Source organism: Treponema sp. (genome assembly GCF_017430385.1).
GTDB lineage: Bacteria > Spirochaetota > Spirochaetia > Treponematales > Treponemataceae > Treponema_D.
Genome location: NZ_JAFRNB010000143.1, coordinates 1 through 56,959, shown reverse-complemented (window position 1 = coordinate 56,959; position 56,959 = coordinate 1). Strand labels below are relative to the sequence as shown.

55 protein-coding genes, 1 tRNA gene and 1 riboswitch (1 of these 57 cut by a window edge) are annotated in these 56,959 nt (G+C 43.3%); of the genes, 31 read left to right on the top strand and 25 right to left on the bottom strand.

Going from position 1 to position 56,959, the window contains the following annotated elements; genetic code table 11:
- The 7 genes from IJJ71_RS11340 to IJJ71_RS11310 form a co-directional block, all read left to right on the top strand.
- On the top strand, positions 1–1,136 hold the 3' portion of the coding sequence (locus tag IJJ71_RS11340; RefSeq protein WP_296847124.1) for a putative bifunctional diguanylate cyclase/phosphodiesterase. The gene continues 826 nt to the left of window position 1, outside the view; the window shows 1,136 of its 1,962 coding nt (coding positions 827–1,962); its start codon lies beyond the left edge, outside the window; its stop codon occupies positions 1,134–1,136.
- Positions 1,137–1,164: 28 nt separating this feature from the next.
- A complete protein-coding gene (locus IJJ71_RS11335; protein WP_296847122.1) occupies positions 1,165–3,030 on the top strand; it encodes a serine hydrolase in 1,866 nt (621 codons plus the stop codon).
- Positions 3,031–3,060: 30 nt separating this feature from the next.
- Positions 3,061–4,152, top strand: coding sequence for a nicotinate-nucleotide--dimethylbenzimidazole phosphoribosyltransferase (cobT, locus tag IJJ71_RS11330; RefSeq protein WP_296847120.1), 1,092 nt, complete (start codon positions 3,061–3,063; stop codon positions 4,150–4,152).
- 297 nt (positions 4,153–4,449) lie between these two features.
- Positions 4,450–5,445, top strand: coding sequence for an adenosylcobinamide-phosphate synthase CbiB (cbiB, locus tag IJJ71_RS11325; protein WP_296847118.1), 996 nt, complete (start codon positions 4,450–4,452; stop codon positions 5,443–5,445).
- 16 nt (positions 5,446–5,461) lie between these two features.
- On the top strand, positions 5,462–6,349 hold the full coding sequence (locus IJJ71_RS11320) for a TatD family hydrolase (RefSeq protein WP_296847117.1): 888 nt from the start codon (positions 5,462–5,464) through the stop codon (positions 6,347–6,349).
- A 36-nt stretch (positions 6,350–6,385) separates the two neighbouring features.
- Positions 6,386–6,637, top strand: a complete 252-nt coding sequence (locus IJJ71_RS11315) for a hypothetical protein (RefSeq protein ID WP_296847116.1) — start codon at positions 6,386–6,388, stop codon at positions 6,635–6,637.
- A 435-nt stretch (positions 6,638–7,072) separates the two neighbouring features.
- Positions 7,073–7,693, top strand: a complete 621-nt coding sequence (locus IJJ71_RS11310; RefSeq protein WP_296847115.1) for a helix-turn-helix domain-containing protein — start codon at positions 7,073–7,075, stop codon at positions 7,691–7,693.
- Between the two features lie 136 nt (positions 7,694–7,829).
- On the opposite strand, the gene IJJ71_RS11305 is transcribed toward IJJ71_RS11310, so the two are convergent.
- Positions 7,830–8,801: a P1 family peptidase gene (locus IJJ71_RS11305; RefSeq protein WP_296847114.1), complete on the bottom strand. Its 972-nt coding sequence runs from the start codon at positions 8,799–8,801 to the stop codon at positions 7,830–7,832.
- A gap of 123 nt (positions 8,802–8,924) precedes the next feature.
- On the opposite strand from IJJ71_RS11305, the gene IJJ71_RS11300 reads away from it, so the two are divergent.
- From IJJ71_RS11300 to IJJ71_RS11285, 4 genes are read left to right on the top strand one after another with little or no spacing between them, the layout of a single operon-like run.
- Positions 8,925–10,589, top strand: a complete 1,665-nt coding sequence (locus tag IJJ71_RS11300) for a two-component system response regulator (RefSeq protein WP_296847113.1) — start codon at positions 8,925–8,927, stop codon at positions 10,587–10,589.
- Between the two features lie 16 nt (positions 10,590–10,605).
- Positions 10,606–10,941: an Hpt domain-containing protein gene (locus tag IJJ71_RS11295; protein WP_296847112.1), complete on the top strand. Its 336-nt coding sequence runs from the start codon at positions 10,606–10,608 to the stop codon at positions 10,939–10,941.
- 3 nt (positions 10,942–10,944) lie between these two features.
- A complete protein-coding gene (locus IJJ71_RS11290; protein ID WP_296847111.1) occupies positions 10,945–13,137 on the top strand; it encodes an ATP-binding protein in 2,193 nt (730 codons plus the stop codon).
- 15 nt (positions 13,138–13,152) lie between these two features.
- A complete protein-coding gene (locus IJJ71_RS11285; protein ID WP_296847110.1) occupies positions 13,153–14,439 on the top strand; it encodes an ABC transporter substrate-binding protein in 1,287 nt (428 codons plus the stop codon).
- Between the two features lie 12 nt (positions 14,440–14,451).
- Here the strand turns inward: IJJ71_RS11285 and IJJ71_RS11280 are convergent, their stop codons facing one another.
- Together IJJ71_RS11280 and IJJ71_RS11275 are read right to left on the bottom strand one after the other, a co-directional pair.
- Entirely contained in the window at positions 14,452–15,231 is a 780-nt protein-coding gene (locus IJJ71_RS11280; RefSeq protein WP_296847109.1) for a tRNA threonylcarbamoyladenosine dehydratase, read from the bottom strand.
- A gap of 88 nt (positions 15,232–15,319) precedes the next feature.
- Positions 15,320–17,272, bottom strand: coding sequence for a GGDEF domain-containing phosphodiesterase (locus IJJ71_RS11275; protein ID WP_296847108.1), 1,953 nt, complete (start codon positions 17,270–17,272; stop codon positions 15,320–15,322).
- A gap of 184 nt (positions 17,273–17,456) precedes the next feature.
- Between IJJ71_RS11275 and IJJ71_RS11270 the strand changes: the two genes are divergently transcribed.
- The 4 genes from IJJ71_RS11270 to IJJ71_RS11255 all read left to right on the top strand — a co-directional run bounded on the left by IJJ71_RS11270 (position 17,457) and on the right by IJJ71_RS11255 (position 21,625).
- Complete coding sequence (locus IJJ71_RS11270) at positions 17,457–18,602, top strand: glycosyltransferase (protein WP_296847107.1); 1,146 nt, start codon at positions 17,457–17,459, stop codon at positions 18,600–18,602.
- Between the two features lie 8 nt (positions 18,603–18,610).
- The gene (locus IJJ71_RS11265; protein ID WP_296847106.1) at positions 18,611–19,642 is read left to right on the top strand and encodes a uracil phosphoribosyltransferase; all 1,032 of its coding nucleotides are present in this window, start codon (positions 18,611–18,613) and stop codon (positions 19,640–19,642) included.
- Positions 19,643–19,801: 159 nt separating this feature from the next.
- Entirely contained in the window at positions 19,802–21,151 is a 1,350-nt protein-coding gene (locus IJJ71_RS11260; RefSeq protein ID WP_296847104.1) for a uracil-xanthine permease family protein, read from the top strand.
- The gene (locus IJJ71_RS11255) at positions 21,152–21,625 is read left to right on the top strand and encodes a YkgJ family cysteine cluster protein (RefSeq protein WP_296847102.1); all 474 of its coding nucleotides are present in this window, start codon (positions 21,152–21,154) and stop codon (positions 21,623–21,625) included. It abuts the gene before it with no gap.
- Here IJJ71_RS11255 and cbiE read toward each other — a convergent pair.
- From cbiE to IJJ71_RS11225, 6 genes are all read right to left on the bottom strand, one after another.
- Positions 21,622–22,977, bottom strand: a complete 1,356-nt coding sequence (gene cbiE, locus IJJ71_RS11250) for a precorrin-6y C5,15-methyltransferase (decarboxylating) subunit CbiE (protein ID WP_296847101.1) — start codon at positions 22,975–22,977, stop codon at positions 21,622–21,624. The two genes, IJJ71_RS11255 and cbiE, sit on opposite strands and share 4 nt — an antisense overlap.
- A complete protein-coding gene (gene cobK, locus IJJ71_RS11245; protein ID WP_296847099.1) occupies positions 22,974–23,789 on the bottom strand; it encodes a precorrin-6A reductase in 816 nt (271 codons plus the stop codon). The genes cbiE and cobK overlap by 4 nt, the downstream gene beginning before the upstream one ends.
- On the bottom strand, positions 23,786–24,541 hold the full coding sequence (cobJ, locus tag IJJ71_RS11240) for a precorrin-3B C(17)-methyltransferase (RefSeq protein WP_296847094.1): 756 nt from the start codon (positions 24,539–24,541) through the stop codon (positions 23,786–23,788). Before cobJ ends, cobK begins: the two co-directional genes overlap by 4 nt.
- On the bottom strand, positions 24,538–25,569 hold the full coding sequence (locus IJJ71_RS11235; protein WP_296847093.1) for a cobalt-precorrin 5A hydrolase: 1,032 nt from the start codon (positions 25,567–25,569) through the stop codon (positions 24,538–24,540). The genes cobJ and IJJ71_RS11235 overlap by 4 nt, the downstream gene beginning before the upstream one ends.
- Before the next feature lie 25 nt (positions 25,570–25,594).
- A complete protein-coding gene (locus IJJ71_RS11230) occupies positions 25,595–26,059 on the bottom strand; it encodes a chemotaxis protein CheX (RefSeq protein ID WP_296847091.1) in 465 nt (154 codons plus the stop codon).
- Positions 26,060–26,122: 63 nt separating this feature from the next.
- A complete protein-coding gene (locus IJJ71_RS11225) occupies positions 26,123–27,685 on the bottom strand; it encodes a cobyrinic acid a,c-diamide synthase CobB (protein ID WP_296847089.1) in 1,563 nt (520 codons plus the stop codon).
- Between the two features lie 141 nt (positions 27,686–27,826).
- Between IJJ71_RS11225 and IJJ71_RS11220 the strand changes: the two genes are divergently transcribed.
- A complete protein-coding gene (locus IJJ71_RS11220) occupies positions 27,827–28,600 on the top strand; it encodes an SDR family oxidoreductase (protein WP_296847088.1) in 774 nt (257 codons plus the stop codon).
- 60 nt (positions 28,601–28,660) lie between these two features.
- Here IJJ71_RS11220 and ribH read toward each other — a convergent pair whose 3' ends face one another.
- The 6 genes from ribH to IJJ71_RS11190 all read right to left on the bottom strand — a co-directional run bounded on the left by ribH (position 28,661) and on the right by IJJ71_RS11190 (position 34,799).
- Positions 28,661–29,134 carry a 6,7-dimethyl-8-ribityllumazine synthase gene (gene ribH / locus IJJ71_RS11215; protein ID WP_296847087.1) on the bottom strand — a complete coding sequence of 158 codons (474 nt, stop codon included), beginning with the start codon at positions 29,132–29,134 and terminating at the stop codon, positions 28,661–28,663.
- 18 nt (positions 29,135–29,152) lie between these two features.
- A complete protein-coding gene (locus tag IJJ71_RS11210; protein ID WP_296847086.1) occupies positions 29,153–30,361 on the bottom strand; it encodes a bifunctional 3,4-dihydroxy-2-butanone-4-phosphate synthase/GTP cyclohydrolase II in 1,209 nt (402 codons plus the stop codon).
- A riboswitch (FMN riboswitch) is annotated at positions 30,360–30,595 on the bottom strand. It overlaps the preceding gene by 2 nt.
- Before the next feature lie 51 nt (positions 30,596–30,646).
- The gene (ribE, locus tag IJJ71_RS11205; RefSeq protein WP_296847085.1) at positions 30,647–31,303 is read right to left on the bottom strand and encodes a riboflavin synthase; all 657 of its coding nucleotides are present in this window, start codon (positions 31,301–31,303) and stop codon (positions 30,647–30,649) included.
- 105 nt (positions 31,304–31,408) lie between these two features.
- Positions 31,409–32,170 (bottom strand): hypothetical protein, encoded by a 762-nt coding sequence (locus tag IJJ71_RS11200; protein WP_296847083.1) that lies wholly within the window; start codon positions 32,168–32,170, stop codon positions 31,409–31,411.
- 79 nt (positions 32,171–32,249) lie between these two features.
- On the bottom strand, positions 32,250–33,452 hold the full coding sequence (gene ribD, locus IJJ71_RS11195; protein ID WP_296847082.1) for a bifunctional diaminohydroxyphosphoribosylaminopyrimidine deaminase/5-amino-6-(5-phosphoribosylamino)uracil reductase RibD: 1,203 nt from the start codon (positions 33,450–33,452) through the stop codon (positions 32,250–32,252).
- Between the two features lie 36 nt (positions 33,453–33,488).
- Positions 33,489–34,799, bottom strand: coding sequence for a GGDEF domain-containing response regulator (locus IJJ71_RS11190; RefSeq protein ID WP_296847081.1), 1,311 nt, complete (start codon positions 34,797–34,799; stop codon positions 33,489–33,491).
- A 287-nt stretch (positions 34,800–35,086) separates the two neighbouring features.
- Between IJJ71_RS11190 and IJJ71_RS11185 the strand changes: the two genes are divergently transcribed.
- The 4 genes from IJJ71_RS11185 to IJJ71_RS11170 all read left to right on the top strand — a co-directional run bounded on the left by IJJ71_RS11185 (position 35,087) and on the right by IJJ71_RS11170 (position 39,783).
- A complete protein-coding gene (locus IJJ71_RS11185; protein ID WP_296847155.1) occupies positions 35,087–36,235 on the top strand; it encodes a substrate-binding domain-containing protein in 1,149 nt (382 codons plus the stop codon).
- 106 nt (positions 36,236–36,341) lie between these two features.
- Positions 36,342–37,835 (top strand): sugar ABC transporter ATP-binding protein, encoded by a 1,494-nt coding sequence (locus IJJ71_RS11180; RefSeq protein WP_296847080.1) that lies wholly within the window; start codon positions 36,342–36,344, stop codon positions 37,833–37,835.
- Positions 37,836–37,870: 35 nt separating this feature from the next.
- Positions 37,871–39,532 carry an ABC transporter permease subunit gene (locus IJJ71_RS11175; RefSeq protein ID WP_296847079.1) on the top strand — a complete coding sequence of 554 codons (1,662 nt, stop codon included), beginning with the start codon at positions 37,871–37,873 and terminating at the stop codon, positions 39,530–39,532.
- A 177-nt stretch (positions 39,533–39,709) separates the two neighbouring features.
- Positions 39,710–39,783: transfer RNA gene (locus IJJ71_RS11170), tRNA-Val, on the top strand.
- Positions 39,784–39,915: 132 nt separating this feature from the next.
- On the opposite strand, the gene IJJ71_RS11165 is transcribed toward IJJ71_RS11170, so the two are convergent.
- Positions 39,916–40,395, bottom strand: a complete 480-nt coding sequence (locus tag IJJ71_RS11165; protein ID WP_296847077.1) for a hypothetical protein — start codon at positions 40,393–40,395, stop codon at positions 39,916–39,918.
- A 106-nt stretch (positions 40,396–40,501) separates the two neighbouring features.
- On the opposite strand from IJJ71_RS11165, the gene IJJ71_RS11160 reads away from it, so the two are divergent.
- Positions 40,502–40,876, top strand: coding sequence for a desulfoferrodoxin (locus tag IJJ71_RS11160; protein ID WP_296847076.1), 375 nt, complete (start codon positions 40,502–40,504; stop codon positions 40,874–40,876).
- 203 nt (positions 40,877–41,079) lie between these two features.
- On the opposite strand, the gene cobM is transcribed toward IJJ71_RS11160, so the two are convergent.
- Together cobM and cbiD are read right to left on the bottom strand one after the other, a co-directional pair.
- The gene (cobM, locus tag IJJ71_RS11155; protein ID WP_296847075.1) at positions 41,080–41,838 is read right to left on the bottom strand and encodes a precorrin-4 C(11)-methyltransferase; all 759 of its coding nucleotides are present in this window, start codon (positions 41,836–41,838) and stop codon (positions 41,080–41,082) included.
- The gene (gene cbiD, locus IJJ71_RS11150; protein WP_296847074.1) at positions 41,835–43,124 is read right to left on the bottom strand and encodes a cobalt-precorrin-5B (C(1))-methyltransferase CbiD; all 1,290 of its coding nucleotides are present in this window, start codon (positions 43,122–43,124) and stop codon (positions 41,835–41,837) included. Before cbiD ends, cobM begins: the two co-directional genes overlap by 4 nt.
- 139 nt (positions 43,125–43,263) lie before the next feature.
- Here cbiD and IJJ71_RS11145 point away from each other — a divergent pair, with 139 nt between their 5' ends.
- From IJJ71_RS11145 to IJJ71_RS11135, 3 genes are read left to right on the top strand one after another with little or no spacing between them, the layout of a single operon-like run.
- The gene (locus IJJ71_RS11145; RefSeq protein WP_296847073.1) at positions 43,264–43,581 is read left to right on the top strand and encodes a type II toxin-antitoxin system Phd/YefM family antitoxin; all 318 of its coding nucleotides are present in this window, start codon (positions 43,264–43,266) and stop codon (positions 43,579–43,581) included.
- An 18-nt stretch (positions 43,582–43,599) separates the two neighbouring features.
- Complete coding sequence (locus IJJ71_RS11140; protein WP_296847072.1) at positions 43,600–44,061, top strand: type II toxin-antitoxin system VapC family toxin; 462 nt, start codon at positions 43,600–43,602, stop codon at positions 44,059–44,061.
- A complete protein-coding gene (locus IJJ71_RS11135; protein ID WP_296847071.1) occupies positions 44,058–44,753 on the top strand; it encodes an HAD family hydrolase in 696 nt (231 codons plus the stop codon). The genes IJJ71_RS11140 and IJJ71_RS11135 overlap by 4 nt, the downstream gene beginning before the upstream one ends.
- On the opposite strand, the gene IJJ71_RS11130 is transcribed toward IJJ71_RS11135, so the two are convergent.
- The 4 genes from IJJ71_RS11130 to IJJ71_RS11115 are packed head-to-tail and all read right to left on the bottom strand — an operon-like array spanning position 44,736 to position 47,285.
- The gene (locus tag IJJ71_RS11130) at positions 44,736–45,365 is read right to left on the bottom strand and encodes a precorrin-8X methylmutase (RefSeq protein ID WP_296847070.1); all 630 of its coding nucleotides are present in this window, start codon (positions 45,363–45,365) and stop codon (positions 44,736–44,738) included. The genes IJJ71_RS11135 and IJJ71_RS11130 overlap by 18 nt on opposite strands.
- Positions 45,362–45,799, bottom strand: coding sequence for a MarR family winged helix-turn-helix transcriptional regulator (locus IJJ71_RS11125; RefSeq protein ID WP_296847069.1), 438 nt, complete (start codon positions 45,797–45,799; stop codon positions 45,362–45,364). The genes IJJ71_RS11130 and IJJ71_RS11125 overlap by 4 nt, the downstream gene beginning before the upstream one ends.
- A gap of 2 nt (positions 45,800–45,801) precedes the next feature.
- Positions 45,802–46,725: an NAD(P)/FAD-dependent oxidoreductase gene (locus tag IJJ71_RS11120; protein WP_296847067.1), complete on the bottom strand. Its 924-nt coding sequence runs from the start codon at positions 46,723–46,725 to the stop codon at positions 45,802–45,804.
- 20 nt (positions 46,726–46,745) lie between these two features.
- Entirely contained in the window at positions 46,746–47,285 is a 540-nt protein-coding gene (locus IJJ71_RS11115) for a glutathione peroxidase (RefSeq protein ID WP_296847066.1), read from the bottom strand.
- A gap of 152 nt (positions 47,286–47,437) precedes the next feature.
- On the opposite strand from IJJ71_RS11115, the gene IJJ71_RS11110 reads away from it, so the two are divergent.
- Complete coding sequence (locus IJJ71_RS11110; RefSeq protein WP_296847065.1) at positions 47,438–48,100, top strand: YczE/YyaS/YitT family protein; 663 nt, start codon at positions 47,438–47,440, stop codon at positions 48,098–48,100.
- Between the two features lie 13 nt (positions 48,101–48,113).
- On the opposite strand, the gene IJJ71_RS11105 is transcribed toward IJJ71_RS11110, so the two are convergent.
- Positions 48,114–48,440, bottom strand: coding sequence for a response regulator transcription factor (locus IJJ71_RS11105; protein ID WP_296847063.1), 327 nt, complete (start codon positions 48,438–48,440; stop codon positions 48,114–48,116).
- A gap of 292 nt (positions 48,441–48,732) precedes the next feature.
- On the opposite strand from IJJ71_RS11105, the gene IJJ71_RS11100 reads away from it, so the two are divergent.
- The 6 genes from IJJ71_RS11100 (at position 48,733) to urtE (ending at position 54,672) form a co-directional block, all read left to right on the top strand.
- Positions 48,733–49,092 (top strand): hypothetical protein, encoded by a 360-nt coding sequence (locus IJJ71_RS11100; RefSeq protein ID WP_296847062.1) that lies wholly within the window; start codon positions 48,733–48,735, stop codon positions 49,090–49,092.
- Positions 49,092–49,370 (top strand): hypothetical protein, encoded by a 279-nt coding sequence (locus IJJ71_RS11095; protein WP_296847061.1) that lies wholly within the window; start codon positions 49,092–49,094, stop codon positions 49,368–49,370. Before IJJ71_RS11100 ends, IJJ71_RS11095 begins: the two co-directional genes overlap by 1 nt.
- A gap of 168 nt (positions 49,371–49,538) precedes the next feature.
- The gene (gene urtA, locus IJJ71_RS11090) at positions 49,539–50,747 is read left to right on the top strand and encodes an urea ABC transporter substrate-binding protein (protein WP_296847060.1); all 1,209 of its coding nucleotides are present in this window, start codon (positions 49,539–49,541) and stop codon (positions 50,745–50,747) included.
- Between the two features lie 431 nt (positions 50,748–51,178).
- Complete coding sequence (gene urtC, locus IJJ71_RS11085; RefSeq protein WP_296847059.1) at positions 51,179–53,158, top strand: urea ABC transporter permease subunit UrtC; 1,980 nt, start codon at positions 51,179–51,181, stop codon at positions 53,156–53,158.
- Positions 53,145–53,972 (top strand): urea ABC transporter ATP-binding protein UrtD, encoded by an 828-nt coding sequence (gene urtD, locus IJJ71_RS11080; RefSeq protein WP_296847057.1) that lies wholly within the window; start codon positions 53,145–53,147, stop codon positions 53,970–53,972. The genes urtC and urtD overlap by 14 nt, the downstream gene beginning before the upstream one ends.
- Before the next feature lie 4 nt (positions 53,973–53,976).
- Positions 53,977–54,672, top strand: a complete 696-nt coding sequence (gene urtE / locus IJJ71_RS11075; RefSeq protein ID WP_296847055.1) for an urea ABC transporter ATP-binding subunit UrtE — start codon at positions 53,977–53,979, stop codon at positions 54,670–54,672.
- Positions 54,673–54,731: 59 nt separating this feature from the next.
- Here the strand turns inward: urtE and IJJ71_RS11070 are convergent, their stop codons facing one another.
- On the bottom strand, positions 54,732–55,427 hold the full coding sequence (locus IJJ71_RS11070) for a M48 family metallopeptidase (RefSeq protein ID WP_296847054.1): 696 nt from the start codon (positions 55,425–55,427) through the stop codon (positions 54,732–54,734).
- Positions 55,427–56,959: type I restriction enzyme subunit R domain-containing protein (locus IJJ71_RS11065; protein ID WP_486389625.1), on the bottom strand; the 1,533-nt coding region annotated here is incomplete at its 5' end. The genes IJJ71_RS11070 and IJJ71_RS11065, both read right to left, overlap by 1 nt.

Below are 56,959 nucleotides of genomic sequence, written 5' to 3'. Positions count from 1 at the left end.
GTTTTGGTTATGAGACAGGGGACGCGCTTTTAAAATTCATGGCTCAAATTATTTCTGTAGAATTTGAAGGAGAGCCTTTTGCCCGCCATTCCAATGATAAGTTCGTCATTCTCACCGCAAAAGAAGATTACATCGAAAAGGGAAGGAGAGGGCGTGACTGGTTTAGGGCTGAACGAAGTGTTGAAGTCTACCTTGATTTGAAGGCCGGTGTATATCCTGTCACGCATGATAATGTCGAGCCGCGCCATGCCGTTGACCGTGCGAGCTATGCGATGTCACTTATCAAGAATGTTGATGAGGAGCCGGTCAAGTTTTATGATGAAACCTTGCAGAATCAGTACAGGCTCCGCCAATATGTTCTTAACAATATCGACAAGGCTGTTCAGAACGGCTACATAAAAGTCTATTATCAGCCGGTTATCTGGGCCGAGGACGGAACTCTCTGCGGTTTTGAGGCTCTTGCCCGCTGGATTGACCCAGAGATTGGCTTCCTTTCGCCATCGCAGTTCATTCCGCTCCTTGAAGAAATCCGGCAGATTTATAAGCTCGACAAGTGCATTTACGAGAGCGTGTGCCAGCAGATGCGTGATTGTCTGGACAAAAATCTTCCTGTGCTTCCGACATCCATGAATTTTTCCCGGCTTGACTTTGAGCTTATGGATGCTGTCGCCGAGCTTGAATCTCTCGTCAAAAAATATCAGATTCCAAAGAATCTTCTGCATGTCGAGATTACCGAAAGCGCACTTTCCAAGGATGTTAAAGGCTTGCAGGAAGCGATGGATAGGCTTCATGGTTTGGGCTATGTGATTTGGCTTGATGATTTCGGATCAGGTTATTCTTCAATGAATGTTCTCAAAGATTTCAAATTTGACCTGCTCAAAATCGACATGGAATTCCTAAAGAATTTCAGCGGGAACGACAATGCCCACAAGATAATTCAGTCAATCATCAGCCTTTCAAAAAGTCTGAACATGCAGAGCCTTACCGAAGGCGTTGAGACTCAGGAAATGGTGGACTTTTTGCGTGAATGTGGTTGCGGCCGGTTGCAGGGATTTTTCTTTGGAAAGCCCATGCCTTACGAAGAAATCCTTGCGAAAATCGCCGATGGAACATATAAGTTGAAATCAGGCAGCTAATATTTCGGAATTGGTAGGATAAGTTTTCATGTTAAAATCCATTTTTAAAAAATATTTCTTGATTTCAATCTTTTTCGTGCGAATCATTTTCTCTGCTTTTTCCGATGAAGCCGAACTGTACTGGCAGATTGATGCTTCATTTCCCGACTGGATTAGCAATGCAAATTTCAGTGCGAACAATTCCCGCTCTTTTCAGTTTTATCAAGGGCAGGGAAACGCGGTCATAACGGTCTCGGAAGGTGTAAAATCATTTTCCTTCTATATTAATGACACTCGCGTGAATACAAAAAAGCTCAAGGCTCCAGGAATATACACGGTTGATATTTCAGAATATACAAGGAACGGCCTGAACACGCTTCAGGTTTCTGATGTAAAATTTGAGGGGCAGGGAAAGGCTGTTCGTGTTCAGATTCCTTATCCTGTGGTGCTCGACGGAAAGCTCAAAAAATCTTCGCTTTCAAAAGAATCTTTTGCTCTGATTGATAAGATTATTTCTGCTGATGTTAAGAATGGCTTTACTTCGGCTCAGCTGGCTGTTGTTAAGGACGGCCGGCTCTTGTACCAGAATTCCTGGGGAACGGTCAGGACAGGTGACGAGACAGGCAGGGTAACGACTTCTCCAAATGTTACAGACGATACGCTCTACGATTTGGCTTCGGTCTCAAAGATGTTCACAGTGGCCTATGCGATTCAGGCTCTTGTGACTCAGAAAAAACTTTCTCCAGAAACAAAAATCACTGAAATCTTGGGCGATGAATTTGCGGATAACACGATTTCGGTCAATTTTGTCGGAAAAGAAAAAATCCCGCTTGAAAAAATCAAGGAATGGAAGAAGAATCTTACAGTGCGTGATGTAATGTCGCATACGGCAGGCTTCGCAGCGGGCTATCCTTACTTCAATGACAATTACGATCTCAGAAAAAACGAATTCAATGTGGGATCAAACAAAAACCAGCTTTTTTCTGGAAATGACGGCTCTCCCGAAACACGGGAGCTGACTCTGCAGCAGATTTGTCGCACGCCATTGGTTTACGAGCCACACACAAAACTTATTTATAGCGATATTGATTTTATGCTCCTGTGCTTTGTCGTGGAAAAAGTGAGCGGGCAGCGGCTTGATGATTTTTTGCGCGAAACTTTCTGGAATCCGCTCGGTCTTTCACGCATGACTTTCAATCCTTTGCAGAACGGATTTTCCGAACAGGATTGTGCCGCAACCGACCCGACAGGCAATTCTTATGCTGGGGAACTTTTGTTCACCAATTGCAGGACTCACACTTTGCAGGGCGAGGTTCATGATTCCAACGCGTTTTATGCGATGGGCGGGGTTTCCGGGCACGCAGGTCTTTTTTCAAACGCGACGGATTTGGCAAAATTGGCTTCGGTTATGCTTACTGGCGGCTGGGGAAATTACAAATTTTTCAGCCGGAATGTGATTGATTTGTTTACTTCGCCTCAATATCTTAAGGATGCTGACTATGGCTTCGGCTGGTGGCTTAGTGGAGATGTTCAGAATGCGCGTAACTTTGGCTCGCTCTGTTCAAGCCGGGCTTTCGGGCATCAGGGATTTACCGGCACGCTCGTGTTCATTGAGCCGGAAGAAAATCTTGTCATCGTCTACCTCACGAACAAAATTAATACGCCGATGACTTCTCCAGAATCACTCAATAATGTTTTTGCTGGAAATTCCTATCAGTCGGCGAACTTGGGCTTTGTTCCGCAGATTATTCTAATGGGCTTGAACAAGGATGTCGGGAAATCTCAATGGAAAAGCTTTTTGTATGATATGAAGGAAGGGGCGAGAAGGGTAGCAGAGAAAAAGGCTCCTGATGACAAAAATGATTCGAGATGGCTGGCATACGAGAGCCTTGAATCTGTATACAAATCATTCTGATAAATTTAAAAATACAAGAGTTTTATAATCATGAAAGAAATTCTCGAAACAATAAAAAAAATCTCCCCGATCGACGAAAATACGGTTCTTGCGGCAAAAAAATATCAGGCATCGCTCGCAATGCCACCCGGCAGCATGGGAGAACTTCTTGAAATTGGCGCACGGCTTTCTGGAATTACCGGGAAATTGCATAATTCTCTTCCCAAAAAGCGGATTGTGGTTCTTTGCGCGGACAATGGGGTTGTGGACGAGGGCGTTTCTTCGGCACCTCAAAGCGTCACGGCAAGTCAGGCAATAAACATGACAAAATATCTCACAGGTATGAGCGCGCTTGCCAGACATTTTAAAAACGAAGTGCAGGTGGTTGATGTCGGAATAAAATGCGCCTACGAGTGTCCGCAAATTCTGAACAAAAACATCCGGAGAGGCACGGAATCCTTCTTGCATGGAGCGGCAATGATTCGTGATGAAGCAGAAAAAGCTGTCCTTGTCGGAATCGAGCTTGCAAAATCGGCAAAAGCTGATGGCGTTTCAGTTCTCGGCGTTGGTGAGATGGGAATCGGGAACACCACAACTTCAACGGCCGTGCTTTCAGTTCTTACAGGTCTCAGCACCGACGAAATTACCGGGCGGGGCGGCTGCATAACGGACGAAATGCTTTTGCACAAAAAGGAAGTCATTAAAAAGGGAATCGAGCTGAACAATCCCAAAAAAGATGATGTGATTGATGTCCTTTCAAAGGTCGGTGGCCTCGATTTGGCCGCAATGTGCGGTGTGTTTTTAGGAGCTGCTGCCGAGAAAATCCCTGTTGTAATTGACGGCTATATTTCCGTAGTCGCAGCTTTATGTGCTGCAAGGCTCAGCCAGAAGTCAGCCCAATATTTCTTTTCGTCGCATTGCTCTGAGGAAAAAGGCTATAAGATTGCGATAAACGAGCTTTCTCTGGCTCCGTATCTCAATCTTCGTATGAGGCTAGGTGAGGGAAGCGGATGTCCGCTGGCTTTTGAAATCATGGATGCCGCCTGTGTAATCATGAACGAAATGGCCACATTTGAGCAGGCAAAAATCAACGATGATTATCTGGAAGAGGTTAGGCGAGAGCAGCAGAATGTGCCATTCTGAAAATCAAAAAAAATCAAATTTTTTGAAAAAAAAGCTTGCATTCTGTCAGATGTGTGGTATTATTAAATTGTAAGCAAGGAGCGAGATGAGGACGCACACCGGCTGCACGACAAGGAGGCGTTATGCAATTTCCGACAAAGAGAACCGACTCCGAGGGAGTCTTGTAAGTTAGACTATATCCACCTGCGGTTAGGCAGGAACACATAAAATGCCATTCACATTGTTGAATCGAGGCAAACTATAAACCGCCAAAAGCTGGCGGTTTCTTTTTTTTAAACATTTCTTTAGAATATCAGCATGGAATTTTTGCTGAACCATCATATAGCTTTCTCGCTTCTTCTGGGATTTTTGCTCGACTGTGTTCTCGGAGATCCGTATTGCTTTCCGCATCCAGTTCGTTTTATGGGGAGCTTGATTTCTTTTCTCGAAAAACGCCTTAACAAATCTTCTGATTCTCCAAAAATCCAGCGGCTCAAAGGCCTTTTCTTGGTCCTCGTTTTAATTTCCGCATCATTTTTTGTTCCTTTCGCAATTCTTTTTCTCTGCAAATTGATTCATCCTGCGCTATTTCTGGCAGTCGAAAGCATAATGTGCTATCAGTGCATTGCGGCAAAATCTCTTTGCTCTGAAAGCATGAAAGTTTACAGGGAACTCAAAAAAAACGACCTTCCTGCTGCAAGAAAAGCTGTATCGATGATTGTTGGGCGCGACACGGAAATCCTTGATGAAAATGGAATCGCAAAAGCTGCCGTTGAGACCGTCGCCGAAAATGCAAGCGATGGGGTAGTCGCACCTATTTTTTTCATGACATTTTTTGGCACGGCAGGCGGAATGGTCTACAAAGCCGTCAACACGATGGATTCAATGATTGCGTACAAAAATGAGCGGTACAGGAACTTCGGATTTTTTGCCGCAAAAATCGATGATTTTGCAAATTTTATTCCCGCACGCATTTGTGCAATTCTCATGATTTTTTCCTCGCTGATTCTTTCGATTTTTCCTGCAAAACAAAGATTTCGGCCGCTGAACGCCGTTAAAATTTTCTTCCGTGACCGCTACAAACATGCAAGTCCTAATTCGGCTCAGACTGAGAGCGTGGCGGCAGGGGCACTGGGCTTGCAGCTCGCAGGCGATACAGTCTACGAAGGCAAAACAGAGAAGAAAGATTTTATCGGCGACAAATTGCGTGAAATCGAAGCAAAAGATATCATCCGGGCGAATATTCTTATGTATTCAGCGACAATCCTCGCGGTTGGAATTTCTGTTTACTCTGTGACTCAATGCGTGTTATAGTTTAAAAGGTGGTTTTATGTATTCTGATTCATTGATGAATTTTTTTCAAATTACGGAAGAACTCGGCTTAGAGCAAGGCGCGGACAGTCTCAAGGAAATGGAGCGAAATGATGTCTTGTTTGCCTTGGACACTGGAATTCATGCTGATGATATCTGGGCCAGGGCAGGGCGTGTGGAAGAATGTCTTGATTTAATCGATGATGACATTCAAAGAAAGCATATTCAGGATATGATGTATTTTACTGCCGGTGTAATGCCTGATTCGGATTCTGTGGACAACCGTTTTGAAATTATCGAAAATCTTGAGAATGTGATTAACGAGTTTAAGGAAAGCGACAGTGTTTTTGCGAGCCATCTTGTGGGAATCGGGCCGGGTGGAATTGACCATGACTGGGATTCCGTGGAGTTCAAGGGGCGCGACCACGAGTATTTTGACTATGACACTGTAAAAGATGAGGAAGATTTGTTTGCCCTGCAGCTTACTCTTGCCAAAAAACTGAATATGCCTTTTGTGTTGCACAGCCGCAAGGGTTTTAAAGAAACTTCTGATGTTTTGAAAGCCGTAAAGTGGAATAGGGGAGTGATTCACGGATTTTCTTACAACCAGTCGGAGCTTGGATTTTTCCTTGATTTGGGATGGTATGTGAGCTTTAGCGGAACCGTCACTTACGCTGGCAAAAAATCTTTCAGTGATATGTCGGATTTGCTCAACTATGTGCCGAAAGACCGTCTTTTGATAGAAACTGACTGCCCGTTTTATCCGCCTGTTCCTGTAAAAAGCGGCTCAAATATTCCTGCGAATATCAAATATATTTACGAATACATTGCTTCAAAGAGGAATATCACAAGCCGAAAGCTCAGCGAAATTGTGGATTCAAATTTCCAGAAACTGTTCGGGATCTAAAGGGCTGGTCAATATGAAGTCACATTTATTTTTGATGTGGTCGTAACATGTCTTGGCGAGGAAGTAACAATCGACAACATAAAAAGTGCCTGGGTTGAAATTCTTCTGCCACAATATCTTTGGTCAGGTCCAAAGGCAGAATTTGGCTGGGTTTTCGGCGGCTACCTAAAAGATAAAGACTATCAAACGAAAAATCCGAATGATTCCGACAGCAAGTATTACTTTTATGAAGATGACCTTTATCCTCCATATAATTTGATTTACAAAAAGGAATTCTTACGTATATAAATCCTGATTCAAAAAAAGCCTTTTCCGTTTCAATTCCAAGCGACTACCAGAAAGATTTTTCTACAAAAAACTCTGAGGAACTTGAGTTTTATTCATGTATGACTGAAAATCAAGATCTTCCAGGTCCCTTTATAGCTGCGAATGGATGACTTGGATAATTATGACATTATCCAGAAAGGCCCGATTAGTGAGTAAAGCAGCCTGTTCTGTTCAAGGCATTTTTTCTGCGATGAGGACACCAATGTAAACGGCACAGGTAATTTCTTATAATGCAGGTTCTGTCTACCAAGAAATGTAATTTTTTCCCTTTTCTTTCCCTCTTTTATCAACTCTACAAAGCGTAGGTTGTTTTACACTGGCTCTGGATGTATTGTTATATCGTAGCTACAGAAATCGCGGGCTTTACTGGCTTCGCTTACATGAGAGGAATTTACAATGATTAACCAATATGTTACAGGCGCAATGATTAAACGCCTTCGTGAAGAAAAAAAACTGACCCAGACTGAGCTGGCAGAAAAAATCTTCGTGACCGATAAGGCCGTTTCTAAGTGGGAAACTGGCCGCGGTTATCCTGATATTTCGCTTGTTGAAAGTCTTGCAAAGGCTCTCGGTGTTTCCGTGATTGAGCTTCTTTCCGGCGAAAACATAACGAATAAAAACAAAGCCGCAAATATGAGCAAGTCACAGTTTTATGTCTGCCCGGTTTGCGGGAATGTGATTCAAAGTTCGGGAGAAGCGGTCGTAAGCTGCTGCGGGATTACCCTACCTTGCCTTGAATCTGAAAATGCCGATGAAAGCCATAAAGTAAAAATCGATCTGGTTGAGGAGGAATATTTTGTTACCATTGAGCATGTAATGTCCAAGGAGCATTACATTTCGTTCATTACTGCAATCCGTTCCGACGGTGTTGAAATCAAAAAACTTTACCCGGAGCAGAACGCAGAAGCAAGATTCAAAATCAGTGGTACAAAACAGATTTATTTTTACTGTAATCGCCACGGACTTTTCAAAGGTGCAGAAAATATTCATCGTCTTATTGACACATACTCCCGCTAGGCATACACTAATTCCACTGCTCGGAAATCATGTAAAAACCTGCGTTGCAGAAAATATCCGTTCCGGGAATGATGAAGTTATCGATGAGCTTGTAACGACTCTCCAAAAGCTGATGAAATAAGGTGCAGCCCTAAAATCAGCAGAATTTCAAGAATTCTTCATCGCTGATTTTTGAATTCACAACCGCATTTTCAATTGCCTGCGCCATTACTTCGGCCGCAAGAGTTCCGACTGCATTTATATCCGCCTTAACGCATCCTGTGTTGGCGGCATAAATTGTGTCGCCGTCTGCCATTGTTGCGACAGGACGAATGCAGCGCGAATAAGCACTTCGAGTCATCGATGCAATTTTTGAAAGTTCGGCTTTTGAAAATTGTGCGTTTGTAATTACGGTACCGATTGTAGTGTTTCCTGTAAACATATCTCGTGGGCTAAGATTTTCGCAAAGGGCTTCAACGCAATCCTCAAAAGTTTTTCGATCAGCAGAATGTAAGCCTGCAATTTTCTTTCCGGCGGGAGAATAAATATCCCCAAGGGCATTTAGGCAAACAACTGCAGCGATAAAAAGTTCCCCAAGTTTTACAGCGTGAATGCCAAATCCAGATTTATCGCCTCTGGCAGTTCCACGGATTTTTCCGACAGTTGCACCAGTTCCGCAGCCGACATTTCCCTGTAAATCACAAGTTCCTTTGATGGCGGCAAGGCAAGCCTCATAACCCATAGCAGAATCCGGGCGGACAAAAGATTTTCCGTAATTCAAATCAAAAATATCAGACTGGCACACAAGCGGCACAAGAGAAAATCCTGTATCATAACCGATTTTATTTTCTTCAAGACATCGCATTACACCGTCCGAGGCAGCAAGCCCGTAAGCAGAGCCACCGCCAAGCACAATTGCGTTAATTTTATTTTCGGCAGTCAAAGGAAGCGTTAGCGGAGTTTCGCGTGAAGCTGGCCCTCCCCCGCTGATATCACAGCCGGCCACAGCTCCGTTAGGAAAATAGAGCACGGTCACGCCGGTTTTTGCATCATTATCACTTTGATGTCCGATGTTAAAATCAGGAATTTCTTTTACAGAACAGGAATTGCAATTTGGGAAATTAATCATAGAAACAGTATAACACGAAATGAAACAGCGGAATATTATTTTTTGGCTGTAATCATAAAAAATATTTCAGTTTATATTAAAAAAATGTCGCAAATCCGTCTGAATCGATATATAATATTCTTTATGGATGATTTATTTGAGCGAAGTATTCTAATTGTAGACGACGAAGCGATAAACCGCGAGATTCTTGGCAACATAATTCAGACAGAATACAAGGTTTTATACGCCGAAAATGGAAAAGAAGCCCTGGAAAAAATTCATTCAAATGGCTCCGCAATTTCTCTCGTCCTGCTGGATTTGCTTATGCCGGTTATGGACGGAAACGAAGTCTTAAAGACATTGAATGAAGAAGGAATTATCACTGAAATTCCTGTAATCGTGTTGACCTCAGAAAAATCCAGTGAAATCCAAAGCCTTAGGTTAGGAGCCGCAGATTTTCTCACAAAGCCTTATGATTCGCCGGAAGTAATTCTTGCCCGCGTCCGCCATTCAATTCAGCTTTTTGAGAACTCAAAGATTATTCACGCCACAGAATTTGATAAGCTTACCCTTCTCTACTCCCCGAAATTTTTCTTTGAATATGCCTCGATTTTCGACCAGCGTTTCCCGGATAAAGTTATGGATGCGGTCGCATTGAACTTCACGCGCTTCCATCTTTTGAACCAGCTAAAGGGCCGCAATTTCGGTGATTCGATTCTCAAAGCAATGGCCGAAGGAATCCGCAAAGCACTTCTTAAAACCGGTGGAATTGCAGGCCGAAATGAAGCCGACAGTTTTTATCTATATATTCCTCATCAGGATGATTACGAAAATCTTATTCAAAAAATAAGCGAATCTCTTTCTTCTCTTTTAAAACCTTCGGAAATAAGACTGAGGCTCGGAGTTTATTCTGATTCTGAGCGCAGCTTGGCTATGATTCAACGATTTGACCATGCGGTTCAGGCATGTAATTCTCTCCGCAGTAAAACTTCCGGCTCCAGCGACATCTGTATTTATGATGACAAAATGGCCGAAAAGGAAGTTTTTGACGCTCATCTTCTGCAGGATTTTGAGGCCGCAATTGAACAAAAGCAGTTCAAGGTAAATTTTCAGCCAAAGTTCAATATCAAGGGAGATAAGCCTGTTTTGTGCAGCGCAGAGGCTCTTGTAAGGTGGATTCATCCTGAACTTGGTTTTGTCCGCCCGGATTTATTCATCCCGCTTTTTGAAGAGAACGGACTTGTGACAAAGCTCGACCGCTATGTCTGGGAAGAAAGCGCAAAGCAAATCCGCCAGTGGAAAGACGAGCTGGGAATTACAATCCCGGTTTCCGTAAATGTTTCGCGCGTAGACATTGCCGCTCCTGACATGACAGATTTCATCACAAAGATCGTAAAGGAAAACGGCCTTTCCCCTTCCGAATACATGCTCGAAATCACAGAATCAGCCTACACTTCCGATTCAAAGCACATCATCGAAGTCGTGGAAAATCTTCGTTCGCTTGGTCATAAAGTCGAGATGGATGATTTTGGTTCGGGCTATTCTTCTCTCAACATGCTCACATCAATGCCGATTGATGTCCTAAAAATGGACAAGGCCTTTATCACAAACATTCAGCCTGGCAACAAAGAGATGAAGCTTGTCGAACTTGTGCTTGATATTGCCAAAAATCTTGGAGTTCCTGTCGTTGCAGAAGGTGTTGAAACCGAAGAAGAATACAAAATGCTTAAAGATGCCGGCTGTGACATAATCCAGGGCTATTATTTTTCAAAGCCGCTTCCGCCGTCTGACTTTTCAAAATTTGTGTGAGATTTCTGGGGGCTGTATGATTACGCTTGAAATTTTAAGAAATAACGGCACGGATATCGAAACAGGCCTTTCCCGCTGTCTTGGAAAAGAAGATTTGTATCTTAAGCTTGTGAACATGGGACTTAACGACGCAAAGTTTGAAGAACTGGGATCAGTCCTTGCCTCCAATGATTTACAGAAAGCCTTTGAACTTTGTCACGCTCTCAAAGGCGTTATCGGGAATCTTGCAATCACGCCGCTGTATGAAGCTCTTTCGGCACTAACAGAAAAACTCCGCAATACGGAAGAAGCAGATTATCCGGCAATGTATTCAGATATTCTTGCAATCCGCTCAAAAATTTCGGGTAGTTAAGCAATGAAAAAAGGTCTGATAATAATCACAAACTTTCTGATTGTAATCTTTTCAATTTTCTTTGTCGTGCTCTATGCCAGGAAACAGAGCGCGTCAATGAAAGCCTACAATACCGAAAACTTTATGACCATGTCGATCGGTATGGAGAAGGTAACGACAAATTATCTGGAAGGTGAGCAGAGACTTTGTGATTCCTGGGCAGCATGTATAAACAGCCGCAAAATGAATATGAACGAAGCAATGTCTTACTTGAAAGTTGCCCAGCGCATTCAGAATATTTCAGCACATATTATCCGGCTTGATTCTTTTACGGGCTATTCCAACAAACCCAAAATCGATAATCCCGCAGAATTTACAGTTTCTTACCAGGAAATAGATATTTTTTCTTCGCTGAATGAACTTCTCGGCCAGAAAGACCAGATTCGCGTCACCCGCTCCTACACAAACCCGATGAACGGCATTCAGTCCATCGCTTTCTGCGACCTTCTGGAACTCAGAGTTGATGAGGCAGATTCCGCCAACAATAAAAACTTGGCCGCGAGCGAAACTAGCACGAGCAAAAGCAAGTCCTCAAAATTTGAAAAAGCAGTTCTTATGCGCGTAATTCCAGTTGAAACGATTGCAAGCAAATGGGCTTTTCCTTCCGAAAAATACAGCGACGCGCAGATTTCAATGATTGAGTCAAAAGGAAACTACATCTTAAAAGGAAAATCCTTCAAAAACTCAAACTTCTTCGAATTCTACAAATCGTACAATCAGATTAATAAGGAAGATTTTGACAATCTAAAGTCAAAAATTCATGAAACCGGAATGTTCACAATGCACAACTCAAAAGCGGAAAACTGCCTTATAGTTCATATTCCGGTTAACACATCCTTCGACTGGACTCTCCTCACCTACATTCCGCTCAAAGACATAACAAAAAATAATATCGACTGGCCGCTGGTTATTGTGGTTTCAATCTGTCTCATGATTCTTCTTGCCTTTGATATTCTGGTAATTATGAGATTCAACAGGAAGCTTGCCGCCACTGCAAAAGAAGCTGATTTTGCAAACAAAGCCAAAACAGTCTTCCTTTCAACAATGTCTCATGACATCCGCACTCCGATGAATGCGATTATCGGCCTTACGACAATTGCAGAAAAAAACATCGGGGATTCAAAATCAGTTTCGGATAATCTCCATAAAATCAAGCTCGCAAGCAATCATCTTCTCACGCTCATAAATGATATTCTGGACATTTCAAAAGTGGAGCACGGAAACATCAGTCTTTCTCCAGTGCGCTTTTCCATCAGTGATTTGGCTGAAAATCTTGAAAACATGGTGCTTCCAATGATAAGGCAGAAAAATATTGATTTCAGGTTCAATAAAAACAACATCACACAGAAATATCTTTATGCAGATCAGCTTCGAATAAATCAGGTTTTTATAAATATCCTGTCCAATGCAATAAAATATACACCCGACAACGGACAGGTTTACGTTGATTTGAGTGAAGAAGCGGGTGACAAAGAAGGATTCATAAAGCTCGTGTATAAAGTTTCGGATACAGGTATCGGCATGTCTGAGAGTTTTATGGAAATTATGTACGAGCCTTTCATGCGCCAGACAGACAGCCGCATCAATACAATTCAGGGAACAGGACTTGGGCTTGCCATCACAAAAAAAATGGTTGATCTGATGGGCGGAAAAATTGAGTGCCAGAGCAAGGAAGGCGAAGGAACAACCTTTACCGTAACGCTTGAGCTAGAGGTTTCAGAAACAGAAAAGAATGCGGCATCTCAGGAAGAAAATGATTCTGATTTGACAGAAATGAAAATTCTTGTCGTAGAAGACATGGATGTAAACTGGGAAATTATTTCTACCCTTCTTGAAATGTGCGGGATTAAATGCAGGCGTGCAGAAAACGGAAAAGTCGCAGTTGATACGCTCCGTGACAGTCAGGCCGGAGAATTTGATGTCGTCTTTATGGATATTCAGATGCCGGTCATGAACGGACTTGAAGCGACCCGCGAAATCCGAAAGCTCGAAAATCCATACACGGCGACAATTCCGATTATTGCAATGACAGCCGACGCCTTCTCTGAAAATGTGGCAGAATGTTTTGATGCCGGAATGAACGGCCATATCGCAAAACCGATTGATATAAATAATGTTGTCCGCGAACTCAAAAAAATCCGCAAGGCTAAGCAATAAATGAGAGGAATGATTATGAAAAATAAACTCAGACTGGTAAAAAGCTGCTCCATTTTGATTTTTTGCGCTATTGTGAGCCTGGAGATTGTTTCCTGCAATAAGCACACAAAAGAAACTGCCTTTGTTCCCCGCCTTGATACACAGACTAAATGCAAAATAGAAATTGCTGGCCGCTACCAGAATTTTGAAGCCCTTGAAGCTGAATTTGACCGCTTTAATGAGTTTTACCCGAATGTCGAGCTTGCCTACACTTATCTGGATAATTATAAAAAATCAATTTCTACGACCCTCGCCAGCCAAAATGCCCCGGATATTTTCATGACTTTTCCGTGGATGCTGGATAAATCGAATTACAATCCGCTCCTTGAAAACGCAGAAAATCTTGCAGACTCAAAAAACACAGGAATTGAACTTTCTGCCGTAAATCAAAAGCTTTTGTTCCCTCTGGCTGACGGCTCAATTCCGATGGTGCCGGTTTTGTGCGCCGCAAACGGAATGCTTGTAAATGAAGATTTATTCAAAAAAGAAAAAATCGCAATTCCAAGAACTTGGCAGCAATTGATTGAAGCCTGCCAGAAATTCAAGGGTGCAGGATATAAAAGCCTGATTCTTGCAGAAAATTCTGCAAATTCAATTATGGGTTCTTTGATTTTTCCATTTTTTACAAAAGAAGTCATGCACAAGCCCGATGCGATTTCAAAACTGAATAAACTTGATTCGCAGGCTGGTGAATACATGCGAACGACTCTCGAATTAGTTGAAAGTTTTAAGAAGCAAGGTTTTATGGATTTAGAAGAATGTAGCAGGATTAAAGACAATTATTCAGCCGTAATCATGCGTTTTTTTGAAGGTGATGTTCCGATGATGCTTGCTTCCGCCGATATCGTTTCCGGCACAAAAAAGCGCGAGGTTTTATCAGAGCCTTTTACGAATAATCCATTTAAATACAGTTTTTGCGCAGTTCCTGTGATGGAAAAAGGCGGGGCTGTTCTGCAGGTTCCTTCAATAGAATTTTCCGTAAACAAAAACGGCAAGAATCTTGAAATGGCAAACGAATTTATGCGCTTCCTTTTAAGGACAGAAGAACTTAATAATCTTGCAAAGATAAAGCGACTCATCACCTGCTCAACAGTCTACTCTTTTGATGACGTTTATGCGCCATTGGAAAATACGGAGCATCTTTATCAGCTGGAAATTGGAATCCTTGACAACACATATTCCCAGCTCAGAAATGCGGCATACCAGGTGCTTTTGGGAAATCAAAGCGTAGACGAAGCAATCTCCTGCTACGGAAAGTATTAATTTTTGACAGGTTTATTCCTTAAACAAATCCGTTACATGGAACTGAGTCAAATCTTTTATAACTTCTGCAGCAATCATCATTCCTGCGGCAGAAGGAACAAAGGCGTTGCTTCCCGGTGCCTGTTTTTTGGAAGTGCCTTGCCGTGCTGGTGTTGTGCCGGAAGTGTCTTCAAAGTCAGAATCTGCATCATCTGTTTTGGGTGGAATTGCAGTTTCTGTTGAAAAAACAACCTTCAATCTTTTAATCCGACGTTTTTTCAATTCATTTCGCATAACGCGGGCAAGCGGACAGACAGAAGTGCGCGTAATGTCCGCAACTTTGAGCTTGCTCGGATCAACTTTGTTACCCGCACCCATGCAGCTGATAACCGGCTTTTTAAGAGCCTTAGCGCGAGTGACAATTTCAAGCTTTCCAGTCACAGTATCAATGCAATCTACAATATAATCATACTGTGAAAAATCAAACTGGTCGGCCGTGTCTGGCATGAAGAAAGTCTTCCATTTTGTAACCTTGCAGTCCGGGTTAATATCATGGATTCGTTCCTCCGCAACATCAACTTTGTCTTTTCCGATTGTAGAACGAAGCGCGTAAAGCTGGCGGTTAAGATTTGTAAGGCAAATTTTATCGTCATCAACAATATCAATCGCACCGATTCCAGAACGCACCAGAGCCTCAACGACATAGCTTCCTACCCCGCCGATTCCAAAAACAATCACGCGGGCGTTATAGAGCTTTTCCATATTCTCTTTTCCGAATGTAAGTCTGGTTCGCGCAAACTGATAATTGTTCATAAAAATTCCTTTTCAAAAAATCTGCCTATTGAGCAAGTATGCTATTATAAAGAGTTAAGAAAGCATTTACAAGGCGGGGGCTTCCTTTTTACTTTTTTATGCTGAGAGTGCCGTTGAGAATTTTTTCGATGGCTTCTTCTTTTGGCATCGGACGGCCGAAAAGGAATCCTTGAATTTTTTCACAGCCAATTTTGCGCAGGAATTCAAATTCTTCTTTTGTTTCAACACCTTCGGATAGAGTTTTCATCCCTATATCCTGTGCGAGTGAAATTATATTTTTGAGAATCGGACGGCTTTTTGGATTCTCATTGAAATTATTGAGGAAAGCCATGTCTATTTTCATCATGTCGAAGTCGTATTCTTTGAGCAGATTCAAGCCTGAATAGCCGGAACCAAAATCATCAAGCCACAGAGAATAATTCTTTGATTTTAAGATATGCAGGGTTTTTCTTAGCTTTTCGTCATTCTGTGAAAGCGCGCTCTCCGTGACTTCAATATGAATCAGATTTTTGTCGATATTTTTTGCCTCTACATTCTCCGAAAGCAGCTTTTCGATATCCATAAGCTCAAAATCAATCTTTGAAAAATTGACAGAAATTGGAAAAACAGGAACATTTCGCTTTGGAGCCAAAAGAATATCCTCGCAGACCTCTTTGAGAATGTATGCGTCAAGTTTGTGAATCTGCCTGTATTCTTCGAGAACTGGAATAAATGTGTACGGCGGCATGAATCCGTAATTTGGATCAATCCAGCGGGCAAGAGCTTCAAATCCGCACAAAGTTCCGTCTTCGGCAAGAACTACTGGCTGATAAAAAACCTTGATATAGCCCTGCGCAAGTGCTTTGTCTATGTTGTTGATTACATATTGTTTTCGGGCAAAATCTTCTGCACTTGCGGTTGTATATTCACAGTAATCGAGTTCATATTTCTTTTTGATGGTCTCGCAGGCATAACGAGCGAAGTCACATGCGGTATTCGTGTGGCAAGAAACATCTTCTGGAATGTAGGAACCGACTTTTAGACCAAGCTTTACTTCATTATCGGCAATGATAATGCTTTTTCGGATTGATGCCAGCTTTTCTTGGAGGAGTTTATCATGCTTTGGAAAAATCACGAAATGGTCGTCAGAGAATCGGGCTACAGGATCGTTCGGGAAAGTGTAAAGGATTTTGTGTGCGATGGTGCTTAAAAAACGGCTGCCCTCATCAAAACCGTGCCTTTCGTTGTAGCTTTTAAAATTCACGATGTCCAGGAAAAGAAAAATCCGCGAAAGAAATTCTTCCTTATTAGTGTTGCGGATTTCACCTACCCTGTTTCTGAATGACAGCATGTTGCCGATTCCAGTTATTTCATCTGTGACCGAAATTTCACCGAGGTAAGCATTTACATTCTCGATACGCTCGGATTTTCGGATTTCACGGACTTTCTGATGGAAACGGCTGACCGTGGTGACGACTATTGCAAGCCATGTCGTAAAAAGATTCATTTTTGTGGCATAAGTGGCCGAAATTGCAGAATCACAGAGATAATAGAAGAAAATAAAAGAAAGAGTGACCATCGCGATTGAAACAGCTGGCCGCCAGATTAGAAGCCCTGTGATGAAAATTTCCATGGTGATGAAATTTAAGATGTGCTCGCCTTTCTGGTAATCAAGATATGAGATGTAGATTCCGAACGAAAGATTTAGGGCAGCGAAAGCAAGCATGAGGAATTTACCCATTTTTCGGTTTTGGGTTTTGCCAAGGCTGAATCGGCGTGAAAAGATAAATAGAGAAAGCGCACCAAGAAAAAGAATTATATAGGCAGTCAAATGCTGGGCAATCCAAAGAAGCGAGCGGGATTTTGCCCCAAAGAACGCGATGAACAATACATAAAAAATCATGTAAAGTTCAAGAGCCATGACGATTGAGGAAATTACCATTCCGGCATGAGCGTTGTCAATATCAATATAATGTTTGAATGAATCGCCGAATCCGTTGAGACCGAGCAGTTTTTTCAGCTGTCTGAGATTCTTTTTTAGAAAAGAATTGGATTTTTCCAAGATGCTCTCCAATGTTTATATGATAACACTAGAGGTTAGTTTCTGCAATTAAAATTTCAGTAAATTTTCAGAGAACCATCCTTGCCTGTGAAATGACTGCTATTTCCTAGCGTAACTTTGCTTTACAACTAGACAGTTCCCCCCTCTTGGTTTATACTTAATAGATTTAATTTTGGGCTTTTTGATGGACGATAATACAAATTCTGACAGACGGTTCATGTTTATTTATCTGAATACAGGTAACGGCCATATTGCGCAGGCTCGTGTTTTACGGGATGCCATGCTCGAATACGACCCATCCGTTCAGATTGAGATGCAGAACGGTTTTTCAGAAAAGGAACATATTTCTCATAAATTACTCGAAAAATCTTACGGGCTTGCATGTAATTATATTCATGGTGCCTGGCCTGTAATTTACGGTCTCGGAAAATATCCGGCTTTTCAAAAATTAGTCCGCTACTCAATAAAATTCCAGAGCCTTGGGCGGCTCAAAAAACTTATCCGCGAAAAGAAAATCACTGATGTCGTCAGCTTTCACTTCGCCCTTTCTCCTTCCATTTACGATGCGATTAAAGCCGTTGACAAAAATATTCGGCTTACAGTAATTGCCACCGATCCTTTCACAGGCCCTCACGCGTGGTTTTACAATAAAAAGCTTGATTACATCGTTTACTCCGAGGAATTCAGGCAGTTTGCAATCAAAGAATGCAAGGTTCCGCCGGAAAATGTCAGGGTCATGCCCTTCCTTCTCAACAAAAAATACCGCACAGTCGTCTCTGATTCCGAAAAACTTGCTCTCAGGCAGAAATTCGGCTTCGATTCCAAAAAAAAGCTGGTTCTGCTTGCGGGTGGCGGCGAAGGATTGCCAGGCACTCTCAAAATCATAAACCAGTGCATACTTCACAAGGCCGATTTTTCCGTTGCCGTTGTCTGCGGAAGGAACAAACCGTTGCGCCGTTCCCTCAATATTTTGGCAAAGGCAAACAGCCGCCTCGACCTTCATGTTTTTGGCTTCGTAGATTTTATGGACAGCCTCATAAAGATGAGTGATTTGGTTGTCTCAAAGGCCGGTGCTTCCACTGTAATGGAAATCGTCTCGCTCCGAAAACCTGTCATCATCAACACATACATTCACGGTCAGGAACTTGGTGACATGCGATTTGTCGTCCGCAACAAGGCAGGCTTTTTTATCAGGCACTCAGCTGACATCTTCCGAAAAATCAACGAGATTTTTTCAAGTGATGAGTCATACCGCTCGTGCACGGACCGATGCCATCTTTCGCTGGACACAGATGTTTCAAAAATCGTAAAATATCTACTTGAAAAATAGGAGTAAAAATGGGAAACAAAATCATTCTTAAAGCAGAAGATTTGGACGGCTATCTCACAAACGAGGATACTGCCGATTTGAAACGCCTTGACGAAATGTTCAAGGAAACAATGAAGTCATTTGACCCTGTTGATAAGGAAAAAATCATTGAAGGTTATGACAAAATGGGTCATGAAATGCACAGCATTTGTCGCAAGCATCCTAACATCAAAGTCTATTCTTTTGAGACTGAGCAGCAGGCACAGGCCGAAGCAAGCCGGGTTATTTCAAAACTCCGCGACGAACAGACTGACCATCAGGAATTCATGTATTACAGCCAGCGGGCTTACGAAATGCTTTTCCGCATGGCTTATATCAACCAAAAGACCGACAAAAAAGGTCACATCATTGTTAAAACTCCGGTAACTTACCCGGTTCAGAACTACGCAGTTCACAAAATCCCAGACATCGACCACAAAATCAACAACACTGTGATGTGCGTAATGCTCCGAGGCGCACTTTTGCCGAGCATGATTGTCTCAAAGGAAATCGAAGAATATTCATCAAATTCATACCTCACTCCTTTCGCACTTTTCAAAATCAGCCGAAACGACACCAAAAACGAGAGCAACATGGAATACATTCTCGATTTGGACAAATCTTTCTTCAACATCGAGCAGCTTAACGGAAAGGATTTGATTTTCGCTGACCCGATGAACGCAACAGGCGGCTCACTCGTAACCGTCGTAAAATATCTTCAGGAACAGGGCGTAAAACCAAAATCAATCGCCTTCTTCAACACAATCTCCACTCTCAAAGGCGCAATCCGGGTAACACGCGCCTTGCCGAACCTCACATGCTACACGCTCTGGATGGATCCTGTTATGAACGAAAAAGCATACATCATGCCAGGCTTGGGCGACGCAGGCGACAGACTCAACGGCTGTGACACAAAAGAACACGCACGAAACATCATCCAGCTTCTCGCAGACTACGGTCACAACATTTCAAGCTTGTACCGAAGCCAGATGTTCGAAATCGAGCGCACAGTTTTAGGGTAAAAATAATTCCTCACAGATAGGGAGCGTTAAAAAATTGCATGGCAATTTTAGCGATTCTCCGAAGCAACTGTGTTGCGTAGGCTTAAGAGCACACAGAGAGAGTTTTTTTCTGTGAACTCCGTGTCCTCTGTGAGAAATTTAATAAAGTGAGGTATTTCTATGGAATTAGTTTACGGAATTAAAGACCGTCCTAGCTTGGGAAAGGTCTTTTTGTTCGCCGTTCAGCAGCTTTTGGCTGTCATGGCGGCAACAATCGCCGTTCCTGCAATCGTCGGTAACGGACTTACGGCTTCTGCAGCCCTTTTCGGCGCAGGTGTCGGAACTTTCATCTATTTGATTTTCACAAAAAGCGCAAGCCCGGTCTTCCTGGGAAGCTCTTTTGCTTTCATCGGCTCAATGCAATCTGCATTTGCCGGAGCTGCTTCAGTTTCTATTGGTTACTGGGGCTTAATCATCGGTTCTCTCATGGCAGGAATCGTCTACATCATCATCGCACTTGCGGTAAAATTCTTCGGAGTAAAATGGATTGATAAAATCATGCCTCCGGTAATCATCGGCCCGACAGTCGCAATCATCGGTCTTTCACTCTCAGGAAATGCAATCGGCGACCTCATGAAATCAAATATCCAAGGCGGAAGCTCTTATGTTGCCCTCATCTGCGGTCTTTTCACACTTTTCGTAACCATGATGTGCTCAACTTACGGTTCAAAAATCGGAAAGCTCATTCCCTTCATTCAGGGAATCCTGGCTGGCTATATCCTGGCATCAATTTTTGCTATTATCGGACATGCCACAAACAATCCGAGCCTCATCGTAATCAACTACTCTGCCCTCACCTCGCTTGATTTCTCAAAATTCTCAAGCTTCCTCTCACTTCCAAAGTTCACATTCGCTTTGGGCGGTTCTGCAGGACTCAAAGGCGTTACAGGTACTTACCTTCTCACAATCTTTGCTGCTTATGTCCCGGTTGCATTCGTAGTTTTCGCAGAGCATTTGGCAGACCACAAAAACCTCTCGGCAATCGTAGGCGTCAACTTGCTCGAAAATCCAGGCCTCACACGCACTTTGCTTGGCGACGGCGTAGGAACATTCATTTCAACACTCTTCGGCGGATGTCCGAACACAACTTACGGCGAGTCAATCGGCTGTGTCGCAATCACACGAAACGCTTCAACGGTTTCAATCTGGGGCTGTGCAATTCTTTGTATAGGATTCAGTTTGATTACTCCACTCGTAGCTTTCCTTGAGACAATTCCAAGCTGCGTAATGGGCGGCGTTTGTGTCGCACTCTACGGATTCATCGCAGTTTCCGGCCTCAAAATGTTCCAGCAGGTTGATTTGAGCAGGAACCGCAATCTTTTCGTTGCAAGCGTAATCCTTATCACTGGCGTTGGCGGCATGGTCGTAAAATTCGGCAAAGTCGAAATCCGCACTGTTGCCTGTGCGTTGATTCTGGGAATCGTTACGAACTTGCTCCTTTCACCAAGCGCAAAAAAAGAATCTAAATAAATGGAACCATTTTACAAAGACGGACTATATTTCGGCTGTCAGCGATGCTCGTTTTGCTGCGGGCATTCGCCTGGCTTCGTTTACCTTTCTCTTCGCGATTTGACCACGCTCCGCAATCATCTCAAAATGAGCGTAACCGAATTCGTCAAGAAATATTGCCGCTGGGCTGATTATTACGAGGGAGAGCAGGTTCTTGCCCTTCTTGAAAAAAAGAATTACGACTGCATTCTCTGGGAAAACGGCTGCTCCTGCTACGAGGCTCGTCCAGTCCAGTGCTCAACTTATCCTTTCTGGTCATGGATGGTCAAAGATAAGTCAATGTGGGAAGAATGTGCGCGTGATTGTCCAGGCATGAACAACAAGAACGGCAAACTCTGGACTTTCGAGGAAATCGAGGCCAACAAAAATGCCTATGATGCGAACAAGCCGCTTTACCGCCGCGAAGTCGAGAAACTGATGGCCGAAGAATCTTAACTTCCCGAAAATCCCACGATATAAACAGGATTTTGTGCTTTCATTAAGTGGAAGCCGCCTGTTTTTTCGGCATGGCTCACCGCAACCTGTATGATTTCCACATCTTTAATCTTGTTTTCGGATTCAAGATTTTTCAAAAGAGACTGCATTTCGCACAGATTTTCAAGGCTCACGAAATTTGCAACGATTCTTGCGCGTGGATTTTTTTGAAGCGAGAAATTCACGATTTCAGAAAGATTACCCTTGCTCCCGCCGATAAAAACATGGGTCGGAGCAGGAATTTCTTTGCTCACTTCTGAATTTCCGTCGGCTTTTAGACATTCTGGTGCGTTTCCCAAAATCGGGGTCACATTTTCAAGGCAGAATTTTTCGACATTCTTTTTTGTAAGCTCAAACGCTTCTTTTTTACATTCAACTGCAAAAACATGCCCTTCCGTTGCAATTCTAGCAGCTTCCACTGTGACGGAGCCGGTTCCGCTTCCTATGTCATAGAGAACGGACGATTCTGAAAGCCCCAGTGTTGCCAGAGAGAGGCGGCGGACTTCTTTTTTTGTCATCGGGATTTTTTCTGCACGGATAAAATCTTCGTCATTTAAGGATTGCGTGACTGGCTGGTATTTTGCACATTCATTTTCGACAAGGAGCACGAAAAGACCTTTATCATTTTGCGCCTTTCCCTGACTGAAGTCAAATTGACGAGCCGATTCTTCACCCTTAGAGAATTTACAGCAAGTTATTTTTTCATCATTATACGAAAGATTTTTGCCGAGCCAGCATTTGATTTCTGAAAGAATTTTATTTTTGACTGCTTTTTGAATCTTTTCAGCGAGGGATTTGACATCTTCTGCGCCCGAAAGAATGAAAAAACAGGCCGGATTTTTGCGAATCTGCTCGATTGTGTTGCATTTTGAGCCGTGAAGAGAAAGAAATTTCCAGTTCTGCCATGATTTTTGCAATTTTGCGGCGAAATACACGGCAGAAGAAATACCCGGAATCACGCTGATTTTCCATTCCCCTGTCTGCTCCTCATAAAATGCACTTGCTCCGCTGAAAAATCCGACATCGCCTGAAAAAACAACGGCAACATTCTGATACTGAGGATTTTCTTTTAGATACGAGAAAATTTCCTCGGCACGATAAAGAGGCTCAGTTTTAGGAAGAGTTTCGCCTGAATTTTCGCTCGTTTCGGCCTGTCTTCCGACGGATTGGCTTTGGCTCAACGAGTTTCCTGCGATTTCAAGAATCCGTTTTGCGCCAAAAATAATTTCTGCATTTTTGAGAATTGATTCAGCCTCTTTTGTGAGAAAATTTTCGTTTCCTGTTCCAAGTCCAATCAGATTAAGGGTTTTCATATCGACTTTTTGATTATATCACAAATTTTTTCGACAGAATGAAAGATTTCCCTTTCGCTGGAATTTTCCACCAGACTTTCGGCATTCTCTGACATGGACTGTGCTTTTTCCGGATTTTTTATCACAGCAATCTTCATCCCCAAGTTCGTTGCGGCCCGGATTTTTTCAAAATAGCCGCCTGCACTTCCGCTTTCTTTTGTCAGAAGAATTTTCGCCCCTCTCTCAGAGAACTGGATTTCATTTGCTTTTTCAGAAAATGGCCCCTGCATTGCGATAATCTGGTGTTGCGGAATCTTGCAGTCTATGCAAACCTGAATGCTTTCGATTGACGGCAGAACGCGCACGATGAGCCTTGCTTTGTCGGAAATTTTTTCGCAGAGTTTTGGCAGTTCCTTGCTTCCGGTCGAGACAAAGATTTTCCCACTCTGGAATTCGAGCCATTCAGCGGCGGCAGAAATATCGTTAAAATAGAAGATATTGTTTTGCGACTCAGGCACTTCATTTGTATTTCTTGCGAGCCTAAAATATCGGATTTTTGTGGAATCGCACGCCTTTTTTATTTCTTTTGAAACTTCCGTGGCAAAAGGATGCGTGGCATCGACGACAAATGCGTAATTTTTCTGAGAAAATGCCTGAATCATCTGGCCGGAGTTCATTCTTCCTTGCAAAACGGTGAGATTTTCTTTTTTGGGAAGAAGGCTTTCTCCGTATTCCGTGGCGACGCTCACCGTGCAGTCAAAGCCGGATTCAGAAAGTTTTTCGCAAAGTTCGCGCCCTTCGGTTGTTCCTGCAAAGATAAAGATTGGATTCATTTTAAAGCCTCAAACGCGTAGCCCCTCGGAGTGACCAGCTTTTTACCGCACGGACTTTCAATCACGCGCGTGGTGCTGTTCCCGATAAAAACCGTTGTGAACATGTCAAGCTCGGCTGTCTGCAATTCTTTGAGACTGAGGATTTTTGATTCTTCTCCTTCACGGCCGATATTTTTGACATAACCGCAAGGAGTTTCGGCCGGAAGATTTTTGAGCAGAATCTCGCACGCCTTAAAAAGATAATCCTTTCGTTTGTGGCTCATCGGGTTGTAAAGGACAATGCAGAAATCAGAAAGGCTCGCACATTCAAGCCTTTTCTCGATTTTTTCCCACGGAGTCATAAGGTCACTCAAAGAAATTACTGCAAAATCATGAATCAGCGGCGCACCCAAAATTGCTGACCCGCTCAGTGCCGCCGTAATTCCCGGTAATACATTGATTTGAACGCCCGGAAATTCCCTGCTGATTTCGTAAATCAATCCGCTCATCCCGTAAACGCCCGCATCTCCTGAGCAGATGAAAACGACATTCTTCCCGGAATCTGCCTGTTCGAGCGCAAGACGGCATCGTTCCTCTTCTTTTCGCATTGGGGTCGAAAGGTATTCCTTGTTTGGAAAATGCTCGCGTACAAGGTTGATGTAGACTTCATAGCCCACGATACAGTCACAAATTTTCAACGCTTCGAGGACTTCTGTCGTAATCTGGGAATATTTTCCTGAGCCGATTCCTGCTACTGTCAATTTGCCGTTCATATTTTAAACCTCTTCAATTCTTCTGGGATTTCAAAATTGATTGTTTTGATTCCGATTGCAATTGTCATGCCGTCTTTTGCTGTTTTTGGGACAATTAGCATACTGGCTCCTGAAGCAAAAACTGCCCTTTCGCAAACATTATCCGTGCCAAGAGTCTTCTCAACAAAGTCGGAATGGCTTACTTTCTGCTGGATTTTGTTCAATTCTTCGGCAGAAAAAGTAACGAACGGTAGTTTTAGACTTTCTGAAAGCTCAATTATCGCCTTTTCATTCTTCTTTTGGTAGACAGAACTTATTTGAACTAACGAACGAATGTCAATTTTGTGTGTTTTTAGCGCTTTAAAGACAAAATCTCGTAGTTCTTCGCTCGATTTCCCCTTTTTGCAACCGATTCCGAGCACAACACATTTGGGAATCAAAGAAAGTATATCATTTTTTATATATAACGAGATTGTGAATCCGAGGGGCTTTTCTTTTTTTTCAGGCATTCCATCAGCTGCCAGAGGATTTTCGTTTTCAAGCATTCTCGCCGTAAAATCCTTTGCAAGCTTCATGTCGTTTATTGAAAAATTGTTTTTGGCGGCAAATTCATCGATTGCAGGAAGATTATTGCAGTCCGAGGCCGTTGTGATTACGGCTGTCGCGCCAATCAGTGCCGAGATTTTTCGTGCAAGCTCGTTCGCGCCACCGATATGCCCGGAAAGAATCGGAATCACGAATTTGCCCTTCTCATCCATCACGAGCACCGCCGGGTCCGAAGCCTTGTTTTTTACGAAAGAAGCGATTGTGCGCACCGCGATTCCGGCCGCGCCGATAAAAATAAGCGCGTTTTCTTTTTGGAAAAAATCTTCGACCCAATCAGAAACAGGCCGATATGCAGAAGCAGATTCACCGTCCCAGGCTTTTCCGCCAAAAGAAAGCGTAATCTGCTCGAAATTTTCAGAAGAAACTGCATGAGAAAGGAGATTTTGAATCCGCTTTGAGAGAGAAAAACCTGCCTGCGTGAATGAGATTATATGAATATTCATCGCAGGCAATTATAACACATTTGTGCTATTTAAAGCAGACATCGACCTCGAACGGGCCGTATTTTGTGATAAACGGAATTGCGATAACCGGGAAGTTGCGCGGCCATGAAATCATGTGGTTGTGACCCATGACACAGAACGGCGGCGAAATGTCCAGATCGTATTCGCTCAGAACGGTGACAGCGTGTCCGGAAATTATGTTTGTGAATTCACTTACAAGCCCGATTGCCATATCCTCGTAGTCGTTTGGCTTGCACTCAAGACCTGACAGCTCAAGCATTTTGTGTGCAAGAATTTTGTGAAGCCTGAAAGCCACGATGCCTTTGATGTTTCCTGTTACGCCAAGCAGGCCTGAAATTTCCCACGGATGACCCGCATGGATGTCAAGAAGATGGGGCTCTTTGCTTTCTGGAGAAAGATTGAACATGTCCTGAAAAGTTTTGACACCCTCGGAGAGAAAAGCGTTGATAATTTTTGCGTCCATTGCCATATCTAAAATTATAACCCTAAAATTTAAGATATGCAAAAGAATTGCAGGAAAAATGAAAAAATTTTAATCTTTTTTACAGGATTCTGCGAACCATTTTATGATTTCGGGATTCGAGCGGTAATACAAGTGCGGAAATCCGGCGAGCATTTTTGGCGTAAAAATCATGCACTCCCAGTTTTTTTTTGAGAGTGGTTTTGATGCTGTGAAATCCGAGCCGTTGTTCGTGCTGTCAAAATAATGGAATTCGTGCCCTTTGATAGAAAAAGGCATTTTGTTGCAGCCCGAATTTGCCGAATCAGCCTTTTTTGTGAATTCCGCGTAGCCGAATCGCACAAGTTTTTCGGTATAACTGCACTCGCCTTTTATCGCTCCGCACATTTCGTAAGATTTTCCTTCTTGTGTGGTCAGTTTTTCCTGCAAATACATGAAACCGCCACATTCGGCCATCACGGAAACGCCATTTTTGAGCGCGGATTTTATCGATTCCCGCATGGATTTGTTGGATTCAAGTTCCGCAGCGTACAGTTCCGGGTAGCCGCCACCGAGCAAAAGAGCGTCCGTGTTTTTGGGGATGGCTTTGTCGTGCAATGGCGAAAAATATTTGATTTGAAAGCCGGCTTCTTCGAGCATCCTGAGATTTTCGCGGTAATAAAAGCAGAAAGTCTCGTCGAAAGCAACAGCGAGGGAGGCAGAAAGCGGAAAGTGAGAAGCGGAAAGTGGAAAATTGAAAGTGGATGCTTGAAGGATGGGGAAAGTCTCCCCTAGGGAGCCGTCCGCTTTGGCGGAAAAACTCGTGAGACGAGTTTTTAGGCGAGTCTCGGTGAAGGCTGTGCCTGAACCATCGGACTCTACCCCTTCTGCGGGGACACCCCGCAACGCCCCGAACATAATTCTTTCCAGCTCTTCAAAATCCAGAGTATCGTCCAGACTTTCGGCTGTTTTTTGGATTTGTGCTTGAAGATTTTCTATTTCTGACGGCAAAATCAGGCCTAAATGTCTACTTTTCCATACATCATCTGAACTTTTTGAGAGAAATCCGACGACTTTAATGTCATTTTCGGCACATTCTTCTTCAATCAGCTTTTTTAGAATCATGAACTGGCTTTTTGATGTCTTGTTCAAAAGGATTCCTTTTATCAAGTTTTCGCCGGTGCCAGAGTTTTCCTTGTCGTAGGCCAAAAATCCTTTTACCAGCGGAACGATTGAGCGGCTTGCCCCTTCCGCATCAACTACCAGAAGAATCGGCGTGTTTGTGATTCGGGCTATGTCGTAGCTTGAAGCCTTGAGCGAAGTTCCGGCGAGTCCGTCAAAAAGCCCCATCACGCCCTCGATTACGGCAAAACTTTCTGAGTTCTGGTTTTTGGTGTCCGCACTTGTGGCATTTCTAAGGAAAATCTCACGGATTTGTTCTTCGGAACAAAAATAGCTGTCAAGATTAGTCGAAGGCACTCCAAGAACCCGTTCGTGAAACATCGGATCAATATAATCTGGTCCGCATTTGAATGAAACAGGATTTTTTCCATGATTTTTGAGAAATTGTAAAAACGCACAGGTAAGCGTGGTTTTTCCGCTTCCGCTTTTGGGGGCTGCAATCAAAATTCTGGGGGCGTTGAAAATTTGTGACATAAAGGAATTATAAATCAAAATGGAAGGATAGAAAATATATGAAAATCGATGAAAATTAGCTAAACCTAACAGTTTGCAATTTTATGCTTTTCGCTTTATAATTTATTATTCTTATTATTACATTTAAAGGAGTGCTTGTATATGAAAGATTATTTTGATTTTAAAGGTCAGGTTGCCGTTGTAACAGGTTGTTCGACAGGTCTGGGTGTTCAGATGGCAAAAGCTCTTGCAAATCAAGGTGCAAAAATCGTGGCAATCGCCCGTCGAAAAGATAAGATTGATGAAGTTGCGAAAGAAATTGCTGATACATTCAAGGTTGAGACTCTTGCTGTTCAGTGTGACATCACGGATACGGCGCGGGTAAATGCCGCAGTTGATGAGATTATCGCAAAATTCGGACGAATTGACATCCTTATTAACAATGCCGGAACAGGTGCCGTAGCTCCAGCCGAAGATATTACCGACGAGCAGTTTGACGGTGAGCTTAATGTCGATTTGGGTGGCACTTTCAAAATGTCACGAGCCGTAGCAAAAAAGGCCATGATTCCTGCAAAATACGGACGAATCATCAACATTGCATCGATGTATGGCATGGTCGGAAATAAAGTCGCGCCTTGTTCGCCATATCATGCGGCAAAAGGCGGTGTCGTGAACTTAACCAGGGGGCTTGCTGCTGAATGGGGAAAATACAACATCAATGTAAATGCAATTTGTCCGGGCTATTTTTATAGTCCGCTCACAAAAGAAACTTTGGACTCAGAATTTTTCCAGCAGAATGCCCGAACGATGATTCCGCTTTCACGATATGGAAATGAGGGCGAGCTTGATACCGCTGCAATTTTCCTGTCAAGTCCGGCATCAGGCTATGTCACAGGCGTAATTTTGCCTGTAGACGGTGGCTACACTTCGATGTAGAAATATAGAAAGCCAAAAAAATCCCCCAGAATTAAACTTCAATCCGGGGGATTTTGTGTATTACAGCTGTTTCATAAGGTTGGACATTTCGATTGCGCCCATAGCACATTCGTAGCCTTTGTTGCCGGCTTTGCTTCCTGCGCGCTCAATTGCCTGCTCGATGTTCTCGGTTGTGATTACGCCGAAAAGCACTGGAACGCCGTTTTTGAAGCTTGCCTGAGCAACGCCCTTTGAAACTTCGGCGCAAACATAGTCGTAATGTGTTGTAGAACCACGAATTACGGCACCAACAGCAATTACGGCATCGTATTTTTTGCTTGCAGCGAGCTTGTCGCAGATTACAGGGATTTCAAATGCGCCCGGAACCCACACCGCAGTGATGTTCTTTTCTTCGACACCGTGGCGAACAAGTCCGTCAACGGCACCGCCAAGCAATTTGTTCACGATGATTTCGTTAAAGCGGCTTGCAACAATAGCAACCTTCATGCCCTCTGGGGCAACCAATTTTCCTTCAATCAAGTTAATTTCGTTCATAATATTTCTCCTGTTTTTCTAAAGTTCTTCGGTAAAAATATGACCCATTCGGTCTCGCTTTGTGCGCAGATAAAAGGCATCATATTTTTGCGCCGGGATTTCGATTGGAACGCGCTCGCTCACTTTTAGCCCGAATCCGTCAAGTCCGTAGATTTTTTCGGGATTGTTTGTGAGAAGACGGAGCGACTTGCAGCCCAAATCACGCAAAATTTGTGCGCCAATCCAATATTCGCGCAAGTCAGGCTTGAAACCGAGCTTGACATTTGCCTCAACGGTGTCCAAACCCTCTTCCTGTAATTTGTATGCTTTGAGCTTGTTGATTAAGCCGATTCCACGGCCTTCCTGCCTCATGTAGAGTATGATTCCCCTGCCCTCATCGTTCACTCGTTTCATCGCAGCCTGAAGCTGAGGCCCGCAGTCGCACCGGCGGCTTCCAAAAACATCGCCGGTCAAGCACTCGGAATGTACGCGGCACAAAACATTTTCACCATCGCCGATGTCGCCTTTGACTAAAGCTACATGATGTTCGCCTGTGATGTCGTTCACATATCCGTAGATGTCAAATTCTCCGTATTCGGTAGGCATTTTTGCCTTTGCCTCGCGCACGACATGCTTTTCATTTACGCGGCAGTAGTCCTGCAAAGCCTTGATTGTGATGTACTTGAAGCCGAATTTTTTTGCCATTTCCTGAAGTTTTTCGCCGCGCATCATGGTTCCGTCATCGTCCATGATTTCACAGCAAAGGCCACATTCTTTAAGCCCTGCCAGGCGGCACAAGTCAACCGTTGCCTCAGTGTGACCATTTCGCACGAGGACGCCACCTTTTTTTGCAATCAGCGGGAAATTGTGACCCGGACGGCGGAAATCTGTCGCAACAGAATTGTCGTCAACGCATTTGAGCGTAGTGATTGAGCGTTCTTTTGCGGAAATTCCTGTCGTTGTGGAAATGTGATCGATTGAGACTGTGAAAGCCGTTTCGTGATTGTCGGTGTTTTCAGCAACCATCGGATAAAGACCGAGTTTCAGCGCAAGGCTCTGGCTCATCGGCATACAGATTAAGCCCTTTGCGTGGGTTGCCATGAGATTGACATTTTCCTGTGTGGCAAATTCCGCCGCACAAATCATGTCGCCCTCGTTTTCACGGTTTTCGTCGTCTGAAACTAAAATGATTTTACCGGCACGCAGATCTGCAAGTGCCTCTTCGATTGTGTTGTAATTAAAAGACATAATTCTTCTCCTATCCGGACTTTAATCGAGAGGGTTAAAAACTTAAGTTTTTAACCTCAACTCTGACCTTGCAAGTTTTTTTCACGATATTTTAGTGAAAAAAACTTGTCAGCATCTCAATATGAGATGCAAACCGTCGGCTACGGAATTGCACCGTATCATGCCCTAAGGCTCGCTGGCTTACGCAATGCGCTTACAGCCGGTGGGGAATTTCACCCCGCCCTGAAGTTGTTTTATGTTAACAAAAATCAGAAATTGTTTCAAGTAAAGTATATATGATTGAAACTAATCTTCTGAGAGCCAGGAAAGGAATTTGTCATCATTTCTGCTTTTGTTCTGGTTGTTTCCGCCTGCTGGGTTTGAAAGCAATTTCTGCACATATTTTCCAACGATGTCATTTTCAAGATTCACTATGTCGCCCGCCTTTTTTGAAAGAAGCGTTGTTTCGCTTGCTGTGTGCGGGATTATGCTCACGGCGAATTCTGAATCAGAAACGCTTGCGACCGTAAGGCTTATTCCGTCGATTGCGATTGAGCCTTTTTCGACGATGAGTGCAAGAATCTCTTTGCCGGCGGATATGTGAACCCAAACCGCATTTTCTTCCTTTTGAAGCCGAGCGATTTTCCCGGTGCCGTCGATGTGTCCGCTTACGATGTGACCGCCGAATCTTCCGTCAGCCGCCATTGCCCGTTCAAGATTTACGCCGCTTCCAGATGAAATGGAGCCGAGAGAGCTTCTTCGGACAGTTTCTGCCATTATGTCAGCCGTAAAAGTTGATGAGGAAAGACTTGTGACAGTGAGGCAGACTCCATTCACAGCAATAGAATCGCCAATCTTAGTTCCTTCAAGAACTTTTTTTGCCCCGATTTCAAGAGAGCCTGATTTCCCTGCCAGACTGATTTTTTTTACCCTTCCGATTTCTTCTATAATACCTGTGAACATTTTGCTGCCTCCTAAAAATCTTAATAACTCAAAACACCTAAATCACGGATGCTTTTACGAAGATCTGATTTACTTTTTGCCCTGTATGTCTCAATTTCGCTTCCGTCAAATTCCGTGCTGAATCCGCCGTAAAGCCAAAAAATATTTGTCTTCGGTGATGTAATAAAAATATCTGCTGTCAGGAGAGAATGCGCAGCAAATGCTGTTCGTCTGGTCGAGTTTGGCCTGGATTGAGAATTTTCTTTTTCCTGAAGATCTGTCGCAGATAAGGATGGCGTCTTCTGAGCTTCTGTTGTAATTCCAGCTAAGTAATGCAATCAGTTTTCCGTCCGGGCTGAATTTTGCGACATCGTAGCCGCTTTTTTCCCACTTTTTTTCGATCATGCTGTCAGAAGATGTGTATTTTTTCTGCATTACATACTGTGCATCGTTTTCGCTAATCCATGCAGCATTTCCATCTTCGTCCACAATTCTGATTTCACCATTTCCTGCCTCACCAATGAAATAAACGGTGCTTTGTGCAGAAATTGCTACCGGCGGGTCGAATCTGAAATTCTTAGATGCTTTGTAAACTTCCGTGTCTACTGTTATGACAATTTTGTCGCCGATTGGAAGTGGAGTTGAAAATTCTGTAAATTCGTCCGGCTTTCGAATGGGAATCAGATTATCATCTTTAAAAGGTACGCCGCTTGTTCCGATGGCATAGGCCTCAATCCATTCACCGCCACGCTCTACTTTTGGGTGCGGAACTTGCGTCACGGCTTCTTTTTTAACTTGATTTACGGTCTGATTTTGGCTTGTTTTTTCATTGCATCCAGTCGCGATAACAAATAATGCGAATAATGATGGCGCGATAATTCTCTTCATGCAAGGATTGTAGCACAAAGAAAAAAGCGTGTCTCTAAGTGAAGATGCGTTAAACGGAGTCGAATATTTCCTTACAAACTTACAATGAATCGAATTCCATCAGAATATCATCGTCAAATCGGGTGATGTTTTCGAGCGTGAATCCGAATGATTCGGAAGGAAGATTTACGCCTTCGCCAGCTACAGGAGACTTGGCAGAACCACCGAAAATTTTTGGGGCAACAAATGCGTAGATTTTATTGACGATTTTTGATTCCAGGGCACTGTAATTCACGGCTCCCCCGCCCTCAATAAGCACGCTGTCAATCTTCTTTTCACCCAAGATTTTCATCAGTTCTTTGAGATTAACCTGAAGCTTTGGGTTGTCTTGGCGCATCTTTTTGGCCATTGCCAGAAGTCCGCGCCGTTTTTCACCCGCAACTTCGATTACTTCAATTCCTGCGTTATCAAGAGACTCTTTCTTTTCAAGGAAAGTTTGCTTTGCCTGGCTTTCACTGGCGACATCAGGTTTTACACAAGCGACAATCGTAGGAATTTCTCTGGCGGTCTGAACGATTTTGCTTTCCAGCGGAATCCGTAAATCCGAGTCACAGATAATCCGCACGGGATTTCGCCCTGTCATCTCACCATTTTCGTTTTGCAGCCGGCAGTTCAGCATCGGGTCGTCTTTTAAAACCGTATTTATTCCGGCCAGAATTCCTGCATAGCGGTTTCGGAGGACATGCACGAATTGGCGGGATTTTTCATTCGTAATCCATTTTGACTCGCCGGTCTTGGTTGCGATTTTTCCGTCCAGGGTCATGGCGTATTTTAAGGCCACGAACGGTGTTTTTGTCGTTATATAATAGAAGAAAATTGGATTTAATTTGTCACACTCATCGCGCAAAAAATCTTCTTCTACGGAAATTCCGTTTTCACGAAGATAAGCATTGCCTTTCCCATGGACAAGAGGATTCGGATCCCGGCTTCCGACAATAACGCTGGCAATTTTTGCCTCGACAAGAGCGTGCGTGCAAGGCGGTTGTTTTCCAAAGTGGCAGCAAGGTTCAAGCGTTACATAAATCGTCGCTCCTTCTGGATTTTCACCGCGCTGGTAACAATTTTTCAACGCATCACGCTCGGCATGAAGTTCACCGTAAGCATGATGCCAGCCTTCGCCGATAATTTTGCCGTTTTTGACAATGACGGCACCAACAAGAGGATTTGGATTTGTTCTGCCCTCGCCTTTTTTTGCTAAATCTATGGCATGGAGCATGAATTCTTTTGAAAGAGACTCTGACATATTTTTCTCGAACCTGCCATGCTGAATGGCAATCAGTTATTCTAGTCTACCACATTCAAAGGAAACTTCAAAGTCTGCGGAAAATTCTGATTCTTTCCAGTTTCGCATGACTCGTTCTGTAACAGGATTTATGTTTGAAGAGCTTGTTTGTGGCAGAATGACGATGCACTGATTTTTTCCATTTTGAGTCACAATGTCGCTTTGCCGCAGGGAATTCAAAAGAATGTCCGAGAATCCTTCAATTCCCTTTTCGAGAGAATCTGAAGCCTCATTTTTTTCTTTGATTGAGAACAGGAGCATGGAAATTTCATTGTGATAATTCATGTTGAGCCGCGACAAAAACTGATATACGACCCGGAACTGCTCGAACGGAAGCATAAAAGCCCCCCTCTTCCTGCTCCTTTCGCTCAGGATTTTTATTGCGTTCGCAAGATTTGTTGGCTGAGAATCATCTTTGCCTTCTTCCTGAGACAAATCAGTGTAGAAAATGAAACCGTGCTTGCCGTTCTGCTTGACGGCGTACAAAGCTTTGTCAGCCTTTTCAGAAAGTTCTGAAAACTCAATTCCTTCGTCTGGAACGACAACACAGCCAATCGAAGCTCCGAGCGGAATATTCATATCCTCGCCCATGAGTTCCTTTGCGGCATCGACAAGATATTTGTTTATAAAGCGGGATTTTTTTTCGATTACGACTTCATCATAGACATTCTGGCAGAAAGCAATGAATTCGTCGCCACCAAGCCGCCCGACGACATCAACTGGACGAACGACAGCCCTTAAAATCTCAGCAAAACAGATGAGTATTTTGTCGCCCATCGCATGGCCGTAAATGTCATTGACCAGCTTAAAATTGTCGAGGTCAATCATAAGGAGCGCGCCCTGAGCCGTTCTGCAAAGCCGTGAAATTTCTGCCTCAGCAGAAGCTTTGTTTAAAAGGCCTGTCATTTTGTCCAGGACGGCGGCTTTTTTCAATCCCTGGATTTTTTCGACGGTTTTAAGGATGTTCCCGACCCGCTTTAGCAGGATGTCGGCATGGAAAGGCTTTTGTATGAAATCCATTGCACCGATGTCGAAGCCACGGCTTTCCGTTTCCTCGGCAGTATCGGCGGTCATGAACATGAAAGGAATCTGCTCGCCTGTTTCTTCCTGAAGTTTTTGCTTAAGCTCATATCCCGACATGCCCGGCATACGCAAGTCAGAAAGAACCATGTCCGGCTTTTCGCGCCTGTAAAGCTCCATGGCCTCTAAAGCCGAAGAAGCACAGACAGTGGCATAAGATGAAGAAAGCGTACGCTCAGCTATCATCAAAAAAATCTTTTCATCATCGACTATAAGTATCTTCTTCATAAACCATGCCGTCCTTCTCAAAGTTTTATTAAAAGATACTTAAATTTTAGCATGAGATTTTAGATTTCTCAACAAAAAATAAATGTAATTTTCCGTTGTTCCAGACTCTTCAGAAAGAATCTTGCATAAAAAAAACGTAAAAGACGGAAAAAAAGTGTTTGACTTTTTCTGATTATGTTTTAGACTATAAAGATAAAGAAAAATAGTTTTTCATAAAAAAGGAGGTTAATTTTATGAAAAAGGTAGTGTGTTCTGCTGTTGCACTTGCTCTCGCAGCCGGAACTTTTATGAGTTGTAATGGTGGAAACGGTTCTAAAGTTTTGAACAAAGACAAACCACTGGTATTTTTTAACCGACAGCCATCTGACCCAAACTCTGGTGAAATTGACATGAATTCAATGAACTGGAACGACAAAACTTATTATGTAGGATTTGATGCAGCTGGTGGCGGCGCAGTTCAGGGAAAACTTATCGCTGACTTCCTCGCAACTTCTGACCCGGCAAAAATCGACCGCAACGGTGACGGAACAGTTGGTTATGTCCTCTGCATTGGTGATGTCGGCCACAACGATTCTAAGGCTCGTACAGAAGGTATCCGAAAAGCACTCGGAACTTGGGACGGTTCTACAGATCCTGGAAAAGTAAAAGAAGGAAGCATCAAAGTTGGCGGAAAAGAAATGAAAGTCGTTGAGCTTGAAGGAAAGGCAATGACTGGTACTGACGGTTCAACTTGGAACGCAAATGCCGCTACAGAAGCTATGGGTGGCTGGGCAACAAAATTCGGCACAGCTATCGATATCGTAGTTTCTAACAACGACGGTATGGCTATGGGTTGTCTCCAGGCTTCTAACTACCCTGCAGGTGTTCCAATCTTCGGTTATGATGCAAACGCAGACGCAATCGAGGCAATTGGCGCAGGAAAACTCACAGGAACTGTATCACAGAATGTTGACGCTCAGGCTACAGCAACATTGCAGGTTCTCCGCAACCTTCTCGATGGTCTCACAGGCCGCGATGTTGTTGAATCAGGAATCACAAAGGCTGACAAATATGGCAACCAGATTTCTGCTGCAATCGACTACATCCCAGCAACAAAAGCTTTGCTCGCTCAGAACACAGGCGTAAACAGCTCTAACTGGAAGCTCTACACAGCAGGTCAGCGTGATCCACTCGTAAAACAGTCAAACGCTCCAAAAAAGAAGGTTCTCCTTACAATCTACAACTCTGCTGATAACTTCCTTTCTTCTTCTTATGTTCCAGCTCTCAACTATTATGCTCCTCTCCTCGGACTTGAGCTTAACATCGTTCAGGGTGACGGACAGAACGAATCAAGCTGTATCGACAAATTCACAAACCTCGGTAACTATGATGCGTTCGCAATCAACATGGTCAAAACAAATTCTGGCCGTGATTACACTGACAAATTGAAGTACTAGCGCAGATAATACAGACGGCAAAAATTCTTTTTTTCCTTGCCGTTTGTATTTTGTCTTCTGTCGTTAACCCCACCTGGTGTGGGGCTTTTTTAGTTTAAGGAATCCTATGAGTGATTTAGTATTACAAATCAAAAACCTGTCTAAATCGTTCGGCAAAAACAAGGTTCTTGACGGAATCAATCTTACTGTCGGCGAAGGCTCTGTTTTGGGCTTGATGGGTGAAAATGGTGCGGGAAAGTCCACTATGATGAAGTGTCTTTTCGGCATCTATGCAAAAGATGAGGGCCAGTTCCTTTTGTGCGGAAAGCCCGTAAATTTTAAGAATCCAAAAGAAGCGCTTGAAAGCGGCGTTGCTATGGTTCACCAGGAGTTGAACCAGTGTCTCGACCGTTCTGTGGCTGATAATCTTTATCTTGGTCGCTATCCAAAAAAAATCGGCGTGATTGATGAGGCGAAAATGCTCAAAGACAGCATCAATCTTTTCGCTTCTTTGAATATGAATGTAAATCCGCGCACAATCATGCGTACTATGTCGGTTTCTCAGAGGCAGATGGTTGAAATCGCAAAAGCTGTCTCTTATGATGCAAAAATCATCGTTCTTGACGAGCCGACTTCTTCTTTAACAGAAAATGAAGTTCAGAAACTCTTCTCAATCGTCAATGATCTGAAGAAAAAAGGAGTTTCATTTGTCTATATCTCACACAAAATGGATGAAATTTTCCAGGTTTGTGATCAGGTTGCCGTTCTTCGTGACGGAAAAATGATTATGCAGAAAGAATCAAAGGCAACCGAGATGGGCGAGCTTATCACAGCTATGGTTGGCCGTTCTCTCGATAAACGATTCCCTGATGTTGATAACACTCCGGGTGATTACTGCCTTGAAGTCAACAATCTTTCTACAAAATACGCTCCTGTTCTTGAGGATATTTCTTTCAAGGTTAAGAAAGGCGAAATCTTTGGCCTTTATGGTCTTGTCGGTGCAGGCCGTTCCGAATTGCTTGAGGCACTTTTTGGTGTCCGCACAATCGCAACAGGAACAATCTCTTACGCTGGCAAAAAGTTGCACTTCTCTAGCAGTAAAGATGCCATGGAGCACGGTTTTGCACTTGTCACCGAGGAACGAAAGCTCAACGGTATGTTCGGCAAGGACACAATCAAGTTCAACACCGTTATCACAAATCTTGACAGCTATAAAACAGGCGGAATTCTTTCAAACCAGAAGATGTCTGAGGCTGCCGAGCGCGAAATCAAGCAGATGCACACAAAATGTGTCTCTTCTGACGAGCTTATCACTTCCCTTTCGGGCGGAAACCAGCAGAAGGTCATCATCGGAAAATGGATGGAACGAAGTCCAGAAGTTTTCCTTCTTGATGAGCCAACCCGCGGTATCGATGTCGGTGCAAAATACGAGATTTACCAGCTGATTATCCACATGGCAAAACAGGGAAAGACAATTATCGTCGTTTCAAGTGAGATGCCTGAAATCTTGGGTATCACAAACCGAATCGCCGTAATGTCAAATCATCGTCTTGCAGGAATCGTAGATACAAAATCAACGGACCAGGAAGAGCTTTTAAGGCTCTCGGCGATGTATTTGTAAATTAGTGAAATTGTTGTTTTAAAACAGGAGACAATATGGAAGACAAGGAACTTAATGAATATACCGAGCGGCTTGCTGCCCTCAGAAAAAACGGCGTAAACCTCATTTCTACGCTCAGGCAGGAAAATGCAGCCGCAAAACGAAACAAATTGCTCTCAGTAGAAGAGCGTGAGAAAATCATCAGCGAAAACGACAAAAAAATCGCGGAAGCAAAGGAAGTCGCTGCAAAAAACAAGGCCGAGATTGCTGAAATCGTAAAGGCTGCCGTTGCACGAAACAATGAGCTTTCAAAACCTGAGATTGCAAAAGTAGCTGCTGAGCAGAATGCTATAATCGCAAAACTCAAGGAAGAATATGCGGCAAATGTCGCAAAAATCAACGAGGACACGCTCAACCGCAAAAAAGAAATCGTTGCTTCTTACGCAGGAAAAACATCTCAGAAAGACAACGAAGACTGCAAGGAAGACCTTCGCGTTGCTGAATACGAGCACAACTCTGCCCTTTTTGATGCAAAAAATAAATTCGTTTCTGCTGTTGATGCGGCTAAAGCTGTCAAAAACCAGGCTTTCGTTGATTTCGTTCAGAAAAACCGTGCGCTCCGAAACGGTCAGACAAACTTCAAGGAAGACATCGTTCTTTCTGTCCAGAATTACATCAACAAGTTCAAGATGTCAAAATTCTTGCTGGACAATGGTTTGTATCTTGCGATTCTGGTATTCTTCATTGTCTGTATCATTCTTGCACCTCTTTCTGGTAACGGCAACCTTCTGTCACTCCCGAACATCTTTACGATTCTGGAACAGTCGTCTGTCCGAATGTTCTATGCTTTGGGTGTCGCAGGCTTGATTTTGCTCGCCGGTACGGATTTGAGCGTCGGCCGAATGGTCGCTATGGGCGCGGTAATCACAGGTCTTATCTTGCATCCGGGCCAGAACATCGTAACTGTTTTTGGTCTTGGTCCATGGGATTTCACAGGAAGCGCAATGTTCATCCGCCTTGTAATGGCTCTTTTCCTTTCAATTTTCTTGTGCGTGGCATTCTCGGCTTTTGCAGGCGTTTTCTCTGCAAAACTCAAAATACATCCGTTCATCTCAACATTGGCAACACAGCTTATCATTTACGGTTTGCTCTTCTTCGGAACAAGTGGTACTCCGGTAGGTTCAATCGATGCTGATGTAAAAGACATGATTGGTGGCCGATGGATTATCGGTATGCTTAACGGCGAGTTGATTACATTCCCTAAACTCATCATTCCGGCAATCATCGCAATTGCTGTAGCATGGTTCATCTGGAACAAAACGACTTTCGGAAAGAACATGTATGCTGTCGGCGGCAATGCTGAGGCTGCAAGTGTTTCTGGAATCAGCGTATTCTGGGTAACAATGGGCGTATTCATCATGGCTGGTATTTTCTACGGATGTGGTGCATTCCTTGAGGCATTCAAAGCAAATGCTTCTGCTGGTACAGGTCAGGGTTACGAGCTTGATGCTATCGCAGCTTGTGTAGTCGGTGGAATCTCATTCAACGGTGGTATCGGTAAAATCGGTGGCGCGGTAATCGGTGTAATCATCTTCACTAGCCTCACCTACTGTCTTACTTTCTTGGGAATCGACACTAACTTGCAGTTCGTTTTCAAGGGCTTGATTATCATCGCAGCTGTCGCACTTGATAGCGTTAAATATCTTAAACGTAAATAGTGAATCCGAAATCCCTCCATGGATTTCGGATTCATACGAGAAAATTCTGTTCACCTTACGGCAAACAGAATTTTCTCTCTTTGCTTTTTTTCTCGCATCCTTGCGAGATTTTTTTGTTTCCTATTGACACATAATCGCAAAATCTGATAAAATATTTTTATCACATCAGCACTGTCTGCGGGGTTAGCTCAGTTGGTTAGAGCATCACGTTGACATCGTGGGGGTCAGTAGTTCGAATCTACTATTCCGCAAAGAGTGCTGATGTTTTTTATTTTAAAGCGCAAATTTTTCAGGCTGCCGTTGTTCCGCAGCCCGCTAACGCTCGGCCGCTTCGCGGCTGCCTTCGGCACTGCTCCATAACGGAGCGGCATTTTTTTCTCACTTCATTTTTTCTGCTGATTCCAGATTTCGATTTCTTCTCTTATTCTCTCAAGCTCATTTTCATATCCTGAGATTTCAGCTTCAATTTCATTTTCCCGGTCAAAATCTGTCGTCAAAAGCTTTTCTTTTTTCAAACTGGCAAGCGTTTCCTCAAGAATAACGCTCCGCTTTTTCATGTCGGTGATTCTTTTTGGAGGACGACCGCCTTTTTTGCCGTTTTCCTGGCTTGCGGCAATTTTTGCCCTGCTTGTGGATTTTCCGTTGTATGAATAAAGTGAGCCGATCCAAAAACGAAGTGATTTTAAAGATTGTCCCATTTCAAATTCTATATTTTCAAGATGCCGGATTTTTTCGGCTCGTTCGGCTTCGGTAAGCTCCGAGTCTTCTTTTGATTTCTCAAGCTGATTGATTATTGAAATCTGATTCTGTAAATCTTCAAGTGTGGCGATTGCCTTGTATATCTGTTCGGTTTTTTTGGACATAAATTCAGTATAACCTAAGAGTTTAGGTTTCCGCAAGTTTTTTTTCTTTGCTTTATTGAAAATCCTGGCTTATAATTTAAATAGATTCTTTTTCAAGGAGTGAAATATGGCACAATTCTTTAAATGCAAGAAATGCGGCAAAATCATTGAAATCGTAAACAAAGGTTGCCCGGTTGTTGTATGCTGTGGCGAAGAAATGACTGAACTTAAGGCAAATACCACTGACGGTGCTACAGAGAAGCATGTTCCTGTAATTGAGCAGACTGGCGACAATGTAACTGTTAAAGTTGGTTCGGCAGTTCATCCTATGGAGGCAGACCATTGGATTCAGTGGATTGTAATTGAGACTGACAAAGGAATTCAGCGAAAATATCTTAATCCGGGCGAAAAACCGGAAGCTACATTTATTCTTTCAGGCGAAAAATTGCTTGCGGCTTACGAGTATTGCAACAAGCATGGCCTGTGGAAAGCTGAAGCATAGTCACCGGCATCAGCACGCATTAGCAAAAGGCAGGAGAATGTCCGGTAAGAAAAGCGGCGGTTTGTTGGGGAAGCAACACTCGCAGCGGCCGCATGTACTGAAATTACCGGACTCTCCTGCCCTTTAATTTTATTTCCTTCCTTTACGAAATTTTGTCCTGTATTACCGGGCTGCGGCTCGATGTAAAATCCTTTTTGAACAGATTATCTCGAACCTTCACGGAATTCCGTCTTAAAACCCGGATCGTATAGCTTTGACCGATCATAATTTGTGTGTGATACGACATCGCCCACGATAATCAGGGCTGTTTTTGAAATCCCGTTTGCTTTTGCTGATTCTGAAAGTGTTCCTACTGTGCAAAGGACTTTTTTTTCGTCCGCCCAGGTCGCTTTGTAAACGAGAGCCGCTGGTGTCTGAGGTGGAATCCCCGCATCAATAAGCTCAGCCTGCACTTTCTCGCACATCCCGGAACTTAAAAAAAGCACGAGCGTCGCATTGTGCTGAGCGAGCGAACGAAGGCTTTCTTTTTCGGGGACATCGGTTCTGCCCGCCAGTCGTGAAATTATCACAGACTGACTAACATTCGGAAGCGTATATTCGAGGTTTAGGCTTGCCGCAGCTCCGCAAAATGAACTTACACCCGGTACGGATTCATATTTTATACCCAGTTTTTCAAGTTCATCCATCTGCTCACGAATCGCGCCGTATAAACAAGGATCGCCTGTATGCAAACGAACGGTTGTCTTCCCGGATTTTTCGGCATTTTTCATGACTGCAAGCACTTCTTCAAGAGTCATCTTTGCGCTGTTGTAAATTTGTGCACATTCTCTGCAATTTTTAAGCAATTCTTCATTCACGAGTGAGCCAGCCCAAATCACAACATCAGCTTTTTCAAGCAACTTCTGCCCGCGGACAGTAATTAAATCCGCCGCCCCTGGCCCCGCACCAATAAAATAAATCATTCTGCTTCTCCCAAAAGTCCGTGTTCCTTCGTGAAAACTATCACTTTAATTTCAAGCTTTCCGCCCGTCCACTCTACCATGTTTTTTTGGATTCGTCTTGCGATTTCTGCCATGATTTTATCCCTAGTCCGATGATTTTCGTCGATAGAATCCAGGATTTTTACCGCCTGCTCTGTCGAAATACACGCCGAAAGTTCCTTATATATAGAAGAAAATTGTTCATCCGGGATAAAATCATGCGCAACCTCGGAAATTATTTCCATGCGATGATCACCGTATTTAGAATGAGTGTTTTTGATTCCGCCCGCAACTTTCACGAGTTTTCCCAAGTGACCGCAAAAAAGAATCTTTTTAAAGCCGGAATTTTTTGCCATAATCAGCGAATCGTACACAAAATTCGAGCAATGAACCGCCGTTTCCACCGAAAAGCCGAATTCCGACTGAAGAAAATCCGCGCCATAATTGCCCGGTACAATCGAAAGAACCTCAAAGCTCTGCGCTTTTCGCACATTGATTTCAACCTGAATCGTGTCCAAAAGTGCTTGTTCACTCATCGGCTCGACAATTCCACTGGTTCCGAGGATTGAAATTCCGCCGACAATTCCAAGTTTGGGATTAAAAGTCTGTTTTGCAATTTCTTCACCACCCGGAACACTGATTTCTACTTCGAGAGACATGGGAATTGAAAACGGAAGAGTATTTTCTATATCTTCAAACTGTAGTCTGCCAAAAGGCAAGGAAAATTCATGTTCAGGATGTTTTCTTGAAAGCAGGAATTTCTCAATCTCACGCTTTACGCCTTCAAAAATCATCTTCCGTGGCACAGAATTTATCGCTGCTTCGCCCGGTTTTTGATCTAGTCCAGGCAAAGTCACTCGTCCTACACCCTTTCCACCCGTGATTTTAATGAAGGGTTCTGCCCTTCCGTCAGAAAGGCAATCGCGTTGAAAATTTGTTACTATTTGACTGTCTTGATTGTCAGTGCATTTCCGCACGGTTGCAAAAACTTTGATTCCATTCGTAACATCCGGATCCGTTCCAGAAAATTTTTGCACAGAACAAGTTGCAGAATCCATGTCGAACGATTGATTTTCAATTTCAAGGAAAACTTTGATACCTTTGGGCGTGGTCAGAGTCACATACGGCACAATTTTTTGACTCAGAAGCATCCGGATTGCCGCAACACTTGCCGCTGCCGCACAAGTTCCCGTAGTAAAACCGATATCCGGCTCAGAAGATTTTTTGAGAAGGAAAAAAGATTTCGTAGGATTCTTGTGATTCTGCATAACTTCATTAATTATCAGAAAAAAATCAAAAAAAAGCAATAAAGATTTTGAGAATATAGCTATATGGAATTGACAAAATGGCTATATTGGAGTAGGATTATTGTAGAAAATGATATGCGTGCGTATCAAGGAGGTGCTTATGCTCAGACCAATTCCAATTTTCGAAGCAAAAAACAAACTCCCCCTATTTATTCATCAGGCGGAGTCTGACGGCCCGGTTTTTATCGCCCGCCGAAATCAGAATGTCGCTGTGTTGGTTTCATTTGCAGAGTACAACAGCCTTGTCGCATCCGCACACAAAAAAAAGCCGGCAATTTTGGAGCGAGCAGAAGCATTCCGAAAACGCACGGCAGGCATGTTCACAAACAACGAGATTGACAAAATTTTCTCCGAGGCCAAAGACAAAACGCTCGATACCTATCAAACCGATGTCTGGGACGGAGTTTTCAATCAATAAAAAGGGGTGCAGCGCAGCATGGAAGAACAAGAAGAAGCCCCACACTATTTGCTCGATTGCAATATCGTCTCAGAAATCATCAAGCCAGAACCAAGTTTCAATGTGATTACAAAATTCGTGGAACATACTTCGGACTGCGCGATTTGTGCTCCTGTCTGGCAGGAAATGCTTTTTGGGGCTTATCGTATGCAGGACGGCATGAACAAGAAATATCTTTTGGATTTCATAAAAGACGATATTCGTGAAAATTTCAAAATTATCAGCTATACTCAGAAATCAGCAGAAATTCACGCGCAAATCCGGGCTATGCTCGAAAAATCTGGCAATCCGATTCAAAGTTCAGACACTGAGATTTCAGCAATCGCGCTTGCAAACCGCATGATTCTGGTTACACGGAATGTAAGGCATTTTGAGGCAATTCAAAAACTCACGGGCCTGCAAGTTGAAAACTGGTTTGAGGAAAGCACAAAATCAGCATGAAAACAATTTTTTTCGATTTAGACGACACCCTTTACTTCAGAAGAGACGCATTTTTTCTCGCTTTTGACGAATTTTTTGGCGAGAAACACCAGGAATCAAAGGCAAATGCCAACGACAGGTGCAGAATCCGTGGCGATGAAGTCTTTTTTAAATGCCAGAATGGTGAAATCACCGAGCTTGAAATGTACATTTTCCGATTTCAGAGAGGTTTTGCCGATGTCGGGATTGGAATTAGCCGCGAGCAGGCCGAAGATTTTTACAGATTGTACAAAAAGCACCTTTATTCCATGAAACTTAACCCCCAGATTGTCGCTATGCTTGATTTTGCAAAGACACATTTTGAAAATCTCGGAATAATCACGAACGGACACGGCGAGCATCAGCGGAACAAAATCAAAACTCTTGGGTTGGAAAAGTGGATTTCACGCGATTTAATCATAATTTCTGGGGAACATGGCTTCCCTAAACCCGATAAACGCCTCTTTGAAATCGCACAGGAAAAATCCGCCAAAGCCCCGGGCGAACTTTTGATAATCGGCGATTCATTCCAGAATGACATCGTGCCCGCAAGCGAACTCGGCTGGCACACAATCTGGATCAATCTTTATGGGGAAAATTTTACGCCACCAGAATATGCGGTAATAGAAGTTTCGGAGATTCCGGCAATTCTAGGCTCACTTCAAACTGTATAAAATCGCGTTGCAGATTGCGGCCGCCACAGTGCTTCCGCCCTTCCGTCCTTCGTTCACGATATAAGGCACACCCGAAGCCATAATCATTTCTTTGGCGGCAACGACATTCACGAATCCAACAGGAACTCCGATAACCGCCACGGGTTTGAATCCGCTTTCCATGAGAGAGCAAAGCTCAACAAGGGCTGTGGGCGCGTTTCCGATTGCAAAAATCACAGGCTTTTGAAGCTGACTGGCTTTTTTCATGCTCACAGCCGCGCGAGTAAGATTCTGCTCTTTGGCCTCTTTGGCAACTTCTTCATTAGCCATAAAACAATGTGCTTCGCCACCGAATTTTGCCAGAGTTTTTTTATTGATTCCGGCCAGAGCCATGTTCGTATCGGTAACAATGTCAGCACCGCTCAGAATTGCATTTTTTATAATTTTAACAACATCGGGCGAAAATTTTAATGTATTAACATATTCAAAATCAGCCGTGGTGTGAATCACGCGCATGATAATCGGAGCAAGTTCTTCTGGAAGAAAAATATTTTTTTCGGCAAGTTCGCGCTCGATAATTGAGAAACTTGTTTTTTCGATGTCGGAAGGAAGAACATGCTCCAGTTGAATCATTTTGACTCCCCTGAACCAAGAATGTTGTAAAGAATTTTGTACAGTGCTTTAGCCTGCTCTTTCGTAATGTTCAAACATGAGCCGATTTTTTGCGGAATTGAGACTGCTTTTTCTTTAAGCCCTTCTCCCTCTTTTGTGATTGAGATTTCAACAATCCGCTCGTCCGAGGAATTCCGCTCCCTTTTAATCAACGACTTTTTTTCCATTGATTTTAGGAGCGGAGAAAGGGTGCCGGTGTCGAGATAGAGCATTTTCCCCAGCTCGCCCACCGTGAGCGACTTCTTTTCCCACAAGACCATCATGACGATGTACTGAGTGTAAGTCAGCCCGATTTCCTTTAAAAGCGGAGTGTATTTCCGTAAGATTTCACGGCTCGCCGCATAAAGAGGAAAGCAAAGCTGGTTTTCAAGTTTCAAGCAATCATAATTTCCCATAATCAGTCAGCCTTTTTAAGATTTCGGATGTAGTCTACGGCAGCCAAGCCCGCAACTCCACCTTCATATACGGCCTTGCAAACCTGGAGCAATCCACCGTTCGCATTTCCGCAGCTGAAAATGCCAGGAGCATTTGTAGCCATTTTTTCGTTTACGGCGATTGAGTCTCCGTTGAGCATGAGACCGAGTTTTTTTGCAAAATCCGCAGCACCTGCACTTCCGAGGGCGACGAAAACTCCGTCAAGCGAAAGCGTTTCGCCATCTGAAAAACTTACGCCTCCGACCTTTGTGTTTTCTGCGTTCGGAAGGATTTTTGCAACTTTCCGGCCATCGATTTTGATTTTTTCGGAAAGAGAAGAATCCTTTGAAAGCTCTGTACGAATTTCGGAATCATCTTTTCCATCGGTAAGAATTGTAACGCTTTCAGCGATGTGTGCAAGATGAGTTGCTTCTTCTACGGCGAAGATTCCGCTTCCGATAACTGCGACATTCTTTTTGCGGTAGAAAAATCCGTCGCACACAGCGCAGTAACTTACGCCCTTCCCTTCAAAATCAACAATTCCTTCGATTTGCGGGCGGAGTTTTTTGTTTCCGGTCGCAAGAATTATGCTTGGAGCAGAATATTCATTCCCGCCTGCCTTTACAATGTACTGAGTTTTTGGAGGTGGGGCAAGCATCTCGATGTGGGTGACTTCGGCTTCAATCACATCAATGCCAAGATTTTTTGCCTGAGCGATACCGTTTGCATACAAATCCTGGCCGGTGATTCCTTCGGGAAAGCCGTAATAATTATCGATTTTGTGAGCTTTTTCAAGCTGGCTTTCGCCTGAGTAAATGACGGCGACATTGAGATTTGCGCGCTTTGCGTAAAGAGCCGAAGAAATTCCAGCTGGCCCGGCACCGATTATGATAATTTCGTAATTCATAGCTTGCTCCTCCATTAATTTTACAACAAATTTTCGATTTTTTCAGCGATTTTCTTTGGTTCGACTGTTGATTCGAATCGCTCGATTACATTTCCTTCGCGGTCAACCAGGAATTTTGTGAAATTCCATTTGATGCTCGGTGTGTTTTTGTAATTTGGGTCGGATTTTCCGATGAACGCGCTCATGAAAGCACCTTTTGCGCCTGTGAAGCCCGCAAAGCCTTTCTGACTCTTGAGGAATGTGTAAAGCGGAAGCTCGTTCTCGCCGTTGACTTCGATTTTCTTGAAATTGTCGAAGCTTGTGTGGTATTTCATCTGGCAGAATTCGTGAATTCCTTCGTCATCCTCTGGAGCCTGATGCCCGAATTGGTCACACGGGAAGTCGAGGATTTCCAAACCCTGCTCGTGATATTTCTGCCACAATTCTTCAAGACCTTTGTACTGCGGAGTGAAGCCGCAGCCTGTCGCTGTGTTAACAATCAGAAGGACTTTTCCCTTAAAATCAGCCATTGAAACTTCATTGCCCTTTCTGTCCAAAACCTTGTAATCATAAATTGCCATAATTTGCTCCTTATTGCTTTAGTAAAATATATTGTATACAATCTAACTGTGTTAAATATATCGTATCAAATATAATCTGTCAAGATGTTTCTTCCTTTTTTTTTAAATTTTTTTTCAATGCACAAAATTTGTTTTTGTTGTAAACTAATAGTATGAAATTTTCACTGAACCAATTTATCGTCCCGAATTTTGGAAAAAGACTTTCGTTTATGCTCCCAAGCATCATTCTGATGGGTGTTTTTATTTCGCTTCTTATGGAAATCGGCTGGGGAACTGACCCGGCGAGTTTTATGAATCAGAATATCGCTGCCCTTTTTGGCTGGAGCATGGGTCGCACTCAGGTTTCGGTCTATCTTGTCCTGCTCGTCATTACGATTCTTTTTGGTGTCGAGATGATTGGCTTTGGTACGCTCGCAAACATGGTTTTAATCGGCTACACGATTGACCTCTGCCGCTGGATCTGGAGAAATATCGGATTCAACACGATGCTTGCCGAAGGGCCTTTCGCGCTCAGAGTCGCAGTTTTTGTGCTTTCTTTGCTTTGTTTTTCTGTTGTCGCCGCGATTTATATAAACGCAAAGATGGGTGTCGCTCCGTATGATGCTGTCTCAAATATCCTGAGCAAGGCGATTCCTGTCGTTCCATTTTTTCTGCTGAGGATTTTTTATGATCTTACAGCTGTTATGATTGGATTTTTTGCCGGAAAAATGAATCCTGATGGTATTCAAGGCTCTATCATCGGCTCTATCATCATGTCGTTTTTAATCGGGCCTGTAATCACATTGGTCGCAAAACCGCTCAATAAGATTCTTTAAGCACAGGCCCGGTCTAGGCCAGGCTGTACACGAGATTCAAAAGCTGAGTCCGTGAATTTACGCCGGCCTTATTGAAAATATTGTAGATATGTTTTTTTACGGTCGAAACGCTCACTTCAATCTTTTCGCTGATTTCGTTGTTTGAGCGTCCGTCCGCAATGAGTTTTAGGACATCAAATTCCCTTTCTGAAAGCGAGAAATTCTTGGCGGCCTTTTCCAGATACAAACTGAGGTCGCTGCTGTTTTCGCTGGCGTTCAAAAGATCACAAATCATATTTTCGAGGCGTTTAATTTCTATCAATATCGCATTGATTGCTTTTTCATCTGTTTCACTTTTCATAGTCTGCCCCCTAAAAAATTGATTTGAAACCTGCAAAAAAAAAAGCCGTTCTGGATTACTCCAAAACGACTTCCTTGTCTCGAATAGGAAAAATGTATGTTTATTTTACATTTTTTCATAAACTGTGGAAGTATTTTTTAAGGAAAAAATGATTTTTTTTCTAATTTTGGCTAGAACTAAAGTTGAAAAATCACAAATTGACAGAAATTCGCCCACTCGATATAGTTTCATTAGCACTTAGCAAGGGAGCTTCGATCACAAGTCGAGGCTCCCTTTTTGTTTTGGAGGCAACATGGCTTGTTTTTTGGTTCCGCTCGGAGAAGCGGTTGTTCTTACAGTTGGAAAAAAACTGGCATTCAAAAAGAATGCTGATTCGGTAATCAAGACCCGGCTCGGCAATCTTGAGAAAATGCTTTACGGCGGAAGTTTCCTTCTTGCGATTGAGCATATTTATCACGGCGAAGTTGTGCTTTATCCGCCCTTCCTCACCGCGATGAAGAATCCGGAGGATATCCCGGAAATGCTCCATGAGATGGCAACAGTCGGTGTTTCAATGGCAATTGTGGTTACGGCTGTCTGGGGAATTGCCGAACTAATAGCGCATCTTATTAACAAAAAACAAGAAAAAATTACCTTACAGGGGGCGATATAATGTGCTTGATTCTTACGATTTGTGCGGCCCTTGCTTTCAGCGGAGTTTATTTCTACCAGAAGAAGAATTCCGCTGTTTCAAAAAATGTTTTTGCGACGATGCTCATGTTCTGGGCAGCAAGCCTCATGTGGAGCATGGACGGAGTTGCTTCGGTTCTTGAGGGCGAAGGATTTTTTGACCTGAGCGTTGAGGATTCAATTCTCGGAGCAATAATTGTTGCAAGCGGAATGCTTGTTTTCGCAGTTCTTTCTTTTATACAGAAGCGAAAAACTGCATAAACAAATTAATAAAAAATCAAATTTAAAACAATAAAGACAATGGGGTCTCTGGAACAAAAATACTTCCTTGTATTTTTGTTCCCAGCCTTAAAACCTGCATCCATGCAGGCATGGTTAGAAAAAGAGATGCCATTTTTTTTATTTTAAAATGATTTTGGAGGAAAAACTATGAAAAAGACAATTAACGGAATCATCACAACTGTTCTGGCGGCCGGTGCTGTTTTGGGCACACTCACCCTCTCTTCTTGCGAGAAAAAAGAAGAGTCAAAGACCGTCAAAGTCGGAATCTTACATTCTCTGAGCGGAACTATGGCAATCTCAGAAACTTCTGTCCGTGATGCTGAAATGCTCGCAATCAAGGAAATCAATGCAAAAGGCGGCGTTCTTGGGAAACTGATTGAAGTCGTTCAGGAAGACGGTGCGAGCGAACCACAGATTTTCGCCGAAAAAGCACGGAAATTGATTCAGAACAATAAGGTCGCGACAATCTTCGGCTGCTGGACAAGTGCTTCACGAAAGGCAGTAAAGCCGGTTGTCGAAGAAACTGGCGCGCTCTTGTGGTATCCGGTTCAGTATGAAGGAATGGAAGCAAGCCCGAACATCATGTACATGGGTGCCGCCCCAAACCAGCAGGCAGTTCCTGCAGTTGAATTCTGCGCGAACGAATTCGGAAAAAATATGTTCCTCGTAGGAAGCGATTATGTATTCCCGCGAACGGCAAACAAAATCATCAAGGCTCAGCTGGCAAATATTGGAGGCTCGGTTGCCGGTGAAGAATACACACCGATGGGACACACTGATTTTGCGACAATCGTAAGTAAGATTCAGTCTGCAAAGCCAGATTGTATCATCAATACGCTCAACGGTGACTCAAACGTCGCATTCTTCAAGCAGCTTACTGACGCAGGAATCACAGCCGAGTCAATCCCGGTAATGAGTTTCTCAATCGCCGAGGAAGAAGTCGGTGGCGTTGGAATCGAAAACCTCAAAGGCCACTATGTTGCATGGAACTACTACCAGACAACAAAAACATCCCAGAATGACGCTTTCGTAAAGGCTTATAAGTCATCTTACGGTGAAAAACGAGTTACAGACGACCCAATCGAAGCTGGTTACATCGGAGTTTACTTGTGGGCAATGGCTGCCGAAAAAGCAGGCTCGTTCGACGTCGAAAAAGTTAAGGCCGCAGCAAAGGGCCTCACTTTCGAAGCCCCTGAAGGAAAAGTCACGCTCGACGGATCAAACCAGCACATCTACAAGCCAGTTAGAATCGGCAAAATCAACGAAACCGGCCTTATCGATGAAGTTTGGGCAACAAGTGGTGCCGTAAAGCCGGATCCATACCTCTCAACCTACGACTGGGCAAAAGGATTGTAAAAGTTAGCAGGTAGCGGTTAGCAGTGAGCATATAAACGATTTACTACTGAAAATGGCGCGAAGGAATGAAACGGCTTGCGAAAACACTCGTTTTTTGCTGCCGCGTGAGCGGCAAGCGTCTATAGTTACAAGCACAAAACGCGTGTAGCATGCTAGCATGCGGTTTCACAAGCCGTTTTCATGACTGGAAGCCATTTTTTAGCAGGGAATCTAATTATGCGTTTTCCGCTATCCCGTAACGCCCCTATCTATGCTAAGTAAAAAAGGTGCAGAAAATTTCTGCACAAATTAGCAGACAGATGCAAAAACTGGCGTAGGTGGGGTTCTGACAAAAAGTCGCTTGAACTTGTTCACCGCGACTTTTGTGGCAGGTTCCCGCCGAGAGCCAGTTTTTGTATATGCCAGTGAATCTTGTTTTGTGAAAAAATTTTATGAATACATTTTTTACGATTTTGTTTAACGGTATTAGTCTCAGTTCAATTCTACTTTTGGCGGCACTGGGACTTTCTATAACTTTTGGACTTATGCGCGTCATCAACATGGCTCATGGTGAGTTCATTATGATTGGCGCATACAGCACTTTCCTTGTGCAGAATTTTTTTATTCGATTTCTGCCCGCTTCAGCTTTTGATTTGTATTATCCTGTTGCGATTCTGGTATCGTTTTTTGTTTCAGCAGGATTTGGAGCGGCACTTGAGCAGCTTGTCATCAAACGGCTTTATGGCCGCGAAACTGATTCGCTTCTTGCAACCTGGGGCGTGAGTCTTGTTTTGCAGCAGCTTGCTCGTTCGGTTTTTGGAGCCCCGAACGTCAACGTCTCTGCACCTTCTGTTTTGAACGGAAATTTTGAAGTCGCGGGCGTGATTATGACTTACAAACGAGTTTTCATCATCCTGCTCGTGGCATTTTGTCTTCTTTTAATGTACCTCTTGATGTACAAAACTTCTTACGGAAAAAAAGTCCGGGCTACCATGCAGAACCGTTCTATGGCTCAGTGCCTTGGGATCCACACAAACCGGATTGACACTCTCACTTTTGCAATCGGCTCAGGCCTTGCGGGAGTTGCAGGTGCGGCACTCTGTCTTTTGGGACCGGTCGGCTCTTCGCTCGGACAAAACTATATCGTCGATACATTCATGGTCGTCGTTCTTGGTGGCGTTGGAAAACTTGCCGGCTCTATTGCGGGCGCACTCCTAATCGGAATGAGCAATGCCGCGATTCAGTTCGGAACTTCGGCAAACATCGCAAAGGCAATCGTTCTCTTTCTTGTAATTATGTTCCTCCAAAAGCGGCCGCAGGGCTTGTTCACCATTCGCTCGCGAAGTCTTGACGAATCAGAAAGCACGCCGACAATCGAAGGTCTCACTTTCAGACAGAAAAATCTTGCATTCGCCGCAATAATGATGATTGTAGCTCTGCTTCCGCTTTTTCTTTCTCCGTTCCGAGTGAGTCTGGTCGGAAAATACATCACTTATGCGATTGTCGCGCTTTCCCTTGATTTAATTTGGGGCCACACAGGCATTCTGAGCTTGGGGCACGGCGTTTTCTTCGGTCTTGGCGGATACGGCTTCGGAATGTACTTAAAGCTCGTTGCAAGCTCTTCTTCACTCCCCGACTTTATGAGCTGGAGCGGCAGAACAAGTCTTCCGTGGTTCTGGGATTTTTACAAAACTCCTTCCACCACGATTTTCATGGTCATTATGGTTCCGGCCTTGCTCGCTTTCCTGCTTGGACTTCTGACATTCACAAACAGAATCAAGGGCGTTTATTTTTCAATTCTTTCTCAGGCACTCGCCCTGGTTTTTGTCACGCTCTTTGTCGGCCTACAGGAATACACTGGCGGCACAAACGGAATAACCGACTTTTCAACGCTTTTCGGTCTCCCGATTGCAGGCAAAACCACAAAATACATCTGGTACTATGTTGCGCTTGCGATTTTGATTCTGACTTACGCCTTGTTTTCTTGGGTCATGCGGACAAGATGCGGAAAAGTCCTCGTTGCAATCCGTGACGGCGAAAACAGAACGAGATTTTCCGGCTATCAGGTGGCCAATTACAAGACCTTCGTTTACAGTCTCAGCGCGGTTTTCACAGGAATTGCGGGCGCGCTCTTCGTTCCTTTCAGCGGAATCATTTCACCTTCCGAAATGAGCATTTCCAACTCAATCGACATGGCGATTTGGGTTGCCGTGGGCGGAAGAGGAAATTTAATCGGCGCGGTTTTGGGCGCATTCTTAGTGAACATCACAAAGACTTTAATCAGCGAGAATTTCCCGGAAATCTGGTCGTACTTCATCGGAGCAATTTTCGTGCTGGTCGTTCTTTTCCTTCCTCGCGGTGTGATGGGAATTTGCGTTGATGTTAAGAATCTAATAAAGGGAAAATTGGGGGCAAAAAATGAACGAAACTAAATCAAAGATTACGCCTGTCATCGAAATCAATGATATTTCAGTTGAATTCGACGGATTCAAGGCTCTGAGCGATGTGAACACAAAAATCATGCCGAACAAAGTGCACTTTTTCATCGGTCCGAACGGTGCAGGAAAGACTACGCTTCTCGACATCATCTGCGGAAAAACCAAGCCCTCAAACGGAAAAATCATCTATCACGGTGGCATCGACGTTGGTTTGAGACAGTACACGAACATGGATTTAACAAAAATGCGTGAGGCGGACATAGTGAATGAAGGAATCGGTCGGAAATTTCAGGCTCCTTCGGTCTTTACGAGCCTTACCGTCTGGGAAAACATGGAAATTTCCCTCAAAGGCCAGAAGAATTTGATTTCTTCCCTGCTCTTCCGAATCTCTGAAAAACAAAAGAAACGGATTGAAATGATTCTGGATTTTATCTCGCTCACAGAAAAAAAAGACGAAAAGGCAGCTTCCCTTTCCCACGGACAAAAACAGTGGCTTGAAATCGGAATGCTTTTGGTGCAGGAACCGGCGGTCGTTCTTCTAGACGAGCCAGTTGCGGGCATGGGAAAAGCCGAGACCGAAAAAACAGGCGAAATTATCAAAAAAATCGCCAGACAGTATGCGGTCGTTGTTGTGGAGCACGATATGGAATTCGTTAAAGCCGTCGCCGACACAGTGACCGTGATGCACGAAGGAAAAATCCTGACGGAAGGAAGCGCGGCACAAGTCCTTGCGGACGAAAAAGTAAAGACAGTTTACCTCGGGCGCGGAAAATTCCACAAGAGCGGCGTGGTTGAAGAAGGAGCGTAAAAAGATGTTAGAAATCAAGGATCTCAGTTCATATTACGGAGAAAGCCGGATAATTCCATCGCTTTCGATGAGCGTTCCAAAAGGCGAAATCGTGTGCCTTGTCGGACGAAACGGAGTCGGAAAAAGCACAACCCTCAAAAGTATAATGGGAATGGTCAAAACGCCCGAAGGAAGCATTCTCCTTGACGGAACAGAAATCATCGGAAAAAAGACCTACGAACGAGCAGCCCTCGGAATCGGCTACGTTCCGCAAGGCCGGGAAATCTTCCCACAGCTCACAGTGGCAGAAAATCTGGAGCTCGGATTGCAAGTTTCAGGCGGAAAAGGCGAAATCGACGAGGAAATCTTTGAGCTTTTCCCGATTATAAAGACCTTCATGAACCGAAAAGGCGGAAACCTGAGCGGCGGACAGCAGCAGCAGCTCGCAATCGCAAGGGCACTCGTGAGCCACCCAAAACTTTTGATTCTGGACGAGCCGACCGAAGGAATCCAGCCGTCAATCATCGAAGACATAGCCACCGCCATTGAGCGAGTGAATAAGGAACTAGGAATTACGATTCTGATTGTCGAGCAATACCTGGATTTCGTTCTTTCGGTGAGCAACCGCTATTACGTAATGGACAAAGGAGAAATCACGCTGAGCGGCTTTACAAAGGACGCAGATTCCCAGGCGATTCAGGCTAAGATGGCGATTGGGTGATGGGAATTCAATTAGGGAATGGCGAAAGACCTCGTTTTTTAATCTCTCGTTGATAATCTTTAATAACTGTCCAAAATTCGGCCATTAAGAAAATTTCTTCGATCTTTCCAGTCAGGCATATATTTGTCCATATTTGCGATAAAGTCTTTGCCGTGATTGGAAACTTTCAAATGAGTAAGCTCATGCAAAATCACATATTCCAAACATTCCAATGGTTTTTCTACCATCTGCAGATTTATCCAGATTCGTTTTGCCTTTGAATTACAGGTTCCCCAACGGGTAAGCATATATTTTGTCTGAAACGAATTGCAATAAAGACCGGTTGTTTCTTCCCATTTTGGGATAAGCCTGTCTAACTGTTCAATTAAAATCTTTCTGAACTCTTCACGGACAAATCTTTCGCGCTGTTCTGCTGTGGAATTTTCTTTCATTTCCAATATGATTTTGTTTCCGTCAATTTTGAAGGCTTTTTTTTGCGAAGACTTGAATTCTAGAAATAATTGCTTTCCCCAAATGTAATAAGTTTCTCCGCTTACATATTGACGGGCTGTCATTCTTGGCTGATTTGCAAATTTTTCCTGCTGTTTTTTTATCCAGCCAAAATTCAGACGCACAAAATTTTCTATGGACTTCTGGCTCATTAGGAGAGGTGCAGACACAACAACATTGCCAAGAGGAGGCTTTACTGATAAATGCATATTCTTGATATTCTTTTTGTTTATTTGAACATCAATTCCGCTTATATTAATATTCATCAGTATTCTGCCTGTTCTTTTACAATTTTGTATATTTTTTCAACAGTAGCCATCTGCTCATCACGCTCTGCTTCGTTCATAAACTTCTGCACAACACGATAAATTCCGCCTTTAATCTGTCTCTCTTTAATTAAGTCACCTCTAAAGTGATCCTGTTTTGTATCAAGGACTGCTTTATGCAAAGCTAAGGCATATTCTTCATTTTCATCAAAATTATCATATAAAGCACAGAGAGCTTGACTTGTACGGATTGATGCCGGATGAGAATCGTTTTGTTCCGGTTTTTCAACCTGAACTACAAGACCTGCATATTTTTCGAGCATTTCCTTGTAAGAAGCGACTTCTTCTTTTCTCTCATCAATCAAAGTCTGGAATAATTCCGACATTTTCTGATAATACTTTGGATTAACAGGAGTCTTTTCAATAATCTTTCTGCGGATATTATTTTCAATTGTTTCTGCTACGTTTTGCTGTGCAGATTTATGTTTCTTATCAGATTCAGAATTTCCGTTTTTCAAATCTTCTTCCTGCTTTTTTTGAATATATGCAAGAAGGGTGAAGTTTTCCATATCCCCAAGCTTTTCAGAATCAGAAGCAGAAATATAATTGTCAATAAGATGACGCATTGCACTGTCATATTGCTTAAGATCAATAAAGTCGCCGCTGGAAAGTCCGATTTCATCTTTTAGATCGACATATTCTTTTACAAGCTTATTGTATTTTTCCTGCTCTTCTTTTGAATAACCAACATCCTCAAAAGCAGGCTTTAAATCTGCATAAGCTCTGGCAAGACTTGAAACAAGTTTGTACATTTTGCTTCTGAGTTTTGCAAAATCATCGTCATTGTCAGGATCTACAGTTCCACTTTCACCACAGAAGAAATGTTTAAATGCAAGCTGGTCACGAGGATATTCAACATCATCAGTCAATGTTTCAAGTTCCTGTAGCAAAAATTCAAAACGTTTCTTACCTTCTTCAAGTTTATTTTTCAAAAGACCAGAAATATCTTCTTCATCAAATCCGCTCAGAGCGTTTCCTGTGTATGAATTAACTGCGTCTTTTAAATCTCCAAAGAGCTCCTTGTAATCAACTACATAACCAAACTCTTTATCATCTCCATCCAGACGATTTACGCGACAGATTGCCTGGAACAAACCATGGTCGTGCATTGGCTTGTCGATATAAAGATAAGTGCAGGGAGGAGCGTCAAAACCAGTCAGAAGTTTATCCACAACAATCAAAAGCTGCATATTTGCAGGCTCTTCAACAAACATTTCTTTTACACGCTTTTCAAAGGCTTCAATCTTTTTATAAAAATCATCATCTTCAACAGAAAGGTCCGGGTCGTAGCCTAGCATTTTGAGATAGGCTTTCTGTTTTTTCCAGTTTTCTGAATCTTCTGTTGTGCTTGAAAAATCTGTTCTAAGTTCTCCACGATTAGGCTTATATGAAGAAACAATTGCGCAGTTCTTAAAATTCTTTTCCTGAAAAATTTCATAATAACGACAGGCTTCTGCAATACTTCCTGCAAC

Bases quoted from the DNA above. Each gene is read 5' to 3' on its own strand.
- IJJ71_RS11335 (WP_296847122.1), top strand. From the start codon at position 1,165: ATGTTAAAATCCATTTTTAAAAAATATTTCTTGATTTCAATCTTTTTC.
- cobT (WP_296847120.1), top strand. From the start codon at position 3,061: ATGAAAGAAATTCTCGAAACAATAAAAAAAATCTCCCCGATCGACGAA.
- cbiB (WP_296847118.1), top strand. From the start codon at position 4,450: ATGGAATTTTTGCTGAACCATCATATAGCTTTCTCGCTTCTTCTGGGA.
- IJJ71_RS11320 (WP_296847117.1), top strand. From the start codon at position 5,462: ATGTATTCTGATTCATTGATGAATTTTTTTCAAATTACGGAAGAACTC.
- IJJ71_RS11310 (WP_296847115.1), top strand. From the start codon at position 7,073: ATGATTAACCAATATGTTACAGGCGCAATGATTAAACGCCTTCGTGAA.
- IJJ71_RS11305 (WP_296847114.1), bottom strand. From the start codon at position 8,801: ATGATTAATTTCCCAAATTGCAATTCCTGTTCTGTAAAAGAAATTCCT.
- IJJ71_RS11300 (WP_296847113.1), top strand. From the start codon at position 8,925: ATGGATGATTTATTTGAGCGAAGTATTCTAATTGTAGACGACGAAGCG.
- IJJ71_RS11295 (WP_296847112.1), top strand. From the start codon at position 10,606: ATGATTACGCTTGAAATTTTAAGAAATAACGGCACGGATATCGAAACA.
- IJJ71_RS11290 (WP_296847111.1), top strand. From the start codon at position 10,945: ATGAAAAAAGGTCTGATAATAATCACAAACTTTCTGATTGTAATCTTT.
- IJJ71_RS11285 (WP_296847110.1), top strand. From the start codon at position 13,153: ATGAAAAATAAACTCAGACTGGTAAAAAGCTGCTCCATTTTGATTTTT.
- IJJ71_RS11280 (WP_296847109.1), bottom strand. From the start codon at position 15,231: ATGAACAATTATCAGTTTGCGCGAACCAGACTTACATTCGGAAAAGAG.
- IJJ71_RS11270 (WP_296847107.1), top strand. From the start codon at position 17,457: ATGGACGATAATACAAATTCTGACAGACGGTTCATGTTTATTTATCTG.
- IJJ71_RS11265 (WP_296847106.1), top strand. From the start codon at position 18,611: ATGGGAAACAAAATCATTCTTAAAGCAGAAGATTTGGACGGCTATCTC.
- IJJ71_RS11260 (WP_296847104.1), top strand. From the start codon at position 19,802: ATGGAATTAGTTTACGGAATTAAAGACCGTCCTAGCTTGGGAAAGGTC.
- IJJ71_RS11255 (WP_296847102.1), top strand. From the start codon at position 21,152: ATGGAACCATTTTACAAAGACGGACTATATTTCGGCTGTCAGCGATGC.
- cbiE (WP_296847101.1), bottom strand. From the start codon at position 22,977: ATGAAAACCCTTAATCTGATTGGACTTGGAACAGGAAACGAAAATTTT.
- cobK (WP_296847099.1), bottom strand. From the start codon at position 23,789: ATGAATCCAATCTTTATCTTTGCAGGAACAACCGAAGGGCGCGAACTT.
- cobJ (WP_296847094.1), bottom strand. From the start codon at position 24,541: ATGAACGGCAAATTGACAGTAGCAGGAATCGGCTCAGGAAAATATTCC.
- IJJ71_RS11235 (WP_296847093.1), bottom strand. From the start codon at position 25,569: ATGAATATTCATATAATCTCATTCACGCAGGCAGGTTTTTCTCTCTCA.
- IJJ71_RS11230 (WP_296847091.1), bottom strand. From the start codon at position 26,059: ATGGCAATGGACGCAAAAATTATCAACGCTTTTCTCTCCGAGGGTGTC.
- IJJ71_RS11225 (WP_296847089.1), bottom strand. From the start codon at position 27,685: ATGTCACAAATTTTCAACGCCCCCAGAATTTTGATTGCAGCCCCCAAA.
- IJJ71_RS11220 (WP_296847088.1), top strand. From the start codon at position 27,827: ATGAAAGATTATTTTGATTTTAAAGGTCAGGTTGCCGTTGTAACAGGT.
- ribH (WP_296847087.1), bottom strand. From the start codon at position 29,134: ATGAACGAAATTAACTTGATTGAAGGAAAATTGGTTGCCCCAGAGGGC.
- IJJ71_RS11210 (WP_296847086.1), bottom strand. From the start codon at position 30,361: ATGTCTTTTAATTACAACACAATCGAAGAGGCACTTGCAGATCTGCGT.
- ribE (WP_296847085.1), bottom strand. From the start codon at position 31,303: ATGTTCACAGGTATTATAGAAGAAATCGGAAGGGTAAAAAAAATCAGT.
- IJJ71_RS11200 (WP_296847083.1), bottom strand. From the start codon at position 32,170: ATGAAGAGAATTATCGCGCCATCATTATTCGCATTATTTGTTATCGCG.
- ribD (WP_296847082.1), bottom strand. From the start codon at position 33,452: ATGTCAGAGTCTCTTTCAAAAGAATTCATGCTCCATGCCATAGATTTA.
- IJJ71_RS11190 (WP_296847081.1), bottom strand. From the start codon at position 34,799: ATGAAGAAGATACTTATAGTCGATGATGAAAAGATTTTTTTGATGATA.
- IJJ71_RS11185 (WP_296847155.1), top strand. From the start codon at position 35,087: ATGAGTTGTAATGGTGGAAACGGTTCTAAAGTTTTGAACAAAGACAAA.
- IJJ71_RS11180 (WP_296847080.1), top strand. From the start codon at position 36,342: ATGAGTGATTTAGTATTACAAATCAAAAACCTGTCTAAATCGTTCGGC.
- IJJ71_RS11175 (WP_296847079.1), top strand. From the start codon at position 37,871: ATGGAAGACAAGGAACTTAATGAATATACCGAGCGGCTTGCTGCCCTC.
- IJJ71_RS11165 (WP_296847077.1), bottom strand. From the start codon at position 40,395: ATGTCCAAAAAAACCGAACAGATATACAAGGCAATCGCCACACTTGAA.
- IJJ71_RS11160 (WP_296847076.1), top strand. From the start codon at position 40,502: ATGGCACAATTCTTTAAATGCAAGAAATGCGGCAAAATCATTGAAATC.
- cobM (WP_296847075.1), bottom strand. From the start codon at position 41,838: ATGATTTATTTTATTGGTGCGGGGCCAGGGGCGGCGGATTTAATTACT.
- cbiD (WP_296847074.1), bottom strand. From the start codon at position 43,124: ATGCAGAATCACAAGAATCCTACGAAATCTTTTTTCCTTCTCAAAAAA.
- IJJ71_RS11145 (WP_296847073.1), top strand. From the start codon at position 43,264: ATGCTCAGACCAATTCCAATTTTCGAAGCAAAAAACAAACTCCCCCTA.
- IJJ71_RS11140 (WP_296847072.1), top strand. From the start codon at position 43,600: ATGGAAGAACAAGAAGAAGCCCCACACTATTTGCTCGATTGCAATATC.
- IJJ71_RS11135 (WP_296847071.1), top strand. From the start codon at position 44,058: ATGAAAACAATTTTTTTCGATTTAGACGACACCCTTTACTTCAGAAGA.
- IJJ71_RS11130 (WP_296847070.1), bottom strand. From the start codon at position 45,365: ATGATTCAACTGGAGCATGTTCTTCCTTCCGACATCGAAAAAACAAGT.
- IJJ71_RS11125 (WP_296847069.1), bottom strand. From the start codon at position 45,799: ATGGGAAATTATGATTGCTTGAAACTTGAAAACCAGCTTTGCTTTCCT.
- IJJ71_RS11120 (WP_296847067.1), bottom strand. From the start codon at position 46,725: ATGAATTACGAAATTATCATAATCGGTGCCGGGCCAGCTGGAATTTCT.
- IJJ71_RS11115 (WP_296847066.1), bottom strand. From the start codon at position 47,285: ATGGCAATTTATGATTACAAGGTTTTGGACAGAAAGGGCAATGAAGTT.
- IJJ71_RS11110 (WP_296847065.1), top strand. From the start codon at position 47,438: ATGAAATTTTCACTGAACCAATTTATCGTCCCGAATTTTGGAAAAAGA.
- IJJ71_RS11105 (WP_296847063.1), bottom strand. From the start codon at position 48,440: ATGAAAAGTGAAACAGATGAAAAAGCAATCAATGCGATATTGATAGAA.
- IJJ71_RS11100 (WP_296847062.1), top strand. From the start codon at position 48,733: ATGGCTTGTTTTTTGGTTCCGCTCGGAGAAGCGGTTGTTCTTACAGTT.
- IJJ71_RS11095 (WP_296847061.1), top strand. From the start codon at position 49,092: ATGTGCTTGATTCTTACGATTTGTGCGGCCCTTGCTTTCAGCGGAGTT.
- urtA (WP_296847060.1), top strand. From the start codon at position 49,539: ATGAAAAAGACAATTAACGGAATCATCACAACTGTTCTGGCGGCCGGT.
- urtC (WP_296847059.1), top strand. From the start codon at position 51,179: ATGAATACATTTTTTACGATTTTGTTTAACGGTATTAGTCTCAGTTCA.
- urtD (WP_296847057.1), top strand. From the start codon at position 53,145: ATGAACGAAACTAAATCAAAGATTACGCCTGTCATCGAAATCAATGAT.
- urtE (WP_296847055.1), top strand. From the start codon at position 53,977: ATGTTAGAAATCAAGGATCTCAGTTCATATTACGGAGAAAGCCGGATA.
- IJJ71_RS11070 (WP_296847054.1), bottom strand. From the start codon at position 55,427: ATGAATATTAATATAAGCGGAATTGATGTTCAAATAAACAAAAAGAAT.